Raw genomic sequence first — 57,165 nt, 5'->3', positions numbered from 1 at the left:
TGAGGAAAGCCCAGCAGACAGGGCGACAAAAACAATGAAACGTCTGCCGACTGATTTCGTCTTCCAACTGGAATCTGACAACCATTGTGGGAACAACATCATGAGAAACCTACTTATATCTGCCGCGCTCAGCGTGGTGCTGACCACCCCGGCGGCACTTGCTGGCGAGGTTGATACCATAGCCATCCTTACGCCGGAACAGGGGAGTGACTTCGGCTGGAACCAGCAGGGTGTCGAAGCTGCCAAGGCTGCCGCCAAGGCGACGGGCACCGAAGTCATCATCGCGGAAGGTCTGGGCTACGGTGACGTCCGTGCACCGATGCGCGAGCTGGCGGCCGATGGCGCCGACCTGATGATCGCGCATGCCAGCGGCTACAACACCGCCGGTCCCGAGATCGCCAAGGAAACCGGCGTACCGGTCGCCATAGTCGACAGTCCCGATGCTCTCGAAAAGGGTCTGGTGGCCGATTATACCCTGTCGGGCCACGAGGGCGCCTATCTTGCCGGACGTCTGGCCGCCAAGATGACATCCACCGGCACCGTCGGCATCGTCGTCTCCGGTGAACCGCCGTCCTGGAATTCGCAGTCAATCGGTTTTGCCGAAGGCGTGCACGCGGAGAATCCGGGCGTCAAGATCCTCTACTCGGTCATCGGTCCGGCCGCCTATTCCGACGCGGCCGGCGGGAACCGTGTGACCACCTCGGTCATCGCGGCGGGTGCCGACATCATCTTCGGTCAGGGCAATGGCTCGAGCTTCGGCATGATCCAGGCCGTTGAGTCGAACAAGGCCACCGATGGATCGGACGTACTTTTCATCGACGTGATCGGCGACAAGTCCGAACTGGACAAGGGGCATCTTCTGGCTTCGGTGCTTTGGGATATGACCCCGGTTTACACCGCTATGATCGAAGACCTGAAGGCCGATAAATTTGGTACTCGTGGGTACGCCATAAGCTTGGCCGACAACTCCGTCAGACTTATCAAGACCCCGCAGGTAGACGAAAAGGCTTGGGACGAAGTGATGGAACTGCGCGAGCAGATCATCTCGGGGGATATCAAGGTGGAGCCCAAGTTCGAAGCTGCCGATGTCCGCACTCTGGTCACCGTGGCGGAGTGAGTTCATCTGTGTCAAATGCATCGGAAACTGTGACAAACCTGTCCTCGGAAACGAGGGCAGGAGTCATTGGCGTACACGGCGTGACCAAGCGCTTTCCCGGCGTGATCGCGGTCAACAACGTCTCGCTCACATTTCATCCAGGTGAGGTGCATGTCCTTCTTGGCGAGAACGGTGCGGGCAAATCGACGCTGGTAGGCATTCTTTCGGGTCTTCAGGAGCCGGACGACGGCTACCTGTCGCTGAATGGGAGAAAAATGCGGCTGGCCAGCCCATCGGCCAGTCTCGATGCGGGAATCAGTACGGTTTTTCAGCATTCTATGCTGGTGCCGACACTCACGGTTCTGGAGAACCTAACACTGGGTGCGCCCTGGTACGAGCGTCCACCCCGTGCCCGGATCGCGGCACGAATGGAAGAATTGAAACGAGAATTCGCGCTCTCCCTGCCGCTCGACGCCATCGTCGGCGAGCTTTCGCTCGGCCAGCAGCAGCAGATCGAGATTGCCCGCGCGCTCCTGCGTGACAGCAAGGTGCTGATCCTCGACGAAGCGACTTCCATGCTTACGCCCCAGGGGGCGCATGAACTGGGAGAGCGGATGCAGAAGCTGGTGAAAAGCGGGCTGGCTGTCATCTTTATCACCCACAAACTCGCTGAGGCCTATCGATACGGCAATCGTATTTCAGTTCTCAAGCAGGGCGCACTCGCGGGTGAAATGGGTCCCGAGCAATTGAAGTCTATGTCCGAGGACCAGGCAGTCGACGAAATCGTCCGCCTGATGTTCGGCCGTGAAGCTGGCACCGGTTCCACCGAGCAACGCAATAGCACGAAACGTGATGACACCGTTCTCAAGCTGGAGAACCTGTCTACTCAGGGCGACGCCGATGTCATGGGGATCGCGGATATCTCGCTGATCCTGCAGGCCGGCGAGATTGTCGGTGTTGCCGGGATCGACGGAAACGGACAGAAGCAATTGGCGGAGGCCATGGCGGGTCAGCGGCCTCTCAACTCCGGACGGGTCGAACTTGACGGCGAAGACATCACCAGCGCCACCGTTGCGCAGCGCCGGCGCAAGGGACTTCGCTACCTGACGGACGACCGGCTTGCGGAAGGTTCGGTCGCGGCCTTTCCAATTTCCGAGAACACGGTCCTCAAGGATATCGGCCAACCGCCTTTTTGGGTGAACGGTCTGGAACGCCCGCAACGCATCGCACAACATGCGCGCGAGCTCATCGCGAGATTTTCCGTGCATGCGCCGGGCGAGACCACGCCGATCGGCCGGCTCTCGGGCGGCAATATTCAGAAGGTCCTGCTGGGCCGCGAACTTCTGGGTGAGGCGCGCGTCGTGGTGTTCAACAAACCCACATACGGATTGGACCTCAAGAACATCGATACCTCACGGCAGCGCATCTCCGAAATCGCCGAACGGGGCTTGGCGGTGCTGCTCATCTCAACCGACCTGGATGAGTTGATGGCGTTGTCGGACCGCATCGCGGTGATGGAGGGAGGGCGTATCCGGGGGATCGTGAAAAACGATGGCAGCGGCGAGGCTTTGCGCTTGCGTATCGGCCGGATGATGGCCGGTGAAGAAGACTACAAACAGGCGACGGCATGACCATACAAGACGATATGAATCCGGTATCGGCGGACCCTGAGACCAACGCAGACGGTATCGCAAGAACGATGACTGAGCGCAGTGCGCTCAATCGAGGCCTGACATTGACCGTCGGCCCGATTCTCGCGGCCTTCCTTCTGTCTGCGCTCATCCTGATACTGGTCGGGGTCAACCCGCTTACCTACTACGGCTACGTCCTCGAGAGATCCCTTTTTTCAGGACTGGGCTTACAGCAAACAGCCACAAGAATGGCACCGCTTCTGTTTCTTTGCGCCAGCCTGATCATTGCGTTCCGTGCGGGGATCTGGAATTTGGGAACTGACGGGCAGTTTCTGCTCGGTGCAGTCATTTCAGCGGCAAGCGCGCCTCTGTTGGTTGGCGTGTTGCCGGGGTGGGCGGTGCTTCTGGCGGGCTTCGTGCTGGCCGCTGTAGTCGGCGCGGTTTGGTCACTCATCCCCGCGTTGCTCAAGGCGTATCAGGGCGTGAACGAGATCATCACCACCTTGATGATGTCCTTTCTCGGCGTTCTGCTGGCCTCGACACTGGTCAAGCTGGTCTTCAGGGATCCGGCGACCACTGTACCGCAGACGCGTACCCTGCCGGTGGAAGATAGGCTTCCACGGCTTTTCGATACTTCCATTTCCAGTGGCTTGATCTGGGGTCTGATCGCCGTTCTGGCCGTTCATCTGATGATGACCCGCACTGCCTTCGGACTGCGGTTGCGGATGGTGGGCGCCAACCCTCTTGCGGCGACCCATGCTGGACTGTCGGTACCGCTGCTGACCCTGGCGACATTCGGGTTGTCCGCAGGTTTTGCAGGGCTTGCCGGCGCCTCGGAGATCCTCGGCGTCGCCGGCAATGTCCGCGCCAACTGGAATCCCGCTTACGGACTGATGGTTATCCCGCTGGTCTTTCTTGCGCGGTTCAACGGGGTAGGGGCCATCGTGCTGGTTTTCTTCTACTCCGCGCTCATGATCGGCAGCGAGAGTGCCGCGCGGCGTCTCGGGGTGCCGCAGGACTTCACTCTTGTGCTTGTCGCCAGCCTGCTGATCTGCCTGGGGCTGGGCGAGTATATCGATCACCACAAACGCAAGAAGGAACGTTGAGATGAGTGGCTTGCTGACCGAAGCGTTCCTTTCGTCGCTGTTGACCGGTGCGATCGTTGCCGCCATCCCGATACTGCTCGCGGGATTGGGAGAGCAGATGTCGGAGAAGGCGGGAGTGCTGAACATCGGTATCGAGGGTATGATGTTGATGGGGGCCTATGTCGGCTTTCTCGTCGCCTTCGAGACCAATTCGCTTTGGCTGGGATTTCTCGGGGGCATTCTCGGCGGCGTGCTGACGGCCATTGTGATGGCGGTGCTGTGCGTCCGGTTGGGCCTGAACCAGATCGTGATTGGCATCGGCCTGACGCTTGGGGTGGAGGGGCTAACCGCACTGCTCCATCATTTCCAGTTTTCCCGGACCTATCCGCGCCTGCCCGCGCCCGAGCGGTTGAGTATCCCGGGATTGACCGATCTGCCGGTGATTGGACCTTCGCTGTTCGGGCGGCATCTGATCGTCTATCTCGCACTCATTGCTGTCGTGGTGCTGGCATACCTGTATCGGCGCACCAATCTTGGCATGACCCTGAGTGCAGCCGGGGAGCGTCCGGCGGCGCTGGACGTGGCCGGTGGCAACGTGCTCGGCATTCGCGTCGTTGCGGTGCTGTTCACCGGTGCTATGGCAGGCCTCGGCGGTGCCTATCTCGCCAATATCGGGGCAGGGTTGTTCATTCCCTTCATGACAGGCGGTGCAGGCTTCATCGGCATAGTGCTCGCCATGCTGGCGCGGGGCCGGCCGCTCTGGGTTCTGATCGGCTCGCTGATTTTCGGAGCCGCGCTGTCATTGACCACCGCACTGCAGGTCGCGGGGTCGAACATCCCCACCGACGTTATCCAGATGCTGCCTTTTGCGGCGGTAATGCTGGTCTTGGTGCTTTTCGGCCGCCGGGCAAAGCTGCCCGCGGCACTGGGCGCTGCCTACGAACGCGGTGCCCGCTAAAGCGCCGCTACCGACCATTCCCATTCCTGGAGACGGGGACCGGGCAACATGAAGGAGAAGTGACATGGCTGATACCAAAGTCTATTTGCTTGACGGAGGTTCGCTGGTGCTGGACGGGTTCCATATCTGGTGGAACAAGGGACCGGGCGGTGAAGTTCGTTTTCCGGTCTATTCCGTGCTCGTCGATCATCCGAAGGGAAAATTCCTGATCGATACAGGCTATGATATCGACCACGTGAACAAGGCTTTGTCCTTCGAGAAGCCACAACAGACCGAACAGCAGACCATTCCGGGAGCTCTGAAGCTTCTGGGACTGGAGCCGAAGGACATTGATGTCCTGTTCAACTCGCATTTCCACTTCGATCATGTCGGGGGCAACAAGTTTTTCCCCGACACAAAGAAGATCTGCCACAAGGACGAGCTTCCGCAGGCCGCCAGGTGCCAGCCTTTCGAGGTTCTTGGCTATTCCGATTTAGCCTTCTCTACAGATGTGGCCGAAGCGCGCGGGATGGCCGATCAGCTTACCGCCGGGCAGACCGCAGGCAACACCAAGTTCGAGCTGATCGAGGGCGACGTGGAACTCGCGCCAGGCGTGACCCTGATCTACACGCCGGGACACACGGTCGGTCACTATTCGCTGCTGGTGGAGTTCGGCACCCGCCGTCCGCTGCTTTTGACGCTCGATGCTGCCTATACCCGCAAGAACTACGAAAACGACATCAATGCGGGCTTTCACATCGATCCGGTGGCGGGTGTGAATTCGATGCGGCGGTTGAAGCAAATCGAGAAGGAAAAGAATGCCGAGGTTCTCTTCAGCCACGATCCGGAGAGCTTCAGGGGTTACAGAACCGGCGTGAATTTCTACGGCTGAGGAGCACCCGATGAGATATCCCGAAACGAAATCGCCGGTCTTCACTCTCACCGCCGGCCCTGTGGACGCTTATCCTGAAGTGCTGCGCGCACTGGGTAAAACAGTACTCTACGACTACGATCCCGCCTTCCAGGCCTTTTTCGAGAATGTCACGATGAAGGTGCAAAGGGCGTTGGGGTGCGATTTGCCGCCGCTTATCCTTCAGGGCGAGCCCGTTCTTGCGCTCGAAGGAGCAGCCGCGTCCCTGATCGCCAAGGAGGACGTGGTGGTGAACCTTGCCTCCGGCGTCTATGGCAAGGGCTTTGGCTATTGGGCCAAACGCTACGCCAAGAGGGTGGAAGAGATCGAAGTGGCCTATGACACTGCGATCGATCCCGACCAGGTCCGATCGTTCCTGAAGGAAAATCCCGAGGTCAGCGTGGTCTGCGTTTGCCACCATGACACTCCATCGGGAACCATCAATGACATCGATGCCATCGGTGCCGCTGCGGCTGAAGCTGGGGCATTGCTTCTTGTAGACGCAGTGTCGTCCTGGGCCGGAATGCCGACAAGCCCATCCTCCAGTCAGGCGGCTGTTTACGTCACAGGCCCGAACAAGTGCCTTGGCTGCCCGCCTTCGCTGTCGCTCGTCGCCGTCTCCGAACAGGGGTGGGCCAAGATCGAGGGCAATCCCGATGCTCCGTTTGCTTCCATGCTCAGCTTCACGGACTGGAAGAACGCCTGGAAAAAGACCGAGCCATTCCCCTTCACGCCGTCCGTGGCCGAGATCAACGGTCTGGATGCCGCGCTTGACCGCTATCTCGAAGAAGGCCCGGAAGCCGTCTGGGAGCGTCATGCGCTGACTGCAACAGTTTGCCGGGAAGGCATCAAGGCGATGGGTGTGGACCTCTGGCCGGCCTCGGAAGACATCGCATCGCCAACCGCGACGGCCGTACGAATGCCTGACGGCATTGACGCCGGTCCGGTGCTCGCGGAGGCGCGGGCTCGCTATGGGGTGTCCATGTCGGCCGGCCGGGCTGAAACACTGGGAAAGCTGATCCGTATTGGCCACATGGGACCGACGGCACAACCGGCCTACGCCCTTCTGGCGGTCTCTGCCCTGGGCGGTGCTCTGAAGGCCTCTGGTGCAACGGTGGATGTGGCGGCAGGACTTGCTGCTGCTCAGGCTGCGTGGGACGCGGCAATAGACGACTAGAACCGGGCACTGCAACAACGAAAGGATTAAGTGAATGAGCACAAGTCTTGATGGCCGCAAGGCAGTCGTAACCGGGGGCGCACAGGGCATCGGCAAGGCAATTGCCCAAGCGCTGGCCGATGCTGGCGCCGAGGTCGTTATCTCCGATATCAATGGTGAAGGAGCCAAATCCGCTGCTGCCGAGATCGGTCAAGGTGCCGAGGGCGTGACTTGCGATTCCACCGACGCCGCGCAGGTCGAAAGGATGCTCGAGGACGCAGCGCAGGACGGCGCGATCGACATCCTCGTCAACAACGCATCCATCGTTCCCTTTATCCCCTGGGACGATGTCGATCTCGCCCATTGGCAGAAGATCATCGATACCAATCTGACGAGCGTCTTCATCGCCAGCCGCAAGGCGACCGACATGATGCGGGCTGCCGGGCGCAAGGGAACGGTGCTGAACATCGCGTCCAACGCGTTTTACGCAGGCACGCCCAACATGTCGGCTTATGTGGCGGCCAAAGGAGGGGTGATCGGCTTCACTCGTGCGCTGGCAACAGAAGTCGGCAAATACGGAATTCGCGTCAATGCGGTCACGCCGGGGCTTACGGAATCCGACGGTGTGAAGGTGAGCCCGCATGCGGAGAGCTTCGGTTTTGTCGAGATGCTTCAGGCGATGCCCGGCAAGGGCCAGCCGGCCGACATCGCCAAGGTCGTGGCATTCCTCGTATCCGACGATGCGGGTTGGATGACCGGCCAATGCGTCAATGTGGATGCCGGGATGATCAGGCTTTAACGGCCGCGCTTAGCATTACAGTTACATTTTTGCAGGACATCATGAATCTATGAGTTTCCATGATTCGGAGGACATGGATGACGGGTGTATCGGTCGAGACAAAGCTTGAATTTTGGGCGTATGGACTTGCCCGGAAAAAAGGGGAGGGCCTTTCTAATCGCGCTGAAGGCGACAGGAGGACTCTATGGGCAAACGTGAGAGATGGACACTCACCGACGTGTTCAAGCAGGAAGCAGTTCGGCTGACAGAAACCAGTGGGCGCATGATCGCCCAGGTTGCAGAAGAATTGGGACTTGGGCTTTCGGCCCTGACACGCTGGACGTGGCGGTACTGGGAAATCGGTCTGCTGGCCGGCCCTATTCTCTGATTGCCGCGGTCCAGCGGTGCGCAGGTCAGACGTTCAGACCCCAGGGTTCCGTCCATTCGTCAAAGGGAAGACTGTTGGAGATCAGGAGCGCCCCGGGTTCGTAGCGTTGCGAGATCAACTTGAACAGCAGTTCCGCTCCGGTTTTCGACAATGGCACGCAGCCGAACCCGTCTATGATGAGTAGCGTTCAGGCGACTATCAGCTTCTGGAATCGCATGAGACGCCGTTCGTCGCGGACAGCCCGGGGAGAGGTGCCCGGTTAACCGTCGGCATCGCCAGCCGCAGCAGAGAAAGCGCCGCCGACATCAAGCTATTCGAATAGACGCCCGAGCGTAAAGAAACAGGTGGCCTACATGCAGAACTCACCCCTGGGCCGTTCTCCAAACTGACCAAGCGGTCATGGAAAAGGGCCATCTGCGCATCGTCAAGTCGGTCCCGATCAGGCACAGGCTGTCATCTCGTACTATTCGTTCGTTAACGAGGGATCTGATCCCGTTCTGATGGAGATGCCCGGGCTAAAAGCCAGCCAATCAGAAGGCATCCTGAACCCCTATAGCGAGCCGGTTGCGCAGCGCATAAACGACACGCGTATGAAGCTGCTGGCAAAGAAGGTGCTGGACTGGGACGAGAACGAGGTGGTGCCAATCAGATCACCACTCCTACCCTTCCAAAACTGGAACGCGCCCTTGTGTTCGCCGCCAACCTGTTGGAGCGGCACGGCGAGGCGTATGTGCCGGTGATGGATCGGCTGGAGCAGGAAGTTCTTATTGCACGGGAACGCTCATCCGGACGCGAGCGGGCACAGCGCATCCTGGGTATGATTTCGATCGATGTCACGCCAAGACGTTTTGATCCGCAATCACTGCCGTCGTCTTGAAGGCTATCTTCATCAGCCACCGCCGTTTTTGTTCAAGAGACGGCCCCTCACCATATCTTTCGCGTTGAAACGCGTGCCCCATCAATGAGGCAATGATTTTGTCGGGCGGATCGAATGCGGTCAGCCGGTCCTCGAACGTGTGGCGGAGACTGTACACAGAATGGTTCTCGGTCGGCAGGAGCCTTCGACTTTTCAGGAACTTGTTGACCGTTCCCGAGAGTGTGCCTTCGTGGTCGCGATAGCTGGGAAATCCGCCAGGGAAAAGCTGCATGGCCAGCAGCGCGAATCCGACCAGCGGCAGGTCTCGCTCGGAATCGTGAGTCTTCAATTCGCGGTCATCCTCGAGAACCCTTATGAACGGGATCTCCGTATTCCGGAAAACCTTCCTGCCACTGATATTGGCGATTTCGGATGGTCTGGTACCGAGCTCGGCGCAGACCCACACGATCGCCCTTGCTTCCGCGTTCAGGTCATCGAACACCCCTTGGAGCCAGTATCTCGTTCTGGACATGGTCCGCGGTGAAAGTCGGCCGTTTGCCATCCCTGGCTCCAGCAAAACTGAGATCCGCGAAGATAGGTTCCAGTTTCAACTGGTACTTCAGATCGATATCCTTCAGCATCTTCGCGAGAAAGCCGATGCTCTTGTTCGCTGTCGCCAGGTTCAGATCGTTTTTCAGAACATGATCTTCTCACCAGTCCCGGTATCTGTTGGCATCCGTCCGGGTCACCTGCTCAAGCGATTTGTCCCCGGTCAACTCGATGAAATACTGAATGGCGCGCTTTCTTGGATTCCGCCATTTCCGCATCTGGTTGTCCGACTTCTTTTTCTTGATCAGAGACGCTTTGTGGTTTCCTTCATACTCGGCCATCAGCGTGGAGAGCCGGAGCGCTGACCGGTCCTCGCCGCCCATGACAGAGGACACTTCCTGACTGTCGTCGGCGCCGCGCCGTGAATCCAGGCGGTCAATACGTTTCATGATTTCATCAATGGGCCCGGCGGCGATCTCCGCATTGGTGAGATAAGGCAGCTGGAGAGCCCGGGCACGTTTCTGGGCAGCGTCGAATCGTTCTTTCGCGTCGTCGGCCCGGCCTTGCTCCTGAAGCTTCCAGTTCTGAGTTCAGTTCCTGGATGGCCTCTTTTGCGCGCAACGCTCTGGGGTCGTGCGCAACGAGAATGCCTGTCGAGAGCCAGACCTGATCTCTTTTTTCGAAATGTGCATACGCCTTAGGGACCCGTTTTCCGAGGTACCAGACACCGTCCCTGTTATGTGGTTTCGGCGATCGTGCCTGTCCCAAATCCGCCCGCTATGTGTAGCAATTTTGGCGAATTTTTTACGCGGAAGTCAAGCGCTGCTGTGGCGCTAGGCAGATTTCTGCGGTTTTTAAGGTGGGTGGTGATGGCTCCCCAGGCCGGACTCGAACCAGCGACCCAGCGATTAACAGTCGCTTGCTCTACCAACTGAGCTACTGGGGATCACCACGTACGGGGCCTGCGATTTGCCGCTCCGTCGATGGAGAAGCGTATATCAAAGGCGCGATCCGTTTGCCAAGCCCCAGATTAGGTTTTTTTCATCAAGCCGTCATTTTTTTATTGCGCGTGTGGAAAACCGGATATTTTTCAGGCGCCTAGGTGCGCGGACCAGGGTGCAAAACCGGTTGGTTCGGACCTTCGCGGGCGTGTGCCGGGATGTGTCTGCCGGTCACATGAAACAGGAAAAGGCGGCATCTGGAGGCGCGGCTGGTCGCAAAATGGCAGACGCGAATGTTTTCGTGACGCTTGTGCCCGGCCCCAGATCCGTTTAGGAAGATTCCGACGGTTCCGGACAGGGCCTGAGCTTCCGTGTTCTTCAGAACGTGGTGGTCTGGCGCGCTGTCCGGATGAAACGGGAATCCGGTGCGGGCATGTCATGCCCTGAGCCGGAGCTGCCCCCGCAACTGTGAGCGGTGAGCGGCTGCACGAAAACCACTGGCCTTCGGGCCGGGAAGGGGTGCAGCGCGCGTTGAGCCGCAAGCCAGGAGACCGGCCGTCGAACACGCAACCTCTAACGCTGTCGGGCGGACGGCCGGGAAACGGAATTGACGGATAACAGCGGCCCCAGGGCCATCCTCGTGACTGGCGGCGCCCGGTCCGGCAAGAGCCGGTTCGCGGAACAGCTCGCCGAAGACTGCGGTCTTCAGAAGGTTTATCTTGCCACCGGCGCAGCGCATGACGGTGAGATGAGCGCGCGCATCGCACTGCACCGGAACCGCCGCGACGGTTCCTGGCAAACAGTCGAGGAGCCGCTGGACCTGTGCGCGGCACTCCGGCGCGAATGCGGCCCGGACCGGGTGGTGCTCGTCGACTGCCTGACCCTGTGGCTCTCCAATCTCCTGTTCGCTGAAAAGGACGTCCTCGCGGAGACCAACGGTCTTTGCAACGCCCTGTCCGCGCTTCCAGGTTCCTGCATCTTCGTTTCCAACGAGGTCGGCATGGGCATCGTGCCGGAGAATCGCCTGTCTAGGACGTTCCGGGATGCGCAAGGCCGGCTCAATCAGGATATGGCGCAGGCTTGCGGCAAGGTCGTCTTCGTGGCCGCCGGTCTGCCGATCCTTCTGAAACCCAGTTCACAAGCGGAAATCAGATTATGACAAATGCGTCCTCGCAGCCGGGGCGGAAAATCCCGGCAACGATCGTCACCGGGTTTCTCGGCGCCGGAAAAACCACGCTGATCCGCAACCTGCTCACCAACGCCAACGGCAAGCGGATTGCGCTGATCGTCAATGAGTTCGGCGACATGGGCTTCGACGGTTCGTTGATGAACGGATGTGCGGATCCCGATTGTTCCGCCGAGGAAGTGGTCGAACTGACCAATGGCTGCATCTGCTGCACGGTCGCCGAGGATTTCCTGCCGACCATGGAAATGCTGCTGGCCCGCGACACGCCACCGGAGCACATCGTCATCGAGACGTCCGGCCTGGCGCTGCCGCAACCGCTGGTGCGCGCCTTTTCCTGGCCGAGCGTCAAGCAGAGAGTGACCGTGGACGGCGTGGTCACGGTTCTGGACGCGGCTGCGCTGGCCGAGGGCCGGATCGCGCTCGACGAGGAAGCGCTTGCCGCCCAGCGCGCTGCCGACGAGGCGCTCGATCATGACAGCCCGGTCGAGGAGCTGTTTGAAGATCAGCTCCGCTGTGCGGATCTGGTTGTTCTGAACAAGGCCGATCTGGTTTCCGCCGATGCCCTGCAAAAGGTCCAAGACCGTATCAAGGCCGATGTTCGTCCGGCGGTCCACATCGTCTCCTCCGAAAAGGGCACCTTGCCCATTGAGGTTCTGCTTGGCCGGGGCTCGGCCGCAGAGGACGACATGGCGGCCCGGCACGAGCATCATCACCACGACGATGCCCATGACCATGATCATCACGACCATGATCATGACCACGACGATCATCACCATCATCATCATGACGATTTCGAAAGCCATGTGCTTGAGGTCGGGGCCTTCGGCAGCCTGAAGGAAGCCGAAGCGAAGGTGCTCGAGGCGATGGCGCTCAAGGGTGTGCTCAGGATCAAGGGTTCTGTGCGGATCACGGGCAAGGCGGCGCCAGCCATGGTGCAGGCGGTCGGTCCGCGCGTTGAGACCTGGTTTGCCGCCGGGGTGGAGAGTGCCGGCAAGCTGGTGGTCATCGGCCTGAAGGGGCTGGACCTTACTGCCGTGCGTCCCTTGCTCGGGTCTGTGTCCGAGGCGGCCTGAGGGCCGCTGACCAGACACGTTTCATTCGGGCCAGACGAAGGCGGCACCCAGATAACATGCATATTCTTGCGAGCCAGACACGGCGGATCGACGACGGGGAAGACGCGGTCGATCTCGGCCAGACCCCTGCCGACATCCTGTTCCTGTCCGCCGCCGACACCGAACTGGGCAGCTTTGCCGCCGCCCGCAAGATCCTCGGCGACCAGGCCGCCAGCTTGCGGCTGGCCAATCTGATGGCTCTGGCGCATCCCTATTCAGTTGATCTTTATGCTGAAAAAACGGTGCGCGGCTCAAAGCTGGTGATCCTGCGCATCCTGGGCGGCGTCGAATACTGGCGGTACGGACTGGAACGGATCGAAGAAGAAATCCGCGCCACCGGCATCGGCCTGATTGTGGTCCCGGGCGACGACAAGTGGGACGAGGACCTGACGTCGCGCTCGACATATCCGGCGCAAGAGGTGCATCGCTTCTGGCGCTATTGCGTCGAGGGTGGATCGGAGAACTACGCCAACGCATTGCGCTACGCCGCGTTCCTGTCGGGGCGGGCGGAGGAGCCGGCTCATCCCGTGCCGCTGCCGCGCGCCGGCATCCATCTGCCCGGCCATGCCGCGCCGGATCTATCAGCCCTGAAAGCCACCTGGCGGGATCCGTCTCGGCCGGTGGCGGCGATCACCTTTTACCGGGCGCTGGTCCAGGGCGCGCAGACGGCGCCGGTCGATGCGCTGGTCGGCGCGCTCGACGAGGCTGGGGTCAATGCGCTGCCGGTGTTCGTTTCCAGTCTCAAGGAAGCTGAATCGGTTGCCGTGCTCGACAGTCTGTTCGAGGCCGCAGGGCCGGATGTCGTTCTGAATGGCACGGCCTTCGCGGTGTCGAAGGCCGGGGCGCCACACCAGCCGACGCCACTCGACCGTCCGGGCAGGCCGGTGCTGCAAGTGGTGTTCTCGTCGTCTTCCAGGGAAGGCTGGGAGGACAGTGACCAGGGCCTGTCGGTCCGGGACCTGGCCATGCATGTGGTGCTGCCGGAGATCGACGGCCGGATCCTGTCCCGGGCCGTCTCCTTCAAGGAAGAGGGCGTTTATGACGAGGTGACGCAGTCCACGCCTGTCGCCTTCACGCCGCTTCCCGACCGGATCCGCTTCGTGGCCGATCTGGTGTCCGGGTGGGCGACGCTGGGCCGAAAACCGGCCGCTGAAAAGAAAAGCGCTCTGATCCTTGCCAACTATCCGAACCGGGACGGGCGCCTTGCCAACGGGGTCGGCCTCGATACGCCGGCGTCCTGCGTCACCGTGCTGAAGGCGATGGCGCGGGCAGGCTATGACGTCTCGGGCGCGCCGGAGACCTCCGCCGCGCTGATGGAGACGCTGACTGGCGGCGTGACCAATGCTCTGGAGGACCGCGCCACGCGCGCAGGCTATCAGTCGCTTTCGCTGATGGATTACCGGCGCGCGTTTGCGGCCTTGACGGAACCCGTGCGCCTCTCGGTCATCGAACGGTGGGGCCAGCCGGAAGACGATCCGCATGTTGTTGACGGCGTGTTCCGTCTGGCCCTGCACCGGTTCGGCAACCAGATGGTCGGGATCCAGCCGGCACGCGGCTACAACATCGATCCGAAAGAAACCTACCACGACCCGGCCCTGGTACCGCCGCACCACTATTTCGCCTTCTACGTCTGGCTCCGCGATGCATTCGGTGTGGATGCGGTCATTCACCTGGGCAAGCATGGCAATCTGGAATGGCTGCCGGGCAAGGCGCTGGCCCTGTCAGAGACCTGTTTCCCGGAAGCCGTGCTTGGTCCGGTGCCCAACATCTATCCGTTCATCGTCAACGATCCGGGAGAAGGCGCGCAGGCCAAGCGGCGCACATCTGCCGTGATCGTCGATCACCTCACGCCGCCGCTGACCCGAGCGGAAAGCCACGGTGTCGCCGAGGAACTCGAAACGCTGCTCGACGAATATTACCTCGCCAGCGGCGTCGACCCGCGCCGTCTCAAGGCACTGACCCGGGATATCCTCGACGCGGCCGTGCGCCACGGGCTCGACAGAGACATCGGTCTCAGTGACGACATGGACGCGGAAACCCGCCTGGCGCGGCTGGATGCCCATCTGTGCGATCTGAAGGAACTGCAGATCCGGGACGGGCTGCACATCCTCGGCGAAAGTCCGAAAGGGGACCTTCAGAGCGATCTTCTGGCCGCGCTTGCAAGGCTGCCGCGAGGCGGCCTTCCGGGGGAGCAGAGCCTCCAGCGGGCCATTGCCGCCGACCTCGGTTTTTCCGGGTTCGATCCGCTCGACTGCGATTTCGCCGCGGCCTGGTCCGGCAGCAAACCGGACATCCTGAAGACCGTGACCGCGGCGCCCTGGCGGTCGAACGGCGACACGGTGGAGCGCATTGAACTCTTCGCCCGCGCCTTGATCGCGGGCGATACCGCCCCACCGGAAGATTGGCAGGCGGTTCGGGCTGTTCTTGAGAATGTCGTCACACGCCTCGCACCCTCCGTGGCCGCCTCCGGCCCCGCCGAGACCACCGCCGTTCTGAACGCGCTCAACGGCCGGTTCGTCGCGCCCGGTCCTTCCGGTGCCCCTTCGCGCGGCCGTCCCGACGTTCTGCCGACCGGCCGGAATTTCTATTCGGTGGATGTGCGCGCCGTTCCGACCGAGACGGCCTGGCGGCTCGGCCGGCAGTCCGCCTCGCTGGTGGCGGAGCGGTATTTCCAGGAAGAGGGCGAATGGCCGAAGGCGCTGGTGCTGACCTGCTGGGGCACGGCCAACATGCGCACCGGCGGCGACGACATAGCTCAGGCACTGGCGCTGATCGGCGCGGCACCGGTCTGGGAGGCCGGATCGGGCCGGGTGACCGGATTTGACGTGCTGAAACTTTCCGAACTCGGCCGTCCGCGCATCGATGTGACACTGCGCGTGTCGGGCTTTTTCCGCGATGCCTTTCCACATCAGATGGATCTCTTTGACAGCGCCGTTCGCGCCGTCGGTGCTCTGGAAGAACCGGAAGACGCCAATCCGGTTGCCGCGCGTATGCGGTCGGATGCACAACGGTTGCGCGGCGGTGGCATGGACGCGGATGAGGCCATCCGGCAGGCCGGTTTCCGCGTATTCGGATCGAAACCGGGTGCATATGGTGCCGGGCTGCAGGCGCTGATCGACGAAGGAATCTGGGCGGATCGCGGCGATTTTGCAGAGGCTTTTCTCACCTGGGGCGGCTATGCCTACGGCGGCGGGGCCACAGGTGAGGGCGCCCGCACATCTCTTGAAAGCCGGCTGAAATCAGTCGACGCCGTCCTGCACAACCAGGACAACCGCGAGCACGACCTGCTGGACAGCGACGACTACTACCAGTTCGAGGGCGGGCTGGCGGCGACCGTGGAGAGCCTCAAGGGCGGTGCGCCCAAGGTTTATCACAACGACCATTCGCGCCCCGAACGGCCGGTGGTGCGCAGCCTGTCGGAGGAAATCGGCCGGGTCGTGCGGGGCCGCGCCGCCAATCCCAAGTGGATCCGCGGTGTCATGCGTCACGGCTACAAGGGCGCCTTCGAGATGGTCGCGACGCTTGATTATCTGTTCGCGTTCGCCGCCACCACGCGCGCTGTGGGTGATCATCATTTCGACCAGTTGTATGACGCCTATCTGGCCGACAATGATGTGCTGGCGTTTCTGCGCGAGGCCAATCCGGCCGGTCTGAATGAAATGCTGGCCCGGTTTCAGGAGGCAATCGACCGCGGCCTCTGGACGCCGCGGCGCAATTCGACACATGCTGCACTGAACGAGCTCAAATCGACACTGGAAGGGACGGACGCATCGTGACCGCCGACAAGGACAAGCCAGACCTCTCTGAAGAGGAACTCAACGCGCGCCATGCAGAGAAAATGCGCAAGAAGAAGGCCGCGCGCGACAAGATCATGGCGACCAAGACCATCGAGAAAGGTCTCTTGATCGTCCACACCGGCAAGGGCAAGGGAAAGTCGACAGCCGGGTTCGGCATGGTCTTCCGCTCGCTCGGCCATGGTCACAGGATCGGCGTGGTGCAATTCGTCAAGGGCCGGATCGAGACCGGCGAACGTATGGCGCTGGAACGCTTTTCAGACCTGGTGACCATCAAGCGCATGGGCGAGGGCTTCACCTGGGAGACCCAGGACCGCCAGCGGGACATCGACGCGGCCCGTGAGGCCTGGGAAGTGGCCAAGCAGATGATCACGTCCGGCGACTACCGTCTGGTCCTGTGCGATGAACTCAACATCGTGCTGCGCTACGACTATCTCGACATTGCCGAGGTCGTGGACTTTCTGAAAAACGAAAAGCCGGAGGATGTGCATGTCGTCATCACCGGCCGCAATGCCAAGGACGAATTGATCGATATTGCCGATCTGGTGACCGAGATGACCCAGATAAAGCATCCGTTCCGCTCCGGCGTGAAGCCGCAGGAAGGTATCGAGTTCTAGGCGATGAGCAAGCTCTTTGATCACAGTGTCCGCACCGCCACGGCGCGTCACGCGGAAACCGTCCGCAAGTTCGAACTCTATCGGACGCTGGTGGAGTTTCTGGCCGCGCTGTTCTTCGTCATCGGGAGTGTCTTTTTCTTTTATGAAAGCCTGACTTATGCCGGAACCTGGCTGTTTCTGATCGGCTCGATCCTGTTCGCTGCCCGCCCGACTGTCCGCCTGTTGCTGGAACTGCGTCTCGCCAATCTGCCGGTGCCACCTGAATTCCGGCCCTATGGTGCCAGTCCCGAAAGCAGCAGGGCGAGCAGGGACAGATCGAAAGAATGAGCGCAGCCGGGAACGGGCGCCGGGTGCCAGCCGTCATGGTGCAGGGCACCGGATCGAATGTCGGCAAGAGCCTCATCGTGGCGGGGCTCTGCCGCTTGTTTGCCAATCGCGGCCTCGCTGTCCGGCCCTTCAAGCCCCAGAACATGTCCAACAACGCTGCGGTGACCGGCGACGGCGGCGAAATCGGCCGGGCGCAGGCGCTGCAGGCGATGGGTTGCCGGGTGGCGCCGAGTGTCCATATGAACCCGGTGCTGCTGAAGCCGGAAACGGACACGGGCGCACAGGTGATCGTGCAGGGAAAGCGGTTCGGCACCCTGCGTTCACGTGAATACGGAAAACAGAAAGCGCTTCTTCTTCCAAAGGTTATCGAGAGTTATTCAATCAATGCCGCAGAAGCGGATCTGGTGATCGTGGAAGGCGCCGGCAGCCCGGCGGAAATCAATCTGCGTGCGGGCGACATTGCCAACATGGGCTTTGCCGGCGCGGCCGATCTGCCTGTGATCCTGTGTGCGGATATCGACCGGGGCGGTGTGATCGCATCGGTCGTCGGCACGCATGCGGTGCTGGAACCGGAAGAACGGCAGCGGGTCAGGGGCTTTTTCATCAACCGGTTTCGCGGCGATCCGGGCCTGTTTCAGGACGGCATGCGGGAAATCGAGGCGCGCACGGGATGGCGGGGCCTTGGCGTGGTGCCCTGGTTTGCGGATGCGGCGAAACTACCTGCCGAGGATGCACTGGACCTCGCCGGCGGGCTCGGCGACGGCGACATGAAAATCGTTGTTCCGGTCATTTCCAGGATCGCCAACTTCGACGATCTCGATCCGCTCAGACTTGAGCCGGGCGTGACGCTCGAACTCATCCAGCCCGGAACGCCCCTGCCGGGCGATGCGGACCTGGTGCTTCTGCCGGGGTCGAAATCGACCATCGGCGATCTGAAATTCTTTCAAAGCCAGGGCTGGGACATCGATCTGAAGGCGCATCACCGCCGGGGCGGGCATATTCTGGGGATCTGCGGCGGCTATCAGATGCTCGGCCGGACGATCTCGGACCCGGACGGCGTCGAGGGACCGCCGGGAACTGTCGAGGGCCTGGGGTATCTCGACGTTGAGACCGTTCTGACATCGCAGAAATCGACTGTCGCAGCCTCGGGAACGCATGTTGCAAGCGGCGCACCGGTGTCGGGCTATGAAATCCACGTCGGCCAGACGCAAGGGCCGGATAGCGCCAGTCCGATGATGCTGCTGGCAGGGGCATGTCCTGATGGTGCCGTCTCCCCCGACGGACAGGTTTCAGGCACCTATGTCCACGGTCTTTTCACCGGAGACGCGTTCCGCGCAGCATATCTGGACGCCTTCGGGACGCGTTCGCAGCTGACCTACGACCGGGATATCGACCGGATCCTTGAAGACCTGGCGGAGCATCTGGCAAAATCGCTTGATATCGATGCGCTGCTGCAGATCGCGGGCGGGTCTCGGGAGCATGCATTCGGAGTTTGACGGCCCATTGACGCCCGAGGGGCGGTCGGAGAACCGCTAGAGGGTAGCCACGGCAAGCAAGGCGACAACGAGCGCCTGAAGGGCAAGAGTGCCCAAGAGGATAGTCAGAGCGCGCGAGATGTCTTCCACGCCTGCATCCATGCGCGCGGATCCGTTCAGATAGCGGTCGTCGACCGTATAGCCCGGATAAATTCTCGGTCCGGCGAGGGCGAGGCCTAGGGCCCCGGCCATGGCCGCTTCCGGCCAGCCGGCGTTCGGCGAGCGATGTTTGTCTGAATCCGCGCGAATGCAATGGAGGCTTTTCAGGATCGAACCGCTTGCCAGCGGCGCGACGAGCGCGATCATCAAACCGGCAAGGCGTGACGCTGGCAGGTTGACGAGATCGTCGAACCGGGCCGATGCCCGGCCGAACTCGGCATAGGCCGCGTTCTTGTGACCGATCATGCTGTCGGCGGTATTGACCGCCTTGTAGGCAATCAGGCCGGGCAGGCCCAGCAGCGCGAACCAGAACACGGGCGCGACGACACCATCGGAAAAATTCTCCGCGCAGGATTCGATTGCCGCTCTGGACACGCCGGCTTCGTCGAGCTGCGCCGGGTCCCGGCCGACAATCATGGCAACGGCCTGTCTCCCACCCGGCAAACCATTGTCCCGCAAGCCGTCCCGGACGGCGGCGACATGGCGGTAGAGGCTGTTCTGGGCAAGGAAAACCGCGGCGATGACCGCCGTGAGAAGCCCGCCATAAGGAACTGCCGCTGCTGCTGCCTGTATGATCGCGCCGGCACACAAGCCCCCCGCAACCAGGATGACGAGCGTGCCGCTGCCGGCCAGCCTCCGGAAACGGGGCGAGGCCTCGTTCTTGTTCAGGTGACGGTCGAACAGGGAGATGACCTTGCCGATCCAGACCACGGGATGCGGCAAGCGCCGCCAGATCCAGTCGGGGTCGCCGGCCAGGGCATCGAGCAGAAGCGCTGCCAGCAAAAGCCAGAGCGCGTTTTCATAAATCAGCATGGAAGCTGGTTAGAGCTCTTTTTGTGCATCGGCAAGAGCATCCGACAGTCGCGCAAGGTTTGCCGGGCCACCTGGCAGGCCAAACCGGATCCAGGTCGGAGCGTAGTCGAAGATCCGGGTCCAGATCCGCCTGCGGGCGAGCGCCTCGTGCATGTCCCTGGCGTTTCTGAGGCCTGCGAGCGCATAAAGCGGCGTTCCACCAAAGACGCTCAGGCCATGCCGCGACAGGGTCAGTGTCAGATCGGCCATCTCGTCGACAAGCTGCCGGTTCATGCGATCCTGCCATGACGTATCGCGAAGCGCCGCGACGCCAATCTCCAGGGCCGGGCCGCTGAGGCTCCAGCTTTCCAGCAGACCCGACAGTCTGACCGTCACTTCCCTGGGACCAGCCAGAAAACCGAGCCGCAATCCGGCCAGCCCGAAGAACTTGCCGAAGGAGCGCAGGACCAGAACGTTTTCATTGCCCAGGTGCGGCAGCAGGCCCGCCCCGGGCATGACATCGGCGAAGGCCTCGTCCAGGACCAGGAACCCGCCGCGTTCGCTCAGGGTCCGGGCGATCTCAAGAAGACTTTTGACATCGATCAGCCGGCCATCCGGATTGTTGGGGTTGACCAGAACCACGATCCTGGCGTCCGCGGGCAGGGCATAGGCGCTGGAGACCTCCACCGGCTCCCTGCCTTCGCGCACCCAGACCTTCTTGTGGCTGGAGTAGGTCGGCGTGGCGATGGCAACCGGCCCCTCGGGAAGAACAAGCGACAGCAGGGACAGCAGGACCTGTGTGCCCGGCGCCGTGACAAGACCGAGGTGATCCGGGACGCGGTAGGCCTGACGCGCGGCTGTGGCAAGGCGTTCCTCGGCTGCCTTTGCAGGCAGCCGCGTCCACGCCGACGCAGGAAGGTCTTCCGGCAAGGGATAGGCGTAGGGATTGATGCCGGTCGACAGGTCCAGCCATGTGTCCGCCGGACCGCCAAACCGTTCGACCGCTTCACTCAGATCCCCGCCGTGTTCCATCAAGCCACCCTGTTTCCGTTGGTTCATGCCGCCTGCGCGACCGTGGCCTTGGCCGCGGACGTGGACGGGTTCGTCTGACCCGTCATGTAGCCGGGCAGGGGGCGGAATGTATAGATGGTTCGCGACACGAACTGCTCAGGGTGCGGCACCGGACCGGCCGGCACTGCTTGCGGCCGCTCCGAGGCAGACGCTTCAATGTGCCGCGAGTCTGAATTATCCGGAAAGGAAGTGTTTGCACGTCCGCGTGCAGACATCGAAATCTTGCGCAATGGCATGTCGATGAGATGGAGGCCCCGACCGGAATCGAACCGGTGTACACGGATTTGCAATCCGCTGCGTCACCACTCCGCCACAGGGCCCCTAGGTGGTGTGCCGCGCGTTATCAATCAGTTGCGTGCTGTGGTCAAGTCCTGTTTTCGGCGCTCGCGGATTTTCCACCGGCCAGCGTGCGGCGCGGGTTTCACTGAATTTATTAACGTTTCACGCTGCCGCCGGGGGATCAAGCAACGGGGATACTTGTCAGGGCGCCTCCCTGTCGCTAATGAACGGGTTACGAGGCGCCGGCGAGCCGGCAAGTCAAAGTGAGGGCCGATATGACGGACTTTAACCAGTCCCGCCGCAAGATGGTGGACAACCAGCTGCGCACCAATGATGTGACCGACCACCGCATTCTGGATGCCATGGAACTGGTTCCCCGCGAACGCTTCGTGCCAGCGTCCAGGCGGGCCGTCGCTTATATCGACGAGGATCTCCCGATCGGATCGACCGACAGCGGGCGCGTCCTGATGAAACCCCACATCTTCGGCAAACTCGTTCAGCTCGCGGATATCAGGGAAGATGACGTTGTTCTGGTGATCGGAGCCGGAACCGGCTACAGCGCCGCCGTGATCTCGAAGCTGGCCGCCTCCGTTGTCGCTCTTGAGGAGAACCAGGACTTCGTCAGTACGGCGACCGATGTTCTCGTCGATCTCGGCATAGAGAACGCGGTCGTCGTCGAAGGGCCGCTCGTGGACGGTTACGCCGCCGAAGGCCCCTATGATGTCATTCTGGTCGATGGCGCCGTGGACGTGCTGCCCGAGGCTCTCGGCAATCAGCTCAAGCCCGATGGCCGACTTGCGGTGATCGAGGGACAGGGCGGCGCCGGTGCCGCGAAACTCTACCAGAAATCCGGCGATGCGATCAGCGGCCGCTTCGGCTTCAATGCGTCGGTGAAGATCCTGCCCGGATTTGCCAGATCGGCCGAATTCGTATTCTGAAGCGGCAACCCGGCGTTGCAGTCCTGACAAGTCGGCCAGGGCCCGCCGGTTTCTCGCATTTCCCTTGTTCGGTTACCGGCATCCGCTGGGGCAACTTGTTGCCATTAAGCCGCACTCCCGGAAATTTGCCCCCTGCGACCCGTAAACGGTTGAAGAATAACACCGGTCAGTTTACTCAACTCAGGTGAGTGGGTTGGTCCGGAAGGAGTATGGCGTGTCTGGTCGTTCAACGCTAAAAGCAGTTGCTGTCGCGGTTGGCCTGTTGGGGGGCGTGTCCGTGCAGGCGCTGACCGGGCCTTTAGTGTCCTCCGCCAATGCGGAAACCATCCGCGAGTCCCTTGGACTGGCCTATTCAAACAATCCGACACTGAACGCGGCCCGGGCGGCATTGCGCGGCGTTGACGAAAACGTGCCGCAGGCATTGTCCGGCTGGCGGCCGACGGTCACCGCAGCAGGATCCGCGGGGCGCCTTGCAACGGGAACCGATTCCAATATCGACTACCGGAACAACGCCTCCATCTCGCTGACCATCAGCCAGACCCTGTTTCGCGGGTTCAGGACTGTCAATTCCACCCGCCAGGCGGAAGCGGTTGTGCGGGCCCAGCGCGAAAGCCTGATGTCGACCGAGCAGGACACCCTTCTGGATGCCGCCACCGCCTATGTCGATGTCATCCGCGACACGGCTCTGGTCTCCCTGCAGCGCAGCGATCTTGCCTTTCTGCAGGAGCAGGTCCGTGCCGCACGTGACCGGTTCGATGTCGGTGAGGGAACGCGGACGGACGTGAGTCAGGCAGAGGCCCGTGCCGCGGAAGCCCGGGCAAGCCTCAACACGTCGCTTGCCAACCTGAACACGAGCCGAGCGATCTACCGCCAGGTGATCGGCATCGAGGCGAACAGCCTGTCCGCGGACACCGGCATCAGCCGGTATGTGCCCAAGTCGATCGAACACGCGCTTCAGGAAAGCGAGGCGCACCAGCCTCTGGTCCGGCAGGCGGCCCATCTGGTCGATGCGGCTCTGTTCAACATCAAGGCCATCGAGGGCGAATTGCTGCCGACCGTTACCCTGGACGGCAGCCTGTCGCGATCCTGGAAGCCGTCTGCAACGACGGACTACAGCGACAACGCGCAGATTTTCGGCAATGTCAGCATTCCGCTCTACCAGAGCGGCCAGGTATCGTCGCGTGTCCGCCAGGCCAAGGAAGAACTCGGCCAGACCAGGCTTCAGCTTGATGTCACGCGCGACCAGGTTCGCGCCAACGTGATTTCCGCCTGGGGCAACTACCAGGCTGCCGAAGCGTCCATCGTGGCCGCACAGGCTGCCGTCGAAGCGCAGCAGCTTGCCCTGGAAGGCGTGATCGAGGAACAGCGTGTCGGACAGCGCACGACTCTCGATGTTCTGGATGCACAGCGGGAACTGGTGACCCAGCAGTCCAATCTTGTCACCGCGCAGCGCAACCGGATCGTGGGCGGCTACCAACTCGTCGCGGCGATCGGCCGGCTGGACGCGGACTCGCTCGGGCTGAATGTCGCCCGTTACAATCCCAAGCAGCATTACCAGGCGGTCCGCGACAAGTGGATCGGCCTGCGTACGCCGGACGGCCGGTAAGACTTCGGCAACTTCTTTTCTGCACCATCGTGGCTGAGCTTTGAAAAGGCTCGGCTGCGCAACTCCTTTTGCCGGGCTTTTTCAAAAAAAACAGTGCTGTCTTTCAATACGAAAGCACGGCGAAACGCGTCTGCGAATGGCTTTTTCCGAGTTAAAAGGGGAAAAGGCGTTGGTAGAGTGCGCGGTTGCTTTGCGCCTAACTTACGGACCCGCATACTTTCGGTTATCGAATCAGTCAGGACAAACTGGTTGTTTCTGAGCGTAGCCGAGCAGTACGGGGGAAGTCATGGCACAGGCGAAAAAGGCTGAAGAGCCGTCGATGGAGGAAATCCTCGCATCGATCCGCCGAATCATATCCGATGAAGACTCCCAGGGAGCCGACGCAGGGGAAGCCGGCGCAGGCGAAGAAGTTGAAACACCAGCAGAAGATGAGGCGGCGGACGACATGAGCGATGCCTCCGAGATGTCCCAGGACGACCTCGACAAGTTGTTCGACATGGACGACGACGTTGTCGAGGATACACCGGTGGAAGACGATGGCGCCGACGATATGGCCGCCGCGATGGAAGCTGATGACATGGCGGCGGCCATGGAAGCCGATGCTGAAGAAGACGAAGCAGACGAAGCAGACGATGTTCTGGAACTGACCGAGGAACTCGCCGTAGCCGAGGACGCCCTCGACATGGTCGAGGGGCTGGCGGAAGACCTCGACGGGGGAGCGGGGGACCTTTCCTTCGCCGAACCGCCTGCGCCCGAACCCGCGCCAGAGCCGGAGCCGTACCCGGAATCGTCGATGGCTACCATGCCGGTCCCGGACGACCTTCCCAATGTCGCCATGGACAGCCCGCTGACCTCCGTAGATACCGGCGAGGTCGTGCACGCCGCATTCGACAATCTGTCCAACATGTTCGTGGGATCGCAGGCCCAGACCGTCGAGGAACTGGTAAAGGACATGCTGCGGCCGATGCTCAAGGCCTGGCTTGACCAGAACCTGCCGGGCATGGTCGAGCAGATGGTGCAGAAGGAAATCCAGCGGGTCACCCGTCGCCGCTGACACGCCAGGACCTGGGCCGGGACTTGGGCCAAAGCCTGGGCCGGCACTTCGCTTGCTTCATTCAGGGGGCGCCAGTTGGCATCCCCTGTAATTGTTTCTGGCGATCCGGGTGCACAGAGCTTGCCACTCACATGAGGTGCAGGCGGTCCGGATCGATGCGGCCGCGAAGGCATCCCGGAGCTGCTGCGTTGTCGCCGCGTCGAGCCTCAGGAGACTTCCGGGCGCAAGCTCCCGTCCAACGACCGACCCGATCGCCTGCGCGGCCAGGTTATCCCGTTCCCTGACGCTGTCATTGTGGCAGTGACAGACGTTCTCGTTCAGCATCGGTGCGCAGATTTCGTCCGGACCTCCGACCAGCCGGATGTCCTCGCAGGCATTGAGCCTGTCGATGATGGCGCTGTAATTGCGCACGAAATCTTCGGTGTAGCCCTTACCGAGATAGGTCAGCATGCAAAGAAGGTGGTGCGCGCGGATCGAAACGGTCATGTGAAAGCTTATGGCAGCAATCCCGCGCCAACCCAAGCATGAAGGTCCGGACGGCCGGCAGAGGGTATCCCGTCTGGTTCGAATGAATGCACACCCGATGTCCCGGGGCGTTTGGACGACCTAGGCGGTTGACTTGCGCCAGCGCATCCGATTTACACGGTGCTTCACGAAATTTGAATTCTTTCTCCCTTCGAGTGACCCCTGATGCTGGATAAGACCTACGATGCGGCCAGCGTTGAGCCGCGGATTTACGAAACCTGGGAACAGGCGGAGGCCTTCAAGGCCGGCGCCGGCGCCAAGGAGGGAGCGCCTGCGTTTTCCATCGTGATTCCGCCGCCGAACGTGACCGGCTCGCTCCATATGGGCCACGCGCTGAACAACACGCTGCAGGATATCCTGATCCGCTGGAAGCGTATGCAGGGCTTCGACGTTCTCTGGCAGCCGGGCACCGATCACGCGGGGATTGCCACGCAGATGGTCGTCGAGCGCGAGCTGATGGAAACCCAGCAGCCCGGTCGGCGCGAGATGGGCCGCGAGGCCTTTATCGAGCGGGTCTGGGAACAGAAACGCAAGTCCGAAGGAACCATTCTCGGTCAGTTGAAGCGCCTAGGCGCGTCCTGCGACTGGAGCCGAACCGAGTTCACCATGTCGCCCAACCTGTCCGACGCGGTGCTCAAGGTCTTTGTCGACCTTTACAATGAAGGCCTGATCTACAAGTCCAAGCGTCTCGTCAACTGGGACCCCAAATTCGAGACCGCCATCTCGGATCTCGAGGTCGAGAACATCGAGACCGACGGCCATATGTGGCACTTCAAATACCCGCTGGCCGGTGGTGAAACCTATGAGTATGTCGAGAAGGACGCGGACGGGACCATCACCCTTCGCGAGACCCGCGACTATATCTCGATCGCCACAACCCGACCGGAAACCATGCTTGGCGACGGCGCCGTTGCGGTTAACCCGGGGGACGATCGTTACACGCCGATCATCGGCAAGTTCTGCGAAATCCCGGTCGGTCCGAAAGAGCATCGCCGTTTGATCCCGATCATCACCGATGATTATCCGGATCCGGACTTCGGCTCGGGCGCGGTCAAGATCACCGGCGCGCATGACTTCAACGACTATGGTGTCGCCCAGCGCAACAAGATCCCGATGTACCGCCTGATGGACACCAGGGGCGCCATGCGCTCCGACGGTGTGCCCTATACCGAAGAAGCGGCAAAGGCACAGGCGATCATCGACGGTGCCGAGATGACGATCAACGAGATCGATCTCATCAACATCGTTCCTGACGACCTGCGCGGCCTCGACCGCTTCGAGGCCCGCAAGCGGGTCATCGACCAGATCACCTCCGAAGGCCTGGCGGTCACGGTTGCGGCCGATCATCCGGACGTTGCCTGGATGAAGGGGCAGGCACCGGAGTGGCATCCGAGGGGACGGGCAGTCGTCCGCCCGCTGGAGGAAGGGGCCGATGCGCCGTCCGAACTGCCGCTGGTCGAATCCAAGAAGATCATGCAGCCGTTCGGCGACCGCTCCAAGGTCGTCATCGAGCCGATGATGACGGACCAGTGGTTCGTCGACGCCAAGACCCTGGCCGGCCCGGCCCTGAAGGCCGTTCAGGAGGGCGACACAAAATTCGTTCCGGAAAACTGGGACAAGACCTATTACAACTGGCTGAACGACATTCAGCCCTGGTGCATCTCGCGCCAGCTCTGGTGGGGCCACCAGATCCCGGTCTGGTATGGACCCGGGCTGGCGACCGATGACGGCAATGGCGAGGCATCCGGCGATGTCTGGGACTGGAATGATCCAATTGCGTTTTGCGCATCGAGCTTTGAAGAAGCCCTGAAAATTGCCGAAGCGGAATACGGCAAGCGCGGAGTGCCGGCGTTTCTGATCAGTGAGGAACTCGAGGACAAGAACGCCGCGAAAGCTGCAGGTGAAACCTGGCAGGACGGCAAGATGCCGCTTGGTCTCTGGCGTGACCCGGACGTCCTCGACACCTGGTTCTCCTCCGCGCTCTGGCCTTTCTCCACGCTGGGCTGGCCGCACAAGACACCGGAACTGGAACGCTACTACAAGACCGATGTCCTGATCACCGGCTTTGACATCATCTTCTTCTGGGTCGCCCGGATGATGATGCAGGGCCTGCATTTCATGGACGAAGTGCCGTTCCACACGGTTTATATCAACTCGATCGTGGTCGACAAAAACGGGAAGAAGATGTCGAAATCGCTCGGCAACGTTCTCGACCCGCTGGAATTGTTCGACACCTTCGGGGCAGATGCCACCCGCTTTGCCCTGGCGAGCCAGGAGGTCCAGTCCCGCCGGACACTGCGCATGTCCGACCAGGCGGCCGAAGGTGGCCAGCGCTTCGCGACCAAGCTCTGGAACGCTGCCCGCTTCGCGGAAATGAACGGATGTGCCCGGGTTGCCGGGTTCGACCCGGCGGCAACGCGGCATACGCTGAACCGCTGGATCGCAACGGAAACGGGGCGCTGTATCGACGAAGTCACCGCTGCTCTGGAAGATCTCCGGTTCAATGACGCCGCCAGTGCGGTCTACAGGTTTACCTGGAACACGTTCTGCGACTGGTTCCTGGAACTGGCCAAGCCGGTGTTCAACGGCGACGACGAGGACGCGAAGTCCGAGACCCGGGCGACCGCCGCATGGGCGATCGACGAGATCCTGAAGGTCCTCCATCCGTTCATGCCGTTCCTGACCGAGGAACTGTGGGAGCGTCTCGGGGATGACGGAGCAAAGGCCGACGGCTTGTTGATGCTCTCTGCATGGCCGAAGGCGAATGTTTCCGACGAAGCCGCGGCTGCGGAAATCAACTGGCTTGTGTCCTTTATCTCCGAGATCCGTTCCGTCCGGGCGGAAATGAACGTTCCTGCCGGTGCCAAGGTTGCCGTCGTCGTCGCAGGTGCCAGCGACGAGACGAAAAGTCGTCTGACGACACACGAGGCTGCCATCCTGCGGCTGGCGCGTGCGGAGACGGTCGGGCTTGCCGACCAGGCGCCGTCAGGTTCGGCGCAGATCATTGTCGGTGAGGCCACGGTGTGCCTGCCGCTGGCCGGCGTGATCGATCTGGGTGCGGAAAAGGCGCGCCTGGACAAGGAGGCCGGCAAGCTGGAGGGGGAAATCCAGAAGGTCGAGAAAAAACTCTCCAATCCGAAATTCGTCGAAAAAGCACCCGATGAGGTGGTTGAGGGCGAACGGGGAAAGATCATGGAAGCCCGGGAAAAACTGGACAAGGTCCGGATTGCCCAGCAGCGGCTCGCCGAGATCGGGTAATCCGGCCGTGTCGGCCCGGAAAGTCGACTTGGTCTTTTCCGGGCCGCAATTCGGTGCTAGCGGCACACGAAAGAACACACGTATGCTTGGGACCTGGGGAATCGACTTGAAACGCATGGCTGACCACTTGGAATTCGGGAAAGCGCTGACACGCGGCGCCGCGGCACTGGCCGGGGCGGCGCTGGTGGTGTTGTCACCTGTCATGGACGCGCGTGCGGAAAAGATCGAAAATCCGGTTGCAGTCTTTTCCGGTCTCGACAAGATCACCGGACGCATCATTTCATTCGATGTCTATATCGGAGAAACGGTTCAGTTCGGCGCCCTGCAGGTGACCCCCAGGGTCTGCCATACGCGGCCGCAGACCGAAACGCCGCTGACCACAGGCTTTGTGCAGGTGGACGAAATCACCTTGAACAACGAGGTCCGCCGGATTTTCTCGGGCTGGATGTACGCCGCCAGTCCCGGTCTTCATGCGGTTGAGCACCCGGTCTATGACATCTGGCTGACGGATTGCAAACTGGCCTCCCGGGTTCCGCCGCCGGAAGACTATGCCGGTCCGCCGATCCAGGGCGTCGTTGCCGAGGGTGAAGACCCGCTGGCCGGTCCCGACGACGGCGTCGACAGCGGCCCGGGTGTGCCCCGGCCGAAGCCGTTTCAGGGCTGATCCGGTTCAACTCCAGAACCGTTTTACGGGGGCTGCAGCCGATTGGCAGACACCGTTCACACGGTTCCTGAGCCTATCGGGCGATGCACAGTTCATGGACCGCGGGCGCTCCCGAGAGTGGACCGGTCTGCTTTTGTCTTTGCCCGCACGCCACTTTCAGACAAAAAAGTTCAGGCACAAAAAAGCCCGCCATCGCGGCGGGCTTTTGCCAACTGTGTCTCAGTCGATGTCAATGTAGTCGTTCGGTGACAGCCCGAGGCGTCCGTCCACGTAGGTCCCGCAGCGGTCCATCAGTTCATCGATGTCGTTTTCGAAGAAATGGTTGGCGCCCGGGATGGTTTCGTGATCGATGACGATGCCCTTCTGGGTCTTGAGCTTGTCGACCAGCGTCTGCACATCCTTTTGCGGCACGACCTTGTCATTGTCGCCATGGACAATCAGACCGGAGGACGGGCAGGGGGCCAGGAACGAGAAGTCGTGCAGATTGGCGGGCGGAGCAACAGAGATGAAGCCTTCCACTTCCGGACGGCGCATCAGGAGCTGCATGCCGATCCAGGCGCCGAATGAGAAGCCGGCGATCCAGCACGCGCGCGCATCCGTGTGCACTGTCTGTACCCAGTCGAGTGCAGCCGCGGCATCGGACAATTCGCCCTGGCCGTGATCGAAGGTTCCCTGGGAGCGGCCGACACCGCGAAAATTGAAACGCAGAACCGCGAACCCGCGCCGCGCGAACATGTAATACATCTGGTAGACGATCTGGTTGTTCATCGTTCCGCCGAATTGCGGATGCAGATGCAGGACCAGGGCGATGGGGGCGTTGCGCTTTCTGGCGGGATGGAACCGGCCCTCGAGCCGGCCGGCGGGCCCGTTGAAGATCACCTCAGGCATGAAGAACTGTGTCCTTGTCATTTTGTCGCGCAGGGCATCCGGCGCGCGAATTTTGGGGGTCTGGATACGTGGTTTCCCGTAAGACTAAACTTGACTCTCAGTCTCCAAGTTTCTAGAACCCTGTTTAGAATTGTTCGAAAGTTCGCATCGTCCCTCAAAGGCAGCAATGCTCGGTTCGACCGATTTGGGGGTGTTATCGTCACCACAGCGAAAAAATACAAGGTTTTTCGCACATGTGTCTGGCATCGCAGAGAAATTTCGATTCTGGGCAAACCTGATTCACGCTCACGAGGTATCATGCCGCGTCATTCCGACCCGATCTATCTCGACTACAATGCCGGCGCGCCGCTGCGGCCCGCCGTGCGTGACGTCATGATAGAGGTGCTGGGCGAAGCCGGAAATGCCTCTTCCGTACACGGGCACGGCCGCAACGCGCGTGGACGCATCGAGCAGGCGCGGGAACAGGTTGCCCGGCTGTGCAACGCGAAATCGCGGGCCGTGACATTCGTATCCGGCGGCACGGAAGCAAACATGACCGCGTTGACGCCCGTCTGGCAGGACCAGGGCGCTCCGGTCTATCTCGACAAGCTGTTCAGGAGCGCGGTGGAACATCCTTCGGTGGCGACCGGTGGCCGGTTCGCGACCGCCGATCAGGTGGTTCTTCCTGTCGACGCCGCAGGACGCGTGCGTCTCGACCATCTGGAAGAGACCGTCAGGGATGCCGCGCCGGGTCTGATTTCGGTGATGGCCGCCAACAACGAGACCGGAGTGGTTCAGCCGCTCGCCGAAATCGGTGCGATCGCCGCCAGCTACGGTCACTTCTTTCACGTCGATGCCGTGCAGGCAGCGGGCCGCATGACGATCGATCCGGACGCCTGGCAGGCGGATGTGATCACCCTTTCGGCACACAAGATGGGTGGTCCGCAAGGCGCTGGCGCCGTCGTCGCCCGTTCCACGGCACGTGTGCCCTCGGCCCTGATGGTCGGCGGCGGTCAGGAAAACTGGCGCCGCGGCGGAACGGAAAACGTGGCCGCGATTGCCGGTTTTGGCAGCGCCGGTGTGTCCGCCCTTGAAGAAGCCGCGGACACGCGCCATCTCACGGGAATGAAAGCCCGGCTCGAGGCCGGACTGCGTGCGGTCTGTCCGTCTGCCGTCCTCTTCGGGGAAGACGCGGATCGTCTCGCAAATACCTGCTGTTTCGCGGTACCGGGCATCGCCGCGGAAACGGCGCTGATCGCTTTCGACCTTGAACGCGTATCCATTTCATCCGGTTCGGCCTGTTCTTCCGGAAAAGTCGGAGTGTCCCATGTGCTGACCGCGATGGGTGTCGAAGAAGAACTCGCCAGATGTGCGCTGCGTGTGAGCCTGGGCTGGAGCACGGACGAACAGGACGTCGACAGGTTTCTTGAACTTTGGCCGAGGATCGTCGAACGGCTTGATCCGGAGGCGCGTCACAGGGCTGCCTAAGATGGGCTGCCTGAAATGGGCGGCCCGAGATGGGCGGCCTGAAATTCGAATTCGGCGGCATGACCGCCGGTAATGGGCAGGCAGGGACGATTTCCCTGCGGTAGACACTACAAAGCGGGCACGGGGCCCGCTGAATGGAGGCAAGGCATGCCAGCTGTACAGGAAACCATCGACCGGGTGAAAGCCATCGATGTTGACCAGTATAAATACGGCTTCGTGACGGATATCGACTCTGAAAAGGGCGCCAGGGGCCTTTCCGAGGAGACGGTCCGCTTTCTGTCGGCAAAGAAGAACGAGCCGGAATGGATGACGGAGTGGCGGCTGGACGCGCTGCGCCGGTTCCAGCAGATGGAAGAGCCGACCTGGGCACGGGTTTCCTATCCGAAGATCGATTTCGACGACCTCTACTACTGGGCGGCGCCAAAGTCCGTCGAGGGGCCGAAAAGCCTGGATGAAGTCGATCCGCAGCTTCTGGAAACCTATGCCAAACTCGGCATTCCGCTGCAGGAACAGGAAATCCTGGCCGGCGTCGAGCCCAAGAACCGCGTCGCAGTCGATGCGGTGTTCGACAGCGTGTCCGTCGTGACCACCTTCAAGGAAGAGCTGAAGAAGGCCGGTGTCATCTTTTGTTCGATCTCCGAAGCCGTGCGGGAATATCCGGACCTGGTCAAGAAGTATCTCGGATCGGTCGTGCCGGTAACCGACAACTATTACGCGACGCTGAACTCCGCGGTCTTTTCCGACGGCTCGTTCGTTTACGTACCCGAAGGCGTACGCTGCCCGATGGAGCTGTCGACCTATTTCCGCATCAACGAGCAGAACACGGGCCAGTTCGAGCGCACGCTGATCATCGCCGAGAAGGGCGCCTACGTCTCCTATCTGGAAGGTTGCACCGCCCCTCAGCGCGACGAAAACCAGCTTCATGCGGCGGTTGTCGAACTGGTTGCCCTGGAAGACGCGGAAATCAAGTATTCCACGGTCCAGAACTGGTTCCCGGGCGACAAGGACGGCAAGGGCGGCATCTACAACTTTGTCACCAAGCGTGGCGACTGCCGCGGCAAAAATTCCAAGATCTCCTGGACCCAGGTTGAAACCGGATCCGCGATCACCTGGAAATACCCGTCCTGCATCCTGCGCGGCGACAATTCCCGCGGCGAATTCTATTCCATCGCGGTCTCCAACGGTCACCAGCAGATCGACAGCGGCACCAAGATGATCCATCTGGGCAAGAACACGTCCAGCCGGGTGATCTCGAAGGGCATCTCCGCCGGCAAGTCGGAAAACACCTATCGGGGTCTGATCTCCGCGCACCGCAAGGCATCCAACGCACGTAACTTCACCCAGTGCGACTCACTGCTGATCGGCCAGGACTGCGGCGCCCATACGGTGCCTTACATCGAGAGCAAGAACGCCTCGGCCCAGTTCGAGCACGAGGCCACCACCTCGAAGATCTCGGACGACCAGATGTTCTACTGCCTGCAGCGCGGCCTGTCGGAAGAAGAGGCCGTGGCGCTGATCGTCAACGGCTTCGTCAAGGACGTCATCCAGCAGCTGCCGATGGAATTTGCCGTCGAGGCGCAGAAGCTGATCTCGATCAGCCTGGAAGGATCCGTGGGGTAAAACCCGCCACTCGAATGGTTATTTGGGCATCGTGAGCCCGTTGAGTTATGAGGAAACATCTCAATGCTTGAGATCAAGAACCTGCACGCCCGCATCGCGGAAGACGAAACTGAAATCCTGCGCGGCGTCAATCTGACCGTTAACGCCGGCGAGGTCCATGCCATCATGGGGCCGAACGGCTCCGGCAAGTCCACGCTGTCCTATGTTCTGGCAGGCAAGGACGACTACGAGGTGACCGAAGGCGAAGTCCTGTTCAATGGAGAGAACCTCCTGGAAATGGGACCGGACGAGCGCGCCGCCGCCGGCATGTTCCTGGCGTTCCAGTACCCGATCGAAATCCCGGGCGTCGCCACCATGGAATTCCTGAAGACGGCGATGAACGCACAGCGCAAGGCGCGCGGTGAGGACACACTGTCCATTCCGGAGTTCATGAAGCGGGTCAAAGACGCGGCAGGCCACCTGAATGTCTCCATGGACATGCTCAAGCGGCCACTCAATGTCGGTTTTTCCGGCGGCGAGAAGAAACGCGCTGAGATCCTGCAGATGTCCCTGCTGGAGCCGAAGCTCTGCGTTCTCGACGAAACCGATTCCGGCCTCGACATCGACGCCCTCAAGGTCGTTTCGGACGGCGTCAACAAGCTGCGCGGCCCGGATCGGGCAATGGTGGTGATCACCCACTACCAGCGTTTGCTGGATCACATCGTGCCGGACGTTGTGCATGTTCTGTCGAAGGGCAGGATCGTCAAGACCGGCGACAAGGACCTGGCGCTTGAGTTGGAAAAGAACGGTTACGCCGACTACGTCGATGCGGCGGCTTGAGGGGGAACGCGATATGAATGCAAGCGTTTCCATCAAGCATACGCAAGCTGAATGCGACCTGTTCGACCGGTTCAAGGCTGCGAAGGCCGATCAGGCCGGGTCCGTCGCCGTCACGGCCCTGCGCGAAGCCGCGTTGGGGCAGATCCGCGACAAGGGCCTGCCTCACCGGCGCGTCGAGGAATACAAGTATTCGGACCTGCGTGCCTTCATGAAGTCGGCAGCTCCGCTCGCGCCCGCTGCGGACGCGGACACGATCAAGGCTGTTCTGGACGGTCAGGACAGCTATGCCGGGCTGGAGCGCTACCGCATTGTGATCGCGAACGGCACATTTCAGGCCGATCTGTCCGACACTGGGGCGCTTGCGTCCGAAGGTGTATCCCTGACCGCTTTGAGCGACGTTTTGGCCGGTGAGAACGGCACCACGATGCTGACGCCGCCCAAATCCGGACCGAACGACGGTGTATTGGCCCTGAACACCGCCTTCCTGCAGGGTGGTGTGGTGATTGCCGTGAAGGCCGGGGCGCAAGTCACCAAGCCGGTGGAACTGGTCCAGGTGGCCACTGCCGCCGGTGCCCAGGTGACCCGGAACCGGATCACACTCGGCAAGGGCGCGAAGCTGCGGCTTCTTGAAACCTTCATCGGTGATCCCGGCGAAGGTGAGCTCAACACGGTGTTCGATTACGACCTGTCGGACGAGGCCGCGCTGGCGGCAACGCGGTTGATCGTCGGCGACGCCCGGGGCGCTCGTTTGTTCACCTCTATCGCGACGCTTGGCGCCGATGCCGAATTCAAGTCCCTTGGCTTCATTGCCGGTCCGCGCTTTACCCGGAACCAGCAATTCATCAACTTTACCGGCGAAAACTCGGAAGCCAGGATCTACGGCGTGACCATGGCCGGTGGCGACACCCTGGCCGACCAGACACTCATCGTCGATCACGCAGTGCCTCACTGCAACAGCCGCGAGTTCTTCAAGACCGTGCTCGACGGTCGTGCAAGGGGTGTCTATCAGGGGCGCATCAACGTAGCCCCGCACGCCCAGAAGTCCGACGGCGAGATGATGACCCAGGCGCTGCTTCTGTCCGAAGAAGCGGAAATGGCCAACAAGCCGGAGCTCGAAATCTTCGCCGACGACGTGCTGTGCGCCCATGGTGCCACCAGCGGCCAGATCGACGAGGATCTGCTGTTCTATCTGCGCGCGCGCGGCATTCCGGAGGCGGAAGCCAGGACGCTGCTGGTTCTGGCGTTTCTTTCCGAAGCCATCGAGGAATATGGCGAGGACGACGTGACCGAAGGGCTCGAAGAGCGGGTGCGCGCCTGGCTGGCAGACCACTAGCCCCGACGCGTCCGTGACAACAAGGAGCAGCACCGCATGACGGTTGCCACCGCACAACAGACTTCCGGCGATGCCGGCTACGATGTCGAGGCCATCCGCAGGGACTTCCCGATCCTGTCGCGGGAGGTTTACGGCAAGCCGCTGGTCTATCTGGACAACGGCGCGTCTGCCCAGAAACCGCAGGCGGTGATCGACGCGGTGACAAAGGCCTATTCGCAGGAATATGCCAACGTGCATCGCGGCCTGCATTACCTGTCCAACACGGCGACGGACAATTACGAGGCCGCGCGCGAGAAGGTGCGCCGGTTTCTGAACGCCGGGTCGGTCGACGAGGTGGTCTTCACCAAATCGACCACCGAGGCGATCAATCTTGTATCCTACGGTCTGGGCCGCAGTCTGGCCGCCGACGGCGGCGAGATCGTTCTTTCGATCATGGAGCACCATTCGAACATCGTGCCCTGGCATTTCCATCGTGAACGCCATGGCGCCGTGCTGAAATGGGTCTACGTGCGCGAAGACGGTTCGTTCGACCTGGATGCCTTCGAGGATGCTCTGAGCGACAAGACCAGACTGGTCGCGATCACGCATATGTCCAACGTGCTTGGCACGGTGGTGCCGATCAAGGAGGTCTGCCGGATCGCCCATGAACGCGGCATTCCCGTTCTGGTCGACGGCAGTCAGGCCGCCGTTCACCTGCCGGTCGACGTTCAGGACCTGGATTGCGACTATTATGTCTTTACCGGCCACAAGGTCTACGGCCCATCGGGCATCGGTGTGCTCTGGGGCAAGCCGGAGCGTCTGCAGGCGTTGCGCCCGTTCAACGGCGGCGGCGAAATGATCCTCGACGTCACCGAAGATCTCGTCACCTACAATGATCCGCCACACCGTTTTGAGGCCGGCACGCCGCCGATCGTTCAGGCCATCGGTCTGGGCGCGGCCCTTGACTACATGGATTCGATCGGACGGGAGAACATTGCCCGCCACGAAGCGGACCTGAAGGACTATGCGCACCGGAAGCTTCGAGAGATCAATTCGCTGCGGATTTTCGGCGAGGCGGAGGGGAAGGGTGCGATTGTGTCCTTCGAACTTGAAGGGGCACACGCCCATGACGTTGCCACGATCATCGACCGGGCCGGCGTCGCCGTGCGGGCGGGCACGCATTGTGCCCAGCCGCTCCTTGCAAGATACGGCGTGACCTCCACATGTCGGGCAAGTTTCGGGCTTTACAACACGCGCGCCGAGGTCGACGCTCTGTGTGAGGCCTTGTTGAAAGCGCAAAGCTTTTTCGGGTAAGGACGGACACCATGGAAAACGCGACAACAATTGACACTGCAGCCAGCGGCGAACAGCTCCAGGCGGAAGTTTCCGCCAAGAGCGCGATTCCCGCCGATGAGCTGGACAGGCTGACCACCGACATCGTCGGTGCCCTCAAGTCAGTCTACGATCCGGAAATCCCCTGTGACATTTATGAGCTCGGCCTGATCTACAAGGTCGACATCGAGGACGACCGGTCGATCAATATCGACATGACCCTGACGGCGCCCGGCTGTCCGGTTGCCGGTGAAATGCCGGGCTGGGTCGAAAACGCGGTTGCTTCGGTTGCCGGTGTCGGGCCGGTGAACGTCGACATGGTCTTCGATCCGCCCTGGACGCCGGACCGGATGTCGGATGAAGCCAAGGTCGCGCTCAACTGGTATTGAACTGACCGGCTTTAATCCGATAAGCTGAGACCCTATATCAGGTTTGATAAATCGGACTTTCAAAAGAGGACGCCATGGCTCCCGCCGGAAAATTCAAGGTCATGACCCTGACCGATGCCGCAGCAGACCGCGTGAAGGAACTTGTCGAAAACGGCGACAAGAACGCCGCGGGCTTGCGCGTCGGCATCAAGAAAGGGGGCTGCGCGGGCATGGAATACACCATGGACATGGTGGACGGCGCCCAGGCCGGGGATGACGTGATCGAGGACAAGGGCGTGAAGCTTTTCGTCGATCCTTCCGCGGTCCTGTTCCTGCTGGGCACGGAAATGGATTTCGAGGTCACCAAGTTCCGGTCGGGTTTCGTCTTCAAGAACCCCAACGAGGTTTCGGCCTGCGGCTGCGGCGAGTCGGTCTCGCTGCAGGAAGCTGACCTGAGTGCGTTCGCACGGTGATCGGCGAACACCTTCGTCTTTTCAAGAGTTTCCCTCATGACCCTGATTGATCGGCTGAAAGCCGACGCGGCGCCTCAATGGGCCGCCTACACCCGGCATTCCTTTGTCGAACAGCTCGGAGACGGCAGCCTGGCGCCGTCCGGTTTCCAGCACTATCTAGTGCAGGATTACCTGTTTCTGATCCAGTTCGCGCGCGCCTATGCGCTGGGGATCTACAAAAGCCACAGTCTCACGGACATGCGCACCTCCCTTGAGGGCGTAAAGGCGATCCTGGATGTGGAACTGGACCTGCATCTGGAACTGTGCGGCAGCTGGGGCATGTCACGAGCGGATATCGAGAACGCGCCGGAAGACACGCCGACCATGGCCTACACCCGCTTCGTTCTGGATGCGGGGATGGCGGGTGATCTGCTGGACCTGCAGGCGGCGCTGGCGCCCTGCGTTGTCGGCTATGCCGAAATCGGTGCAGGTCTGGCCGCAGCGGGCCGTGACGCCGCCTCCAATCCCTACCACAGATGGATACGGGAATACGCCGGTGAGCCCTATCAGCTTCTCGCCGGGGAGTTCGTCGGCTGGATGGATGTCACTGCAAATGAAGTTCTGACGGAAGCACGCTACAAGCGGGTGTTGTCGCTGTTCGAAAAAGCGTGCCGTCTGGAAATCGATTTCTGGCAAATGGGTCTGGATGCGGCCGGCTGAACCGGTTGTCGTTCTGTCCTGGTGTTCCGGCGTTGCAAAAGAAACGGCGTCGGTCTGATCAGGCGACGTCTTCCTGTTCCTTTGTTCCGGCAAGGTCCTCCTCGGACCTCACCAGGTTCCTGCCGGAATTCTTGGCCAGATAAAGAGCTTCGTCCGCACGTGACACGACCGTATGTGCGCTGTCAGTGTCCTTGCACGTTGCAACGCCCAGCGAAATCGTGATCCGGCCCAGGTTTTCGCCCGTGGAGCGTTTGACGAGTTCCTTGGACATGACGGCGGTTCGAATCCGCTCGCCGATTGCAGCCGCATCTTCCAGACTGGACTGCGGCAGGATAATTGCAAATTCCTCGCCGCCATACCTGCAGGCGATATCCTGGGACTTGATGTTCTGTTTGACCGCGAGAGCTACGAGCCGCAGAACCTGATCACCCGTCTGATGGCCATAGGTGTCGTTGAATTTCTTGAAATGATCGATGTCGGTCATCAGCAGCGAGAAACCTTCTCCGGTTTCCTTGTGCTGGTCGATGATCCGCTCGATTGAGTTTTCGAAATGCTTGCGATTGTTCAGCGTCGTCAGTTCGTCGGTCAGGCTCTCGTACCGGATGGCTTCGAGAGAGGACTGCAGGTTTTCAATCTGGTTCTTGGATTCCAGCAGCTGGTTCTCGAGCTTGCGGTTCGACGAAACCGCGTTCTGGGTCGATTTCACAAGATGGGCCAGGTAGATCTGGAGCTTTTCAGGGTCGGTGACGGATTTGATTTTCTCGCCGGCCTGTTCCAGGGCGCTGCCGTAATCGGAGGCCGCATCGGCACTCAGCTTGAGTGTGTCGACCAGTTCCTCGACTTCTTTGGAGACCTTGGAACCGACTTCGTCCAACCTGTCGCCCAGCCGTGTGGGCGATAGGAACCGGCCATAAAGGGTCAGCATTTCATCCGTGCCGATCCGGCCGTGGGTCTTGATCGACTCGTTGATCGCCCGGTTCAAACCCTGATTGTAGCCCGCAGCATATGTGTACCAGAGCTCATAGGAACGCGGATAGGCAGGAAGCGTGTTCTTTTTTATGTACATGATCGCGGAGTCACCATACTGGATCGTCCGCTTATGGTCGTCTTGGTCCGCCATCAGGTTCTCTCAAAACTGGCTTGCCGCACCGCCCCACACGGCAGCAAGTACGGCTCTAAAACTCTGATGGAAAATTTAAGGACCCGTTAAGCCTAAGGCGAAACCTTGAAAGATACTGCGATTAAGAAGCCTTTTTCGGCCTCGGTTCCCTAAGGAGAAACGCCGGTATGTGCGCACCGGCCCCAAAAGCGGGCTCAAACTTTTCATTCCGAGTTTTTTTATTGACCGGACGCTGCGGCATGCTGGCAACGGGAGCGGGTGCCGGCGCGGTTTCCACCGGTGCGGGCGCGTCCGGTTTCTGGGTGTCGCGCGATCTGCTCGGTGCTCTGCGGCGAGGGGCAGGCGCCTTTTCCTGTTCCGCCTCGTTGTCGTTGCTCGAACTGGTTGCCTTGGCGGGTTTGCCGCCCCTGCGGCGGGCCTTGCGCTCTTGCGCCGCGGTTTCGAAATCTATCGGTTCGCCAATCCAGTCGATCGACTTCTCGATCAGCTTTTCGATTGCATCGAGATATTTCTGATCATCGCCGGTCACAAGCGTGAAGGCTGTTCCCGACCGGCCGGCGCGACCGGTGCGCCCGATCCGGTGCACATAGTCTTCAGCGTTGATCGGCACATCGAAGTTGAACACGTGACTGACTTCCGGAATGTCCAGTCCACGGGCGGCAACATCACTTGCCACCAGGAGCTTGATATTTCCCTTTCGGAAATTATCGAGCATCATCATGCGTGTGCGCTGATCCATGTCACCATGCAGGGCACCGACATTGTATTCGTGGCGCTCCAGCGACCGGAACAGGGTCGTAACGTCACGCTTCCTGTTGCAGAAGACAATCGCGTTCTTGAGATCATCCGCCCCGTCGAGGAGTTCCCGAAGCGCTGCGCGTTTGTCGAAGTCCTTGGACGGACATCCCTTGAGAAACTGGGCAACGTTTTCAGCGGTCGAAGACGTCCGCGCGACTTCGATGCGCGCCGGGTTCTGCAGGAAGGCTTCGGTCAGGCGCTGGATTTCCGGCGGCATGGTGGCGGAAAAGAACAGGGTCTGGCGCGTGAACGGGATCAGCTTGCAGATCCGTTCGATGTCCGGGATGAAACCCATGTCAAGCATGCGGTCGGCTTCATCGATCACGAGGATATCGACGCCCTGAAGCAGAAGCTTTCCGCGCTCGACATGATCGAGCAGACGGCCCGGCGTGGCGATCAGCACGTCCGTGCCGCGGTCAAGCTTCTTGTCCTGTTCGGAAAACGACACGCCGCCGATTAGAAGGGCCACGTTCAATTTGTGATTGGCGCCGTATCTCTCGAAGTTCTCCTCGACCTGTGCCGCCAGTTCGCGGGTCGGTTCAAGGATGAGCGTGCGTGGCATGCGCGCCCGGGCGCGGCCTTTTTCCAGCAGCGTCAGCATTGGCAGAGTGAAACTCGCGGTCTTGCCGGTGCCGGTCTGTGCGATGCCCAGAATATCCCTGCGTTCCAGGACCAGAGGGATTGCGCCCTCCTGGATCGCCGTGGGTTCCTTATAACCTGCTGCTTCAACTGCAGCGAGGACCTTCTCGCTAAGACCGAGAGTATCAAATGCCATGGAGCGCTTTGCCCAGATGTTGTGATTATTCGTTGACGGCACCTTCGGGAGAGCCGTTGGTGCCAATGTGCGCACACCCTACATTCATGCGCTCAAGTGTCAATGCGCAGGCGAGGTAAATTGCCAAGAAAAGTTAGTATTTCCGCGAATGATTTGCCAACTCAGTTAATAGTGCGACTGGCTGCCCGTAGGAAGTCATCCCGATTTATCTGTGTCAGTTGTCCCGAACACAGGCAAGGGCAAATGAAACCGTCAGCCCGACCTGCGGGGCAAGGTACCGGACCGCGGATTTTTTCACCGTCAGGCCGACACGGCTTCGCGCGAGTAAAACATCTCGTAATCGGCCCGGTATCGCCGCTTCAGCTTGCGCAGGAGCCCCTCGTCGCCAAAAGCCTGCAAGGTGGGCCGCGAAGCGAAATGCGAAGGTTGGTAGGAAGCTGCCGGAAGGGGGCTGCCGCCCAGCGCGTGTTCGCAATAGAAGTCGGCGAGCGATTGCTCGAAGTTCTCGACATGCCACACGACATCGGCGGTGAGGACGCCCTTGTAGGTCAGGGAAGCGGACTGACTGCGGAATAGATTGTCGGCTTCCAGGTCGGAAATGCTCGCAATCTGGGACACGAATGCGTCCGCGGACATGGCATTCGTGAAATACCGTTCGGCATAATAGGCCGGAATCGGGTCGGAATTCAGGATGATCTTTTCAAAGCAATAAGCGATGCGATGCGCCGGGTCCTGCACCCAGGCGACGACTTTCATTTCCGGATATCTGCGCTTCAGCTCCCGGGCCGTCAGCAGTTCCACATCGCCGTGGAACAGCAACCGCTCGGTACCCTTGGTCGGGCAGGTGCCGACGCCAGCCCGTGACAGCAGGGCTTCGGTGCCGGCAAGCCTGTGAAGCAGGGGCCGGAGCAATTGAAACGCCGGTTCGGCGACACGTGCATAGGCCAGGCCATGCTTCGGGAATGCGAGATATACATGATTGCGCAGCGGACGGATCCGCTTGTCGAAAATGGAATAAACCCGGTTTAACATTGTACTTTTCCGACCGGTCGATCTGGAAGGCGCGGAGCTGAAAGTGTGTGCGGCAGCCTGCCGATGCATCAAACAACCGGTAATTTACCCGTTGTCGGGGTCAAATATCAAGATCTTCGGCGAATTCGGCATTATCCTGAATGAACCTGAACCTGGCCTCCGGCTTGTTGCCCATGAGGCGCTCCACCGTGTCATTCGTATCGGCGATTGTATCTTCCGCAACAACAACCTTCAGCATTGTCCTCTTGCTCGGGTCCATTGTTGTTTCCTTGAGCTGCGCAGGCATCATTTCGCCGAGGCCCTTGAAGCGCCCGATCTCCACTTTCGACTTGCCCTTGAAGACCGTGCCCAGCAACTCGTCCTTGTGGGCGTCGTCCCGCGCATAAAGTGTCTTGCCGCCCTGGCTGAGCCTGTAGAGCGGAGGAACGGCAAGGAACAGATGACCGGTGCGGATCAGTTCGGGCATCTCCCGGTAAAAGAACGTGATCAGCAGCGAGGCGATATGGGCGCCGTCGACATCCGCATCTGTCATGATGACGATCTTTTCGTAACGCAGATCGCTGTCGCGGTACTGGGAGCGGCTGCCGCACCCGAGAGCCTGGACAAGATCGGCCAGTTGCTGGTTGGCGACCAGCTTGTCGCGCCCCGCATTGGCGACATTGAGGATCTTGCCGCGCAGGGGCAGCACCGCCTGGTTCGAGCGGTTGCGCGCCTGTTTGGCAGAGCCTCCGGCGGAGTCTCCTTCCACGATGAACAATTCCGTGCCGTCCGCCTGATTGGCGGAACAGTCGGCGAGCTTGCCCGGCAGGCGCAGCTTGCGCACGGCGGTCTTGCGCGCCACATCCTTTTCCTGCCGCCTGCGCAGGCGGTCGTCCGCGCGGTCGAGCACCCACTCCAGAAGTTTGTTGGCCTGATTGGGAGAAGCCGTCAGCCAATGGTCGAAGGCATCGCGGACCGCGACTTCCGTGATGCGGGTCGCCTCGTTGGTCGACAGCTTGTCCTTGGTCTGGCCGACGAACTCCGGTTCGCGGATGAAGACAGACAGCATGCCGCCGGCCAACGTCATCACGTCGTCACCGGTTATGATCGAGGCCTTCTTGTTGTTTGTAAGTTCGCCATAGGCCTTCAGGCCGCGCAGCAGCGCATAGCGGAAACCGGCTTCATGCGTGCCGCCTTCGGGAGTCGGCACCGTGTTGCAGTAGGAATTGACGAACCCGTCACCCGCGAACCAGTTGACCGCCCATTCGACGGAGCCGTGCTTTCCGGCATTGTCGGTGCGCCCGGAAAAGACCTCGTCGACGACACGCCGTTCGGTTTGCAGACGCTCTTCGAGAAAGTCCCGGAGGCCGCCGGGAAAATGAAAGACGGCTTCCGCCGGCGTTTCGTCTTTTTCCGGTATCATGTCGGGCGTGCAGTGCCAGCGGATCTCGACACCGCCGAATAGATAGGCCTTGGACCGGGCCATCTTCAAAAGGCGCGCAGGCTTGAAGTGCGCCCCCTTGCCGAAAATCTGTTCGTCCGGCTTGAACCGGACCTGCGTGCCGCGCCGGTTCTGAGTGTCACCGACCAGCTCGATCGGCCCCTGTGGCTGGCCGCGGCGGAACACCTGGCGGTACAGCTTGCGGCTTCGGGCCACCTCGACGACGAGTTCCTCGGAGAGCGCGTTGACCACGGACACGCCGACGCCGTGAAGGCCGCCGGATGTCTCGTAGACCTTGCTGTCGAACTTTCCGCCGGCATGAAGGGTGGTCATGATGACCTCGAGCGCGGACTTGTCCTTGAACTTGGGATGCGGATCGACAGGGATCCCGCGTCCGTTGTCCGTAATGGTCAGATAGCCGTCGCTTGTCAGGTTGACATCGATCCAGGTCGCGTGCCCGGCAACGGCCTCGTCCATGGAGTTGTCGATGACTTCCGCGAACAGGTGATGAAGCGCCTTTTCGTCGGTTCCGCCGATATACATGCCGGGGCGCCGTCTGACAGGCTCAAGTCCTTCCAGGACCTCGATATCGGCCGCGGAATAGTCATCGGGCACTTCCACAGGTGCAACGGAACGTGCTTTTTGCGGCTTTGGAGCGGGCGGGTCTTGCGCAAGAGGTGCGGAGACCGCCGCGTTGCCGGCAAATAGATCGTCTTTTGAACTCATTCCGTGTCGCCTGCCGTATCGCCTGTTGAATGCTGGGTACCGGTTTCCCGATGATCAGCGCTGTTACCTACACCGAATCGAGAGAGAGTTTGAAGGACAAAGATAGAACGGGAAAGGTTTTGAGCCAAAAGCCCCCGTTTTCAACAGACCTGAAGCGGAATTGTCGGCTCCGGCAACCCTTCGTCAACCCGGGCATGGTGTGATGAGCGGGAACCATCGGGAGAGGGGTATATCGGAATGTGCCAATTCAGCAACACTTGCCGGCAGAGTCATTCGCGGCATGGCCGAATACATTCAATTGCCCATGTTCGGCCATTTTTGGCGGTCACCCGTTAACATGAATTAAGTCGGGCCATGCATGAGGGACCGCCTCGATCAGGGCGGCGCCTGAACCTAAAGACCCGGAATTGATCCAAGTTGGGCGCAAAGCAGCCCAACTTAGAACGAAATGATCGGCCATCTTGGGCCAAACCGGAAAACGACCCTGAAGGGCCTGGCCTGGCAGGGGTGAGAGACTTCAAATGCGCATGGCGCGGACAAAAAACAAGAGTGTCCGTCGGAAGGACAAGTCGTTGCCGACGGATAATTGTGTGACAGGGATGCTCAACAAAAGCACGATGCTTCGACGCATGGGCAAGGCCGGAACTGTGCTCGGGGCGTTGATTGTCATCGCACTTGCCGGACCGGCGGGTGCATTCGACGGCCAGCCTGCGCCGCACAGGACAATCGGTCCGGACGACCTGTCGCCGATGGAAGCCCTGCGCGCAGGGGCACGCCAGTACTATTCCGGCGACAAGACAGCCGCCCTCGGTTCGCTGCAATACGCCGCCGAGAATGGCGAGCCCATGGCCGCCTGGAAGCTCGGCGAGATGTATGCCAAGGGCGACGGCGTCAAGGAAGACGACCTGAAGGCATTCAAATATTACAGTCAGATCGTGCGGGAACATGGCGACGACCGTCCGGATGCGCCGGATGCTCCTTTCGTTTCCAGTGCGTTCGTTGCACTTGGCTCCTATTACCTGGACGGCATAGACGGCGCCATCCCGAGAAACGAGGCCAGGGCAAGGCAGATCTTCACCCATGCCGCCTCTTATTTCGGCGATGCCGGCGCCCAGTACGAACTGGGCCGGATGTATCAGAGCTCAAATTATCGCATGGCCGTTCGCTGGTACAATCTGGCCGCCCTGAAAGGGCATGTCGGCGCCCAGGCACGGCTCGGGGAAACGCTTTACGCCATTGGCACGTCGGACAAGAAGAAAGCGCGCGGGCTGATGTGGATGACCGTTGCCCGTCAGCAGGCCCAGGGAACCGAGGCGGCGTGGATCAACACCATGCATGAACAGTATTTCGCCGTATCGCCGGAACCCGTTCGCCAGATGGCCCGTTCGCTGGCCGATGGCTGGCTGCAGCAGAACCGGCCGGAACGTCCTCACCGCGCAGCAACTGCCTTCTCAATAGCCGTCACACCGTTCACAACCGGGGCCTGTCGGCTCCGCCCGGGAGCCCGGACGCACCGGCATGTGCACGGCTGAAATCCGCATGAAGAAGGCCGGTCTCGAGCCGGGGCGGCGTCCACGGTGTTTCGGGTGGGTGGTCGCCATCGTGCCCTGGCACCCGGCTGACCGGGCAGGGGGCATCGCTCAATTTCCACGATGTGTTGTTCAGGACCATGTCGCAGGTTGCCATGCGCATTCCGTCCGGACTTTTCAGGCAGATGGAATCGCCCAGCCCGTAGTCCGCGCCCTGGTAGCGGCAGGTGCATGAAACGTTCTGGGCAGCGGCGAAAGAGCCGCCATAAAACACGAAAACAACAAGCTGCACCGCGAACAGCAGGCGAAAGAAAATCGCCGATCCAAGCGTGCCACGCCCGGCCAGCGCCGTCCTTTCAGGCGGTGCCGACCCGTATTGTCCGCATGTCGCGCGCGCGGACGTTGAGCGCTGTTGCGTTACCCCATGATCGCAAAAGCCTAGCACGGTCGCGGTCAACCGCAAGTCCGGGCGCGAAAAATCGAGCCGACGCAGGGTGCGCTGGCATTTGTTAGGTTGTTCGACACCTCATGGGCAGCGTCAGGAAAAGCGACCGGACACAAGCCCGCGCCTTGCATTCTTTCCTGGCAACTCGTCGAGATTTGACGCGCGATTTCAGTCCGATAATTGACTTCGCGACCTAGGCCGCAAGCTCAACCCAGACCGGGACATGATCGGAGGGTTTTTCCCAGCCGCGCACAAATTTGTCGATCCCGCAGCCCGCCATTCTGTCCGTCGCCTGAGGCGACAGCAGGATATGATCGATGCGGATGCCGTTGTTCTTCTGCCAGGCGCCGGCCTGATAATCCCAGAACGTATAGGTTTCCGGCGCTTCTGTTGTCGCACGGACGGCCTCGGTCAGGCCAAGATGGGTGAGGGCACGGAAGCGTTGGCGGCTCTCGGGCTGAAAGAGGGCGTCGTCGACCCAGTTGTCCGGGTTCCGGGCATCGATCCGGTCGGGGATCACGTTGTAGTCGCCAAGCAGGACAAAGGGGATTTCCTCCGCCAGGCGTTTTTCGGCATGGGCAATGAGCCGGTCCATCCATTCCAGCTTGTACGGGAATTTTTCGGTTCCGAGCGGATTGCCATTGGGCAGATAGAGGCAACCGAAACGGATATCCCCGCGTTCGGTGGAGACACTGGCCTCGATATAGCGGGCCTGTTCGTCGCCGTCGTTTCCGGGAAGGCCGCGCTGAACGTCCAGAAGCGGTTGCCTGGAGAGCAGGGCAACACCATTGAAACCCTTTTGCCCGTGGGTTTCGACAACATACCCGAGGTCCTCGAAAACCGCCCTGGGAAAGTTTTCGTCGACCGACTTTATTTCCTGAAAACACGCGACGTCCGGTGACGTTTCCTTCAGCCAGTCCTGCACGGTATCGATGCGGGCCTTGACGCCATTGATGTTCCAGGTCGCGATTTTCATGGGCGGGAGGCCTTGTGGACAGGAGGGACGGCGCAGCCGGCCGGAAATTCAAGATGCAGGACAATCAAGCGATCATGTCGCATGGTGTTCTTGTGCCGGGAACCGGAAACCGGCGCGCACCCGGGTCAGATCGTGAAACTGGTTCCGCAGCCGCATCCGGCAACCGCGTGGGGATTGTTGATCTGAAAGGACTGGCCAATCAGATCGTCCACGAAGTCGATTTCCGAACCGCCCATATACTGCAGTGAAACGGAGTCGATCAGAACCGTCGCCCCCTGTTTCTCGATTGCCAGATCATCCTCTTCCCTGGCATCGACCACGTCATATTTGTATTGCAGCCCGGAGCAGCCGCCGCCTTCGACACTGACCCGCAGCATGCTGCCCGCCGGTTCTCCGGACAAAATTGCCGCGATGCGCTTGGCAGCGCGGTCACTGACTGTTACTCGATTTTCAAGTGTTTCGGTCATGTTCTGCCGACTCGCTCGTTTCCCGCACTCGCGGGCGAATGAAACCTGATTTGTTCAGATAAGTATGTTTTGGAACTGCCCGCGTCAATGCAGGCCGACAGGCCACGATGGCATCGGGCGCCGAAATACGCTGAGAACCATGGCTGGAAGCAGATGAACGCCGATATCGGATATGGGGCTCAGGCCCGCGCAGCCTACGCGGAAAATCCCGCCGCAAGCCGGGGGCGGCTGTACCCGGAACCGGAAAGTCCGACCCGGACGCCCTTTCAGCGGGACCGGGACCGGATCATCCACTCCTCCGCATTCCGGCGCCTCAAGCACAAGACACAGGTTTTCGTCTATCACGAGGGGGACCATTTCCGCACCCGCCTGACCCATACGATCGAGGTCTCTCAGATCGCCCGGTCCCTGGCCCGCGCCTTGCGTCTTGATGAGGATCTGGCGGAAAGCCTGGCGCTCGCCCATGATCTTGGCCACACGCCCTTCGGCCACGAGGGCGAGGATGTGATGCATGACTGCATGGCGCCGTTCGGCGGGTTCGATCACAATGCCCAGTCCATCCGCGTCGTCACCCAGCTCGAACAGCGCTATGCGGAGTTCGACGGACTGAACCTTGCCTGGGAGACCCTTGAAGGCCTCGTCAAGCACAACGGCCCCCTCATCGGAGCGGACGGGGCACCGCTCGGCAAGTTCAAGGACGGCGAATTGCCTTTCGCGATCCGCGAATATGCGACCCGGCAGGACCTGTTGCTGGACACCTGGCCGAGCGCGGAGGCGCAGGCCGCGGCCATTGCCGATGACATCGCCTATGACGCGCACGACTTGGATGACGGTCTCCGGGCCGGCCTTTTTGCCATAGAAGACATGCGCGCAGTGCCGTTCCTTGCGAGCATTCTGGAAGAAGTCGATGGCCGTTATCCGGGTCTCGAGGAAAGCCGGCGGATCCACGAGATCGTCCGCAGGTCCATAACCCGCATGGTGGAGGACGTGATCAGGGAAGCCGTGCGCAACATCGAGGAGATAGCTCCGAACAACGTTCAGGATATCCGGATGGCGGGACGATGTCTCGTCGGCTTCTCAAGGGATATGGCCTTGCAGGAAAAGGCAGTGAAACAGTTTCTGTTCGCGCGGGTCTACCGGCATGCGGATGTTCTGGCCGTTCGCCGGGTTGTGGCAAGAATCGTCCGGGATCTCTTCGAAAGGTTCCTGGCCCAGCCGGAGACCATGCCGAAGCCCTGGAATGTCGGCCTGGAGGACTTGAACGAAAAGGAGGTCGCGCGGCGGGTATGTGACTATATCGCCGGCATGACGGACCGCTATGCCATTGAAGAGCACCGCAGATTGTTTGACGATACTCCCGATTTGGGGTAGGCGCTTGATCAACTTTGAAGCCCTGTGGCGCCGAGGGGCGGCTCCCTCGCTGCGCACGGGGACTTTGTGTTTGAATTGCAGAACCCGATCGGTGACCCATGAATATCTTCGCGGACTTCACAAAACGCGTCAGAAAAATCCTTCAAGACCTTGACTTGAAGGATGCAAACGGATCTGCGCCAGATCTGTCTCGCGTTGTTGTCGAAGCTCCGCGCGATCCTGCTCACGGCGACCTGGCCACGAACGCGGCGATGGTTCTTGCCAAGCCGCTCGGACTGAAGCCGCGCGATCTGGCCGAGCGGCTGGTGTCTGAACTCAACGCCGACCCGGACATCACGGAAACCTCCGTTGCCGGGCCCGGTTTCATCAACTTGCGGGTCGCTCCGGCTGTCTGGCACCGCGTTCTGGCAAGTGTTCTCGACCTGGGTGTCGATTTCGGGGCACAGACCAAGTCGCCGGCACCAAAGGTAAACGTGGAGTACGTCTCCGCCAATCCGACGGGGCCGATGCATGTCGGGCACATTCGTGGCGCCGTGGTGGGAGATGCTCTGGCCAATCTTCTCGCGTTCGCCGGCGATGAGGTCGTCAAGGAATACTACATCAACGACGCCGGTTCGCAGATCGACACGCTCGCACGCAGTGCCTATCTCCGCTACCGCGAGGCGCTCGGGGAAGACATCGGTGACATCCCGGCAGGACTTTACCCGGGCGATTACCTGAAGCCTGTCGGTGACCAGCTCAAGACCGAATTCGGTGAGAAGTTGAAGGCCATGGACGAAGCCGCCTGGATGCCGGTCGTCAAGGAACGCGCGATGGCAGCCATGCTTGATCTTATCCGGGAAGATCTCGCAGCGCTCGGTGTCGAGCACGAGGTGTTCTATTCCGAAAAGACGCTTCATGAACGCACGGGCAGGAACGGATCGAAAATCGACCACATGCTGGACACGCTCCGGGACAAGGGTCTGGTTTACCAAGGCACGCTGCCGCCGCCCAAGGGGCAGGTTCCCGAGGATTGGGAAGATCGGGAGCAGACACTGTTCCGGGCCAGTGATTTTGGCGACGACACCGACCGCGCGCTCAGGAAATCCGACGGATCCTATACCTATTTCGCGGCGGATGTCGCCTATTTCCAGGACAAGTTCGAACGCGGGTTCAAGGAAACGATTTACGTGCTCGGGGCTGATCATAGCGGCTATGCCAAGCGCCTCCAGGCCGTCGGCAAGGCGATTTCAGGCGGCAGCACCGAGGTCATTGTGCGGTTCTGCCAGCTTGTCAAGCTGATGCGTGACGGCGAACCGGTGAAGATGTCGAAAAGGTCGGGAGATTTCATCACGCTGCGCGATGTTGTCGACGAGGTCGGTTCCGATCCGGTCCGCTTCATGATGCTGTTCCGCAAGAACGACGCGCCGCTGGACTTCGATTTCAAGAAAGTCACCGAGCAATCGAAGGACAATCCCGTATTCTACGTTCAGTACGGGCATGCCCGGTGCCGCTCCGTGCTGCGCCAGGCGGTCGAGGCCGGAACGGCGGCCGACAGCACGGCACTGGCAACAGCCGATCTTGCGCTGCTGGAAGACAGCGGCGAGTTGGAGCTGATCGCGAAGATGGCTGAATGGCCGAAGGTTGTGGATGCGGCGGCCGAAACACATGAGCCTCACAGAATCGCTTTTTATCTGCATGAATTGGCGGGATCTTTGCATGGCCATTGGAACAAAGGCTATGAATTGCCGCATTTACGTTTTATTCAGGCCGGTAACTTGAAATTAACCCTGGCGCGTCTTGCTTTGGTTCAGGCAGTATCTTTGGTGCTTGCTTCAGGATTATCGATTCTTGGCGTCAACGCCCCTGAAGAAATGCGTTAGGCTAAACGTCGCTGCCGCAGACAAAATGTTGGTTAAAAGTACCGAAGTGGACCGGTTTTCGCAAAGCTCATGGCACAAGACTACGAAACAAAGCGATCAGATTTGCAGGCTTCGCGCGATAAACCGGGCGATAACCTGACGGCTGCCGAAGATCCGCTGGTCGAGCTGGCGCGGATTGTCCACAAGAACAAGCAATCGGGGGCAAATGTGAGCAGTGGCCGCGTCGGCAGCACGGACTACTTCGCAGGGCTTGAGGAACGTCGCCAGCAAGGACGATGAAACCGCGGCCGAAATCAGCACGCGCCAGGAGCCGACCTTCGCTTCACAGCCGTCCGCAAGCCAGGACCCTGCCGGGCCGGCCTTGAGTGCCGATACGAGCACACAATCCGTATCCGGCGGGATGCAGGTGGCTTCCGAAGCCGGCGACCAGGAACCGTTTTTCGAAGCGCCATCCGAGCCTGCCACGGGCAGATCCTCGCATCCCTCGACACTCTGGCCGGAAATCGGCCAATCCGGTTCGGGTATCGATCTTCCGGAGGTCTCGGGTCAGGTGGCGACCGGGCTTCAGCCGGCGCCGCTTGAAAGCGCTGCCGTTGACGGTCCGACCGCCTATTCCGAAGTTCCGGACTTTGCCTCGGCAGTCGAACCTTCAAGTCTTGCGCCGACGATATCTATCGACCTTGAGCAAAACCTCTCCGCCGAACTCGAGGACGAACTTATCGGTGCGCTGCGCCAGTCGGTAGATGAAGTGCAGCCGGGCGCCGAAATCCCGGTCGAGCCGATTGCTCCTTACGCCGCTGAGGGAACGGCATACCCGGCCACCGATCAGTATGCGGGATCCTATCGCGTTGACGCAGGTGCGCCTGTCGCCGCTGCCGCGACGCTTGAAACCGGTGCCAGGGACATGGCGGCGGAAAACCGGATTTTTGACCGGGAAGACCGGGTCTCTCCGAGCCGGGGGACGGAACGGTATATGCCGTCCGGTCATCACGAACCTCGCCTGGACACGCCCGTGCAACCGCCCGAACCGGTTTCGGCGCAGCGTCCGCGCATCGATGAAAACGATCTGTTTGCCGCCTTGAACCCGGTACAGAGCGATCCGGTCCCGGAGCAGGAGCTTTCGCCGACGGCGCAGAGCGGTGATCCGGCCGGAATTGAAGCCCTGTTTGCCGACCTGGATTTCCCGTCACCTTCCGAAAGGAAGACCGGTGCCCAGGAAATCCAACTCTCTCAGACGGCCGGGTCGACCGACTTGTCGGCACTCGACGAGATGACCTGGCCTGCCGCGGCTGCGGCCGTACCGCAGACCGAGGCGGAAGAAACACCGCCGCCGCCCGAGGGCTACGATCTCGATGCGGTCGCCAGAGCGATGCAGGAGAGCGACCCGAGCTTGACAGGTGCAGGCGTGCTGCCGCCCCATTCCGCCGCAGAGACAGGCGCCGTTCCGCACGCGGGTGAAAAGTCGCGCCGTGGAATGGTGGTCGCTGCGGGTGTGCTTGGCGTCGCCATACTCGGTGCAGCCGGGTTCTTCATGCTCGACGGGGACTCGGTCTCCGTGCCAAGCGGACCGCCTCCGGTCATCAGCGGCCTGCAGGAGCCGCTCAAGGTCTTTCCCGAGGACGCACCGGCTCCCGCGAATGACCAGACCGCGAAACTCGATTACTCGCGTGTCGACGGGTCCGGCGTGACCGGGCCTGACAGACTGGTTCTTCCAAACACGCCGCAACCGGCCGAACTGCCGCCGGCTCCGGCCGACACCAACGGACGTGCTGAACTGGCTCCCGGAACACCGAAACGGGTGCGGACCGTGATCGTGCGACCGGACGGCACTTTCGTTTCCGAGAACGAACCTGATCCGTCCGCGGCGACCGTGCCACCGGTCTCCGTGCCGGCGGACGCGAGACCGGTCCAGACCGAACCGGTCGTTGCCGCCCCCGGAGACAGTCCGGCCGCGGTGGCCCAGCCCAGCCTGCCTGTGCCGGCAACAGTTCAGACCCCAGTCGTTTCCGGCGGTGCGGACATCGCCGAAACCGCGTCTGCGGTTACCGCTGCGCCTGTGCCGGGTGTCCTGCCGCGCAAGAAGCCGCCGGTTCCGCTCCAGGTTGCCGCTGCGCCGCCTGCTGCCGTTACCACGCCCGCGCCGACTGCGACCGACACCGGACCGCTCAATCTGTCTCAGCAGGCGGCAACGCCTGCCGCTGCGGCACCTGCGGGGGCATCGGGATCGATCGCGTCGGGCACCTATATCGTGCAGGTCACGTCACAGCGCTCCGAATCGGCGGCAACGGATGCCTATTCGGGCCTGCAACGCCGGTATCCAGCCATCCTCGGTAACCGGAATGCCGTGATCGTCTCCGCGAATGTTCAGGACCGCGGCGTGTTCTACCGGGCGCGGATCCCCGCTTCATCGCGCGAGGAAGCGGTGTCGCTCTGCGAAAGTCTGCAGGCAGCCGGTGGTGATTGTTTCGTTCGCAGGCAGCCGTAGCGGGTGAAGAATTCCATCCGGCCGAAGATCTGAACCAGGCTTGGTGACGCCGCTATTGCGCGGCGGCCGCCGGAAATTCTGACGCTGTTCCCGTCAATTCTGGCGAGAGGGAACGATAGACCTGTGCAATCGCGTCCATCGCCGTTCGAACCGCGGGTTCCCGTTTCAGGTCCCGATGCACGATGATGTGTTCCGCATTTGTCAGTTCGGGCAGCGGGTCGGTTAGCCTTGTCAACGTGCGGTTCTGGTCTCCCATGAAGGCGGGCAGCAGTGCCAGCCCGGCGCCGGAAGCGGTCATGTTCATGAGCGTTGTCATGGTGTTGGAGCGAAATTTCGGCCGTTCCTTCAAACGGCATTCCAGCCAGCGCATATGTGAGGGATACCAGAGATCGTCGGGGGCAAAGCCCAGCCATGTGCAGTGCTCGTAACGGTCGTCGGTCCGGGACGCGGGATGGGCATCGACGTATGTCCGCGACCCGTAGACGGCATAAGCAAGGTCACCGACCTTGCGGGCGATCAGGGTGTCCGTTTCCGGCAGGCAGTTGCGGATCTGCAGTTCGATGCTGCGGGACTGGTGATTGACGAGGCCATGACTGGATATCAGCTCCAGTTCGACGCCATCCAGCAGCTCCGTCAGCGTCGAGAACCGGTCCGTGAGCACGCGCGCCCGGACTTCGTCCACGGCCACCCTGACCACCTTGAGCGCGGAAGCCGCCAGGTCCGGCAGGATACGCGTGGCCGCCTCCGCCTGTTTGCGCATGTCCTGCGCGAGCGGGATCAGGCGCAGGCCTGCTTCCGTCGGCTTCAGCCCTGTCGGTGTCCTGTCGAACAGGCGCGCGCCTATCCTGTCCTCGAAACTCTTCAGTCTGCGGCTGAGCTGTGGCTGGCTGATATCCAGTGCCTTGGCCGCGCCGGACAGGGACCGCATGCGCGCTGCGGCATCGACAAGTTTCAGGTCATCCCAATTCATGCCCGTGATATACCAAAACGCAGTCCGAGCGGCAATGATATGCGAATATGCATGCCCAATATGGGCATTTGGGGGCTGCAGGCAACGGCCTTCGGATGCTAACAGAAGCGGTGCAACAGGAACCCTGCCGAATGTCCGAGCGATCCATCCATCACCGGTCTGAAAACACCGTCATCGCGTTCCTGCTGGCGATCGCCGGGATGTCCGCCTTCACACCCATATTTGCGGCAGGGAAACTCGCCGATGGCGCGCTGCCGCTCGCGGTGCTTGTCTGGCTGAGGTTTCTGGGGGGCGCCGTTACGATCCTGTCCGTCGCAGCGGTGAGACGGTCGCCTGCGTTCCTGCGCCCCAGTTCCCACTGGAAGCTGCATCTGCTGCGCGCTTTTTGCGGCGTCGGCGGTCTGGGCTGTACCATTTACGCTGCCAGCGTACTGCCCCTGGCGGACGCAACGGCCATCGGTCTGACCAAAGGCATCATTGCGATCGCACTGGCGGGCCTGATCCTTAAGGAAGTGGTCACAGGACGTCATTGGGTCGCCGGCGGGCTGTGCGCGCTGGGGGCATTCCTGGTGGTCATGGCGGTAGACAGCGGCGGTGGCAGCAGCAGGAAGCTGGTCCTCCCAGGTGTGGCCGCGGCTCTGCTGGGAGCCGTGTTCATGGCTAGCGAGGCCCTGATCATGCGTTTCGTCGCCCAGCGGGAGCACACGATCACGATCCTCGCCCATGTGAATGTCATCGCTGCCGTTCTGCTGACAGGCCCCGTGATCTGGGTGTTTGTCTCGCATGGCGTGGCCTGGAGGGATCTCCTGGGTTTCGCCTGGATGGGACCCCTGGCGATCCTGGGTCAATCCTTGAACCTGTCCGCCTACCGGCGCGCCGGCGCAGCGACGCTGGCGCCGGTCTTTTACGGCACCGTGCTGCTCTCGGCGGCCTTCGGCTATGTTGTCTGGGGCGAGATACCGGCCCCCGTTGCAGTGGCCGGCGCGGTCCTGATCGTCGCGGGCGGAGCCGTCCTGACGGTGCCCCGGGCGGCGTTGCGGGCCCCGCGTCAGGTCGCCAGCCTATTCACCAGAAAGGGCAGGCTCTGATCGAGGCGGTAGTCGAGCGAGGAGTGGTTGTCGGCAAACTCCTGGTAGACATGGTCCACGCCTGCGGCGTCCAGCTTCCTGTGAAGTTGCCGGGCGCCGTAGACCAGATTGTACTGATCAACGTCGCCACATTCGAGCCAGAGACCCTTGAGCGACCTGAGCGCATCGAGGTGCCTGTCGACGATCCGGACCGGATCATGTTCCAGCCAGGCATTCCAGCGCTCTTCGATGAGTTCGCACGTGTCCGGGTCGACGGGCAGGCGGATGCCGCAAAAAACGTCCGGGTCCGGGTCCGGATCGTAGGTCGCGGCCATTGCGAAGGTCATCAGGTCGTGCAGCGCATTGCCGGGAAATTTGGGGCCCTTCTCGAAATCCTTGACGAACGCCTCGATCGAGCCGGCCCTGGCGATGGCGCGCAGGGCACTGGGCATTTCCGGAAGATAACAAAGGTCGAATGCCATATCGCCCGAAAGACACGCGGCCGCGGACCAGACCTTCGGATACTTCATGGCATGAATGATGGCGCCGTAGCCGCCGGATGACTTGCCGAAGATGCCGCGTCTGCCGGACCCGCCGCACTTGAAACGGCCTTCGACATCCTCAAGCATTTCCGTGGTCAGCCACGTCGCCCAGGGACCCATGGCGTCGCTGTCGATGTACTGATTGCCGCCCAGGCGGGTGAAGCAGTCCGGAAACACGACCGAAACCGGCGGCAACTCGCCGTCGTGAATGAGTCGATCAAGCCTTTCGGGAACGTTTTCGCCGAAGTTCTTCCAGTTGACATGGGCGGGGCCCCCGGCCGTATAGCCGACGATATCCACCAGAAGCGGCAGCCCGTCGCCGTCATGGCCATGAGGTGTATAGACGACAATCTCGCGTGTCGCGGTGTCGCCCAGCCGATTCCGCCCAAGGATTTCAGATCTATGGGAAAACCGGTGCAGGTTGCCGGCTGGAATATCGAGACGCGCACGCATGGACAACTCCGGTTCGGGCGGGGACAGCGGGCCCATAGAATGCAAGTTCATGGAGTGGACGCAAGTGGGGGGCATCGCATTTCTTGACGGGTCACGATGCTGAGGCTAAGCCGGACGGATGATCAAGGCCTTTGTTTCCGGCTGTTCCGGACCGCAACTTACCGCTGACGAAATCGGTTTTTTCAGGGATGAGGCCCCCTGGGGACTGATCTTGTTTGCCCGCAATATCCAGACGCCGGATCAGGTCCTCGAACTTACGACGGAGTTCCGCAGGGCGGTCGGGCGCGACGACGCGCCGGTGCTGGTCGACCAGGAGGGCGGCCGTGTCCAGCGGCTCCGCCCCCCGCATTGGCGCAAGTATCCAGCTGCGAAAGTCTACGGGGATCTGTATCAGCGGGATGCGGAAGCGGCTCTGCGGGCCGCCTGGCTCGGAGCGCGGTTGATTGCCGGAGACCTCCAGCCGCTCGGTATCACCGTCGATTGCCTGCCCTGCCTGGATGTCCGGTTCCCAGATACGGTCGATGCCATCGGCGACAGGGCCTTTTCAACGGATCCGGAGGTCGTCGCGGACCTCGGCAAGGCGATGGTCGAGGGCGCACTGGCCGGTGGTGTTCTGCCGGTCATCAAGCATATCCCCGGACACGGCCGGGCACGGGTCGACAGCCATCTGGAACTGCCCCGCGTGGACGCTGGCCATTCTTCTCTGGAAAGCGTGGATTTTCGCCCCTTCAAGGCGCTTTCCCGGGTGTCATTGGGAATGACAGCGCATATTGTATACACGGACATCGATGCCGAGCGACCCGGCACCCACAGCGCGAAGATCATTCGCGGCATTATCAGGGAGACGATCGGTTTTGACGGTTGCCTGATGAGCGACGATATTTCGATGAAGGCGCTTGGCGGCA

General features: G+C 61.1%; 49 protein-coding genes, 2 tRNA genes, 1 pseudogene and 1 riboswitch (1 of these 53 cut by a window edge). Of the genes and pseudogenes, 34 read left to right on the top strand and 18 right to left on the bottom strand.

The genetic code is table 11. From position 1 onward, the window contains the following. Positions 1–34 precede the first annotated feature (34 nt). From AC0VX3_RS15960 to AC0VX3_RS15925, 8 genes and pseudogenes are all read left to right on the top strand, one after another. Positions 35–1,117: a putative B6 ABC transporter substrate-binding protein gene (locus AC0VX3_RS15960; RefSeq protein ID WP_475521333.1), complete on the top strand. Its 1,083-nt coding sequence runs from the start codon at positions 35–37 to the stop codon at positions 1,115–1,117. A gap of 80 nt (positions 1,118–1,197) precedes the next feature. Beyond that, complete coding sequence (locus AC0VX3_RS15955; protein WP_475521332.1) at positions 1,198–2,727, top strand: putative B6 ABC transporter ATP-binding protein; 1,530 nt, start codon at positions 1,198–1,200, stop codon at positions 2,725–2,727. Beyond that, the gene (locus AC0VX3_RS15950) at positions 2,724–3,833 is read left to right on the top strand and encodes a putative B6 ABC transporter permease subunit 2 (RefSeq protein WP_475521331.1); all 1,110 of its coding nucleotides are present in this window, start codon (positions 2,724–2,726) and stop codon (positions 3,831–3,833) included. Before AC0VX3_RS15955 ends, AC0VX3_RS15950 begins: the two co-directional genes overlap by 4 nt. Position 3,834: 1 nt before the next feature. Continuing rightward, positions 3,835–4,770 carry a putative B6 ABC transporter permease subunit 1 gene (locus AC0VX3_RS15945; protein WP_342894877.1) on the top strand — a complete coding sequence of 312 codons (936 nt, stop codon included), beginning with the start codon at positions 3,835–3,837 and terminating at the stop codon, positions 4,768–4,770. 64 nt (positions 4,771–4,834) lie between these two features. Next, positions 4,835–5,641, top strand: a complete 807-nt coding sequence (gene pldA / locus AC0VX3_RS15940) for a 4-pyridoxolactonase (protein ID WP_475521330.1) — start codon at positions 4,835–4,837, stop codon at positions 5,639–5,641. A 10-nt stretch (positions 5,642–5,651) separates the two neighbouring features. Beyond that, positions 5,652–6,836, top strand: coding sequence for a pyridoxamine--pyruvate transaminase (gene ppaT / locus AC0VX3_RS15935; protein WP_475521329.1), 1,185 nt, complete (start codon positions 5,652–5,654; stop codon positions 6,834–6,836). Between the two features lie 34 nt (positions 6,837–6,870). After that, complete coding sequence (gene pldH, locus AC0VX3_RS15930; protein ID WP_475521328.1) at positions 6,871–7,614, top strand: pyridoxal 4-dehydrogenase, SDR-type; 744 nt, start codon at positions 6,871–6,873, stop codon at positions 7,612–7,614. Positions 7,615–7,798: 184 nt separating this feature from the next. Further along, positions 7,799–7,972 (top strand): annotated as a pseudogene (locus tag AC0VX3_RS15925) (transposase); the annotation flags it as partial. Between the two features lie 34 nt (positions 7,973–8,006). Here the strand turns inward: AC0VX3_RS15925 and AC0VX3_RS15920 are convergent. The 5 genes from AC0VX3_RS15920 to AC0VX3_RS15900 form a co-directional block, all read right to left on the bottom strand. Beyond that, positions 8,007–8,138 carry an ATP-binding protein gene (locus AC0VX3_RS15920; protein ID WP_475521327.1) on the bottom strand — a complete coding sequence of 44 codons (132 nt, stop codon included), beginning with the start codon at positions 8,136–8,138 and terminating at the stop codon, positions 8,007–8,009. A 676-nt stretch (positions 8,139–8,814) separates the two neighbouring features. Next, positions 8,815–9,339 carry a site-specific integrase gene (locus tag AC0VX3_RS15915; protein WP_475521326.1) on the bottom strand — a complete coding sequence of 175 codons (525 nt, stop codon included), beginning with the start codon at positions 9,337–9,339 and terminating at the stop codon, positions 8,815–8,817. Further along, on the bottom strand, positions 9,329–9,478 hold the full coding sequence (locus AC0VX3_RS15910; protein ID WP_475521325.1) for a hypothetical protein: 150 nt from the start codon (positions 9,476–9,478) through the stop codon (positions 9,329–9,331). The genes AC0VX3_RS15915 and AC0VX3_RS15910 overlap by 11 nt, the downstream gene beginning before the upstream one ends. 69 nt (positions 9,479–9,547) lie before the next feature. Further along, positions 9,548–9,835 carry a hypothetical protein gene (locus AC0VX3_RS15905; protein ID WP_475521324.1) on the bottom strand — a complete coding sequence of 96 codons (288 nt, stop codon included), beginning with the start codon at positions 9,833–9,835 and terminating at the stop codon, positions 9,548–9,550. Positions 9,836–10,256: 421 nt separating this feature from the next. Further along, positions 10,257–10,332: transfer RNA gene (locus AC0VX3_RS15900), tRNA-Asn, on the bottom strand. A 367-nt stretch (positions 10,333–10,699) separates the two neighbouring features. Beyond that, positions 10,700–10,901, top strand: a riboswitch (cobalamin riboswitch). A 33-nt stretch (positions 10,902–10,934) separates the two neighbouring features. Here AC0VX3_RS15900 and cobU point away from each other — a divergent pair. From cobU to AC0VX3_RS15870, 6 genes are read left to right on the top strand one after another with little or no spacing between them, the layout of a single operon-like run. After that, positions 10,935–11,486, top strand: a complete 552-nt coding sequence (cobU, locus tag AC0VX3_RS15895) for a bifunctional adenosylcobinamide kinase/adenosylcobinamide-phosphate guanylyltransferase (RefSeq protein WP_475521323.1) — start codon at positions 10,935–10,937, stop codon at positions 11,484–11,486. Continuing rightward, positions 11,483–12,586: a cobalamin biosynthesis protein CobW gene (gene cobW, locus AC0VX3_RS15890; RefSeq protein ID WP_475521322.1), complete on the top strand. Its 1,104-nt coding sequence runs from the start codon at positions 11,483–11,485 to the stop codon at positions 12,584–12,586. The genes cobU and cobW overlap by 4 nt, the downstream gene beginning before the upstream one ends. A 56-nt stretch (positions 12,587–12,642) precedes the next feature. Then, the gene (gene cobN / locus AC0VX3_RS15885; protein ID WP_475521321.1) at positions 12,643–16,401 is read left to right on the top strand and encodes a cobaltochelatase subunit CobN; all 3,759 of its coding nucleotides are present in this window, start codon (positions 12,643–12,645) and stop codon (positions 16,399–16,401) included. Further along, positions 16,398–17,036, top strand: coding sequence for a cob(I)yrinic acid a,c-diamide adenosyltransferase (gene cobO, locus AC0VX3_RS15880; protein WP_348147879.1), 639 nt, complete (start codon positions 16,398–16,400; stop codon positions 17,034–17,036). The genes cobN and cobO overlap by 4 nt, the downstream gene beginning before the upstream one ends. A gap of 3 nt (positions 17,037–17,039) precedes the next feature. After that, the gene (locus tag AC0VX3_RS15875) at positions 17,040–17,363 is read left to right on the top strand and encodes a YrhK family protein (protein WP_475521320.1); all 324 of its coding nucleotides are present in this window, start codon (positions 17,040–17,042) and stop codon (positions 17,361–17,363) included. Beyond that, positions 17,360–18,859, top strand: coding sequence for a cobyric acid synthase (locus tag AC0VX3_RS15870; protein ID WP_475521319.1), 1,500 nt, complete (start codon positions 17,360–17,362; stop codon positions 18,857–18,859). The genes AC0VX3_RS15875 and AC0VX3_RS15870 overlap by 4 nt, the downstream gene beginning before the upstream one ends. Positions 18,860–18,895: 36 nt before the next feature. Here the strand turns inward: AC0VX3_RS15870 and cbiB are convergent, their stop codons facing one another. The 3 genes from cbiB to AC0VX3_RS15855 all read right to left on the bottom strand — a co-directional run bounded on the left by cbiB (position 18,896) and on the right by AC0VX3_RS15855 (position 21,240). Next, positions 18,896–19,870 carry an adenosylcobinamide-phosphate synthase CbiB gene (gene cbiB / locus AC0VX3_RS15865; RefSeq protein ID WP_475521318.1) on the bottom strand — a complete coding sequence of 325 codons (975 nt, stop codon included), beginning with the start codon at positions 19,868–19,870 and terminating at the stop codon, positions 18,896–18,898. Positions 19,871–19,879: 9 nt separating this feature from the next. Continuing rightward, positions 19,880–20,908: a threonine-phosphate decarboxylase CobD gene (gene cobD, locus AC0VX3_RS15860; protein WP_475521317.1), complete on the bottom strand. Its 1,029-nt coding sequence runs from the start codon at positions 20,906–20,908 to the stop codon at positions 19,880–19,882. A gap of 258 nt (positions 20,909–21,166) precedes the next feature. Further along, positions 21,167–21,240: transfer RNA gene (locus AC0VX3_RS15855), tRNA-Cys, on the bottom strand. Positions 21,241–21,474: 234 nt separating this feature from the next. Here AC0VX3_RS15855 and AC0VX3_RS15850 point away from each other — a divergent pair. The 3 genes from AC0VX3_RS15850 (at position 21,475) to AC0VX3_RS15840 (ending at position 24,797) form a co-directional block, all read left to right on the top strand. Beyond that, complete coding sequence (locus AC0VX3_RS15850; protein WP_348147861.1) at positions 21,475–22,137, top strand: protein-L-isoaspartate O-methyltransferase family protein; 663 nt, start codon at positions 21,475–21,477, stop codon at positions 22,135–22,137. Between the two features lie 214 nt (positions 22,138–22,351). Continuing rightward, complete coding sequence (locus AC0VX3_RS15845) at positions 22,352–23,743, top strand: TolC family outer membrane protein (RefSeq protein ID WP_342894863.1); 1,392 nt, start codon at positions 22,352–22,354, stop codon at positions 23,741–23,743. Positions 23,744–24,029: 286 nt separating this feature from the next. Further along, complete coding sequence (locus tag AC0VX3_RS15840; RefSeq protein ID WP_475521316.1) at positions 24,030–24,797, top strand: PopZ family protein; 768 nt, start codon at positions 24,030–24,032, stop codon at positions 24,795–24,797. 57 nt (positions 24,798–24,854) lie between these two features. On the opposite strand, the gene AC0VX3_RS15835 is transcribed toward AC0VX3_RS15840, so the two are convergent. Beyond that, the gene (locus tag AC0VX3_RS15835) at positions 24,855–25,283 is read right to left on the bottom strand and encodes a DUF1284 domain-containing protein (protein WP_475521315.1); all 429 of its coding nucleotides are present in this window, start codon (positions 25,281–25,283) and stop codon (positions 24,855–24,857) included. A 204-nt stretch (positions 25,284–25,487) separates the two neighbouring features. Here AC0VX3_RS15835 and AC0VX3_RS15830 point away from each other — a divergent pair, with 204 nt between their 5' ends. Next, positions 25,488–28,580, top strand: a complete 3,093-nt coding sequence (locus AC0VX3_RS15830; RefSeq protein ID WP_475521314.1) for a valine--tRNA ligase — start codon at positions 25,488–25,490, stop codon at positions 28,578–28,580. A gap of 115 nt (positions 28,581–28,695) precedes the next feature. Further along, positions 28,696–29,244 carry a DUF2155 domain-containing protein gene (locus AC0VX3_RS15825; RefSeq protein WP_475521313.1) on the top strand — a complete coding sequence of 183 codons (549 nt, stop codon included), beginning with the start codon at positions 28,696–28,698 and terminating at the stop codon, positions 29,242–29,244. A gap of 219 nt (positions 29,245–29,463) precedes the next feature. On the opposite strand, the gene AC0VX3_RS15820 is transcribed toward AC0VX3_RS15825, so the two are convergent. Beyond that, entirely contained in the window at positions 29,464–30,132 is a 669-nt protein-coding gene (locus AC0VX3_RS15820; RefSeq protein ID WP_342894858.1) for an alpha/beta hydrolase, read from the bottom strand. 297 nt (positions 30,133–30,429) lie between these two features. Between AC0VX3_RS15820 and AC0VX3_RS15815 the strand changes: the two genes are divergently transcribed. The 8 genes from AC0VX3_RS15815 to AC0VX3_RS15780 all read left to right on the top strand — a co-directional run bounded on the left by AC0VX3_RS15815 (position 30,430) and on the right by AC0VX3_RS15780 (position 38,222). Next, complete coding sequence (locus tag AC0VX3_RS15815) at positions 30,430–31,599, top strand: cysteine desulfurase family protein (RefSeq protein WP_475521312.1); 1,170 nt, start codon at positions 30,430–30,432, stop codon at positions 31,597–31,599. A gap of 147 nt (positions 31,600–31,746) precedes the next feature. Further along, positions 31,747–33,219: a Fe-S cluster assembly protein SufB gene (sufB, locus tag AC0VX3_RS15810; RefSeq protein ID WP_475521311.1), complete on the top strand. Its 1,473-nt coding sequence runs from the start codon at positions 31,747–31,749 to the stop codon at positions 33,217–33,219. A 63-nt stretch (positions 33,220–33,282) separates the two neighbouring features. Continuing rightward, a complete protein-coding gene (gene sufC / locus AC0VX3_RS15805; protein WP_342894855.1) occupies positions 33,283–34,038 on the top strand; it encodes a Fe-S cluster assembly ATPase SufC in 756 nt (251 codons plus the stop codon). Positions 34,039–34,051: 13 nt separating this feature from the next. Next, positions 34,052–35,371 (top strand): SufB/SufD family protein, encoded by a 1,320-nt coding sequence (locus AC0VX3_RS15800; RefSeq protein WP_475521310.1) that lies wholly within the window; start codon positions 34,052–34,054, stop codon positions 35,369–35,371. Positions 35,372–35,407: 36 nt separating this feature from the next. Beyond that, the gene (locus AC0VX3_RS15795; protein WP_342894853.1) at positions 35,408–36,664 is read left to right on the top strand and encodes a cysteine desulfurase; all 1,257 of its coding nucleotides are present in this window, start codon (positions 35,408–35,410) and stop codon (positions 36,662–36,664) included. Positions 36,665–36,675: 11 nt separating this feature from the next. Then, positions 36,676–37,071, top strand: a complete 396-nt coding sequence (locus AC0VX3_RS15790) for an SUF system Fe-S cluster assembly protein (protein ID WP_342894852.1) — start codon at positions 36,676–36,678, stop codon at positions 37,069–37,071. 74 nt (positions 37,072–37,145) lie between these two features. Beyond that, positions 37,146–37,523, top strand: coding sequence for a Fe-S cluster assembly scaffold SufA (sufA, locus tag AC0VX3_RS15785; protein WP_475521309.1), 378 nt, complete (start codon positions 37,146–37,148; stop codon positions 37,521–37,523). Between the two features lie 36 nt (positions 37,524–37,559). Continuing rightward, positions 37,560–38,222 carry a TenA family protein gene (locus AC0VX3_RS15780; protein ID WP_475521308.1) on the top strand — a complete coding sequence of 221 codons (663 nt, stop codon included), beginning with the start codon at positions 37,560–37,562 and terminating at the stop codon, positions 38,220–38,222. A gap of 58 nt (positions 38,223–38,280) precedes the next feature. Here AC0VX3_RS15780 and AC0VX3_RS15775 read toward each other — a convergent pair whose 3' ends face one another. The 4 genes from AC0VX3_RS15775 to parE form a co-directional block, all read right to left on the bottom strand. Further along, positions 38,281–39,342 carry a GGDEF domain-containing protein gene (locus AC0VX3_RS15775; protein ID WP_348465840.1) on the bottom strand — a complete coding sequence of 354 codons (1,062 nt, stop codon included), beginning with the start codon at positions 39,340–39,342 and terminating at the stop codon, positions 38,281–38,283. A 121-nt stretch (positions 39,343–39,463) separates the two neighbouring features. After that, positions 39,464–40,915, bottom strand: a complete 1,452-nt coding sequence (locus AC0VX3_RS15770; protein ID WP_475521307.1) for a DEAD/DEAH box helicase — start codon at positions 40,913–40,915, stop codon at positions 39,464–39,466. Between the two features lie 300 nt (positions 40,916–41,215). Beyond that, positions 41,216–41,947, bottom strand: coding sequence for a sulfotransferase family protein (locus tag AC0VX3_RS15765; protein ID WP_475521306.1), 732 nt, complete (start codon positions 41,945–41,947; stop codon positions 41,216–41,218). Positions 41,948–42,047: 100 nt separating this feature from the next. After that, positions 42,048–44,093, bottom strand: a complete 2,046-nt coding sequence (gene parE, locus AC0VX3_RS15760; protein WP_475521305.1) for a DNA topoisomerase IV subunit B — start codon at positions 44,091–44,093, stop codon at positions 42,048–42,050. A 599-nt stretch (positions 44,094–44,692) separates the two neighbouring features. Between parE and AC0VX3_RS15755 the strand changes: the two genes are divergently transcribed. After that, positions 44,693–45,625 (top strand): tetratricopeptide repeat protein, encoded by a 933-nt coding sequence (locus AC0VX3_RS15755; protein WP_475521304.1) that lies wholly within the window; start codon positions 44,693–44,695, stop codon positions 45,623–45,625. A gap of 635 nt (positions 45,626–46,260) precedes the next feature. On the opposite strand, the gene xth is transcribed toward AC0VX3_RS15755, so the two are convergent. Together xth and AC0VX3_RS15745 are read right to left on the bottom strand one after the other, a co-directional pair. Then, entirely contained in the window at positions 46,261–47,043 is a 783-nt protein-coding gene (gene xth / locus AC0VX3_RS15750; RefSeq protein WP_475521303.1) for an exodeoxyribonuclease III, read from the bottom strand. A gap of 125 nt (positions 47,044–47,168) precedes the next feature. Next, complete coding sequence (locus AC0VX3_RS15745) at positions 47,169–47,510, bottom strand: HesB/IscA family protein (RefSeq protein ID WP_342894842.1); 342 nt, start codon at positions 47,508–47,510, stop codon at positions 47,169–47,171. 153 nt (positions 47,511–47,663) lie between these two features. Here AC0VX3_RS15745 and AC0VX3_RS15740 point away from each other — a divergent pair, with 153 nt between their 5' ends. The 4 genes from AC0VX3_RS15740 to AC0VX3_RS15725 all read left to right on the top strand — a co-directional run bounded on the left by AC0VX3_RS15740 (position 47,664) and on the right by AC0VX3_RS15725 (position 53,228). Beyond that, positions 47,664–48,881: a deoxyguanosinetriphosphate triphosphohydrolase gene (locus tag AC0VX3_RS15740; RefSeq protein WP_475521302.1), complete on the top strand. Its 1,218-nt coding sequence runs from the start codon at positions 47,664–47,666 to the stop codon at positions 48,879–48,881. Positions 48,882–48,979: 98 nt separating this feature from the next. After that, complete coding sequence (gene argS / locus AC0VX3_RS15735; RefSeq protein WP_475521301.1) at positions 48,980–50,743, top strand: arginine--tRNA ligase; 1,764 nt, start codon at positions 48,980–48,982, stop codon at positions 50,741–50,743. Positions 50,744–50,812: 69 nt separating this feature from the next. Next, complete coding sequence (locus AC0VX3_RS15730; protein ID WP_475521300.1) at positions 50,813–51,022, top strand: hypothetical protein; 210 nt, start codon at positions 50,813–50,815, stop codon at positions 51,020–51,022. Beyond that, a complete protein-coding gene (locus tag AC0VX3_RS15725; RefSeq protein ID WP_475521299.1) occupies positions 50,994–53,228 on the top strand; it encodes an SPOR domain-containing protein in 2,235 nt (744 codons plus the stop codon). The genes AC0VX3_RS15730 and AC0VX3_RS15725 overlap by 29 nt, the downstream gene beginning before the upstream one ends. Before the next feature lie 52 nt (positions 53,229–53,280). On the opposite strand, the gene AC0VX3_RS15720 is transcribed toward AC0VX3_RS15725, so the two are convergent. Then, the gene (locus AC0VX3_RS15720; RefSeq protein WP_475521298.1) at positions 53,281–54,198 is read right to left on the bottom strand and encodes a LysR family transcriptional regulator; all 918 of its coding nucleotides are present in this window, start codon (positions 54,196–54,198) and stop codon (positions 53,281–53,283) included. A gap of 131 nt (positions 54,199–54,329) precedes the next feature. Between AC0VX3_RS15720 and AC0VX3_RS15715 the strand changes: the two genes are divergently transcribed. Next, on the top strand, positions 54,330–55,286 hold the full coding sequence (locus tag AC0VX3_RS15715) for a DMT family transporter (protein ID WP_475521297.1): 957 nt from the start codon (positions 54,330–54,332) through the stop codon (positions 55,284–55,286). On the opposite strand, the gene AC0VX3_RS15710 is transcribed toward AC0VX3_RS15715, so the two are convergent. Beyond that, the gene (locus tag AC0VX3_RS15710) at positions 55,247–56,260 is read right to left on the bottom strand and encodes an alpha/beta hydrolase (RefSeq protein WP_475521296.1); all 1,014 of its coding nucleotides are present in this window, start codon (positions 56,258–56,260) and stop codon (positions 55,247–55,249) included. The two genes, AC0VX3_RS15715 and AC0VX3_RS15710, sit on opposite strands and share 40 nt — an antisense overlap. Positions 56,261–56,378: 118 nt before the next feature. On the opposite strand from AC0VX3_RS15710, the gene nagZ reads away from it, so the two are divergent. Further along, positions 56,379–57,165, top strand: partial view of a beta-N-acetylhexosaminidase gene (gene nagZ / locus AC0VX3_RS15705; protein ID WP_475521295.1) — the 5' portion only. The gene runs 233 nt beyond the window's last position; only the first 787 of its 1,020 coding nucleotides appear in the window; it begins with the start codon at positions 56,379–56,381; its stop codon lies beyond the right edge, outside the window.

The sequence above is a fragment of the Roseibium sp. QJM3NY_11 genome (assembly GCF_056173175.1).
This window is presented reverse-complemented; position numbering and strand designations above follow the sequence as displayed.

What these genes read in the sequence shown, in the direction of transcription:
- AC0VX3_RS15840 (WP_475521316.1), top strand. Translation starts at nt 24,030, where the DNA reads ATGGCACAGGCGAAAAAGGCTGAAGAGCCGTCGATGGAGGAAATCCTC.
- sufB (WP_475521311.1), top strand. Translation starts at nt 31,747, where the DNA reads ATGCCAGCTGTACAGGAAACCATCGACCGGGTGAAAGCCATCGATGTT.
- AC0VX3_RS15835 (WP_475521315.1), bottom strand. Translation starts at nt 25,283, where the DNA reads ATGACCGTTTCGATCCGCGCGCACCACCTTCTTTGCATGCTGACCTAT.
- AC0VX3_RS15745 (WP_342894842.1), bottom strand. Translation starts at nt 47,510, where the DNA reads ATGACCGAAACACTTGAAAATCGAGTAACAGTCAGTGACCGCGCTGCC.
- sufA (WP_475521309.1), top strand. Translation starts at nt 37,146, where the DNA reads ATGGCTCCCGCCGGAAAATTCAAGGTCATGACCCTGACCGATGCCGCA.
- AC0VX3_RS15790 (WP_342894852.1), top strand. Translation starts at nt 36,676, where the DNA reads ATGGAAAACGCGACAACAATTGACACTGCAGCCAGCGGCGAACAGCTC.
- AC0VX3_RS15780 (WP_475521308.1), top strand. Translation starts at nt 37,560, where the DNA reads ATGACCCTGATTGATCGGCTGAAAGCCGACGCGGCGCCTCAATGGGCC.
- AC0VX3_RS15710 (WP_475521296.1), bottom strand. Translation starts at nt 56,260, where the DNA reads ATGCGTGCGCGTCTCGATATTCCAGCCGGCAACCTGCACCGGTTTTCC.
- AC0VX3_RS15800 (WP_475521310.1), top strand. Translation starts at nt 34,052, where the DNA reads ATGAATGCAAGCGTTTCCATCAAGCATACGCAAGCTGAATGCGACCTG.
- cobW (WP_475521322.1), top strand. Translation starts at nt 11,483, where the DNA reads ATGACAAATGCGTCCTCGCAGCCGGGGCGGAAAATCCCGGCAACGATC.
- cobD (WP_475521317.1), bottom strand. Translation starts at nt 20,908, where the DNA reads ATGAACCAACGGAAACAGGGTGGCTTGATGGAACACGGCGGGGATCTG.
- AC0VX3_RS15905 (WP_475521324.1), bottom strand. Translation starts at nt 9,835, where the DNA reads ATGAAACGTATTGACCGCCTGGATTCACGGCGCGGCGCCGACGACAGT.
- pldH (WP_475521328.1), top strand. Translation starts at nt 6,871, where the DNA reads ATGAGCACAAGTCTTGATGGCCGCAAGGCAGTCGTAACCGGGGGCGCA.
- AC0VX3_RS15720 (WP_475521298.1), bottom strand. Translation starts at nt 54,198, where the DNA reads ATGAATTGGGATGACCTGAAACTTGTCGATGCCGCAGCGCGCATGCGG.
- AC0VX3_RS15730 (WP_475521300.1), top strand. Translation starts at nt 50,813, where the DNA reads ATGGCACAAGACTACGAAACAAAGCGATCAGATTTGCAGGCTTCGCGC.
- AC0VX3_RS15830 (WP_475521314.1), top strand. Translation starts at nt 25,488, where the DNA reads ATGCTGGATAAGACCTACGATGCGGCCAGCGTTGAGCCGCGGATTTAC.
- AC0VX3_RS15875 (WP_475521320.1), top strand. Translation starts at nt 17,040, where the DNA reads ATGAGCAAGCTCTTTGATCACAGTGTCCGCACCGCCACGGCGCGTCAC.
- AC0VX3_RS15910 (WP_475521325.1), bottom strand. Translation starts at nt 9,478, where the DNA reads ATGCTGAAGGATATCGATCTGAAGTACCAGTTGAAACTGGAACCTATC.
- AC0VX3_RS15795 (WP_342894853.1), top strand. Translation starts at nt 35,408, where the DNA reads ATGACGGTTGCCACCGCACAACAGACTTCCGGCGATGCCGGCTACGAT.
- AC0VX3_RS15825 (WP_475521313.1), top strand. Translation starts at nt 28,696, where the DNA reads ATGGCTGACCACTTGGAATTCGGGAAAGCGCTGACACGCGGCGCCGCG.
- xth (WP_475521303.1), bottom strand. Translation starts at nt 47,043, where the DNA reads ATGAAAATCGCGACCTGGAACATCAATGGCGTCAAGGCCCGCATCGAT.
- AC0VX3_RS15740 (WP_475521302.1), top strand. Translation starts at nt 47,664, where the DNA reads ATGAACGCCGATATCGGATATGGGGCTCAGGCCCGCGCAGCCTACGCG.
- AC0VX3_RS15755 (WP_475521304.1), top strand. Translation starts at nt 44,693, where the DNA reads ATGCTCAACAAAAGCACGATGCTTCGACGCATGGGCAAGGCCGGAACT.
- sufC (WP_342894855.1), top strand. Translation starts at nt 33,283, where the DNA reads ATGCTTGAGATCAAGAACCTGCACGCCCGCATCGCGGAAGACGAAACT.
- AC0VX3_RS15870 (WP_475521319.1), top strand. Translation starts at nt 17,360, where the DNA reads ATGAGCGCAGCCGGGAACGGGCGCCGGGTGCCAGCCGTCATGGTGCAG.
- parE (WP_475521305.1), bottom strand. Translation starts at nt 44,093, where the DNA reads ATGAGTTCAAAAGACGATCTATTTGCCGGCAACGCGGCGGTCTCCGCA.
- AC0VX3_RS15715 (WP_475521297.1), top strand. Translation starts at nt 54,330, where the DNA reads ATGTCCGAGCGATCCATCCATCACCGGTCTGAAAACACCGTCATCGCG.
- AC0VX3_RS15765 (WP_475521306.1), bottom strand. Translation starts at nt 41,947, where the DNA reads ATGTTAAACCGGGTTTATTCCATTTTCGACAAGCGGATCCGTCCGCTG.
- argS (WP_475521301.1), top strand. Translation starts at nt 48,980, where the DNA reads ATGAATATCTTCGCGGACTTCACAAAACGCGTCAGAAAAATCCTTCAA.
- AC0VX3_RS15820 (WP_342894858.1), bottom strand. Translation starts at nt 30,132, where the DNA reads ATGCCTGAGGTGATCTTCAACGGGCCCGCCGGCCGGCTCGAGGGCCGG.
- cobN (WP_475521321.1), top strand. Translation starts at nt 12,643, where the DNA reads ATGCATATTCTTGCGAGCCAGACACGGCGGATCGACGACGGGGAAGAC.
- AC0VX3_RS15960 (WP_475521333.1), top strand. Translation starts at nt 35, where the DNA reads ATGAAACGTCTGCCGACTGATTTCGTCTTCCAACTGGAATCTGACAAC.
- AC0VX3_RS15945 (WP_342894877.1), top strand. Translation starts at nt 3,835, where the DNA reads ATGAGTGGCTTGCTGACCGAAGCGTTCCTTTCGTCGCTGTTGACCGGT.
- ppaT (WP_475521329.1), top strand. Translation starts at nt 5,652, where the DNA reads ATGAGATATCCCGAAACGAAATCGCCGGTCTTCACTCTCACCGCCGGC.
- AC0VX3_RS15850 (WP_348147861.1), top strand. Translation starts at nt 21,475, where the DNA reads ATGACGGACTTTAACCAGTCCCGCCGCAAGATGGTGGACAACCAGCTG.
- AC0VX3_RS15815 (WP_475521312.1), top strand. Translation starts at nt 30,430, where the DNA reads ATGCCGCGTCATTCCGACCCGATCTATCTCGACTACAATGCCGGCGCG.
- AC0VX3_RS15950 (WP_475521331.1), top strand. Translation starts at nt 2,724, where the DNA reads ATGACCATACAAGACGATATGAATCCGGTATCGGCGGACCCTGAGACC.
- cbiB (WP_475521318.1), bottom strand. Translation starts at nt 19,870, where the DNA reads ATGCTGATTTATGAAAACGCGCTCTGGCTTTTGCTGGCAGCGCTTCTG.
- pldA (WP_475521330.1), top strand. Translation starts at nt 4,835, where the DNA reads ATGGCTGATACCAAAGTCTATTTGCTTGACGGAGGTTCGCTGGTGCTG.
- AC0VX3_RS15770 (WP_475521307.1), bottom strand. Translation starts at nt 40,915, where the DNA reads ATGGCATTTGATACTCTCGGTCTTAGCGAGAAGGTCCTCGCTGCAGTT.
- AC0VX3_RS15775 (WP_348465840.1), bottom strand. Translation starts at nt 39,342, where the DNA reads ATGGCGGACCAAGACGACCATAAGCGGACGATCCAGTATGGTGACTCC.